Annotated in this window: 49 protein-coding genes and 2 tRNA genes (2 of these 51 running past the window's edge); 28 read left to right on the top strand and 23 right to left on the bottom strand. The window is 68.3% G+C overall.

The window, feature by feature from the left end; translation table 11 throughout:
* Positions 1-1,292, top strand: the 3' portion of a protein-coding gene (locus tag MLG_RS08375; protein ID WP_011629379.1) for an MATE family efflux transporter. Its footprint begins 109 nt before the window's first position; the window shows 1,292 of its 1,401 coding nt (coding positions 110-1,401); the start codon falls outside the window, past its left edge; it ends in the stop codon at positions 1,290-1,292.
* On the opposite strand, the gene MLG_RS08370 is transcribed toward MLG_RS08375, so the two are convergent.
* The 3 genes from MLG_RS08370 to MLG_RS08360 form a co-directional block, all read right to left on the bottom strand.
* Positions 1,246-5,112, bottom strand: coding sequence for a DUF3683 domain-containing protein (locus MLG_RS08370; protein ID WP_011629378.1), 3,867 nt, complete (start codon positions 5,110-5,112; stop codon positions 1,246-1,248). The genes MLG_RS08375 and MLG_RS08370 overlap by 47 nt on opposite strands.
* Before the next feature lie 121 nt (positions 5,113-5,233).
* Complete coding sequence (locus MLG_RS08365; protein ID WP_011629377.1) at positions 5,234-5,971, bottom strand: glutamine amidotransferase; 738 nt, start codon at positions 5,969-5,971, stop codon at positions 5,234-5,236.
* A gap of 135 nt (positions 5,972-6,106) precedes the next feature.
* Positions 6,107-6,892: a methyltransferase domain-containing protein gene (locus tag MLG_RS08360; RefSeq protein ID WP_011629376.1), complete on the bottom strand. Its 786-nt coding sequence runs from the start codon at positions 6,890-6,892 to the stop codon at positions 6,107-6,109.
* A gap of 217 nt (positions 6,893-7,109) precedes the next feature.
* Between MLG_RS08360 and MLG_RS08355 the strand changes: the two genes are divergently transcribed.
* The 6 genes from MLG_RS08355 (at position 7,110) to MLG_RS08330 (ending at position 12,225) form a co-directional block, all read left to right on the top strand.
* On the top strand, positions 7,110-7,343 hold the full coding sequence (locus MLG_RS08355) for an anti-sigma factor family protein (RefSeq protein ID WP_011629375.1): 234 nt from the start codon (positions 7,110-7,112) through the stop codon (positions 7,341-7,343).
* A gap of 151 nt (positions 7,344-7,494) precedes the next feature.
* Positions 7,495-8,184: an RNA polymerase sigma factor gene (locus MLG_RS08350; protein ID WP_011629374.1), complete on the top strand. Its 690-nt coding sequence runs from the start codon at positions 7,495-7,497 to the stop codon at positions 8,182-8,184.
* Positions 8,185-8,201: 17 nt separating this feature from the next.
* The gene (locus MLG_RS08345) at positions 8,202-9,431 is read left to right on the top strand and encodes a MerC family mercury resistance protein (RefSeq protein ID WP_011629373.1); all 1,230 of its coding nucleotides are present in this window, start codon (positions 8,202-8,204) and stop codon (positions 9,429-9,431) included.
* Positions 9,432-9,507: 76 nt separating this feature from the next.
* Positions 9,508-10,383, top strand: a complete 876-nt coding sequence (locus tag MLG_RS14850) for an AraC family transcriptional regulator (RefSeq protein WP_011629372.1) — start codon at positions 9,508-9,510, stop codon at positions 10,381-10,383.
* 54 nt (positions 10,384-10,437) lie between these two features.
* Positions 10,438-10,513, top strand: a tRNA-Glu gene (locus MLG_RS08335).
* A gap of 134 nt (positions 10,514-10,647) precedes the next feature.
* Positions 10,648-12,225, top strand: a complete 1,578-nt coding sequence (locus MLG_RS08330; RefSeq protein WP_011629371.1) for an SPOR domain-containing protein — start codon at positions 10,648-10,650, stop codon at positions 12,223-12,225.
* A gap of 136 nt (positions 12,226-12,361) precedes the next feature.
* Here the strand turns inward: MLG_RS08330 and MLG_RS08325 are convergent, their stop codons facing one another.
* A complete protein-coding gene (locus tag MLG_RS08325; protein ID WP_011629370.1) occupies positions 12,362-13,033 on the bottom strand; it encodes a Bax inhibitor-1/YccA family protein in 672 nt (223 codons plus the stop codon).
* A gap of 761 nt (positions 13,034-13,794) precedes the next feature.
* Between MLG_RS08325 and thrH the strand changes: the two genes are divergently transcribed.
* The 5 genes from thrH (at position 13,795) to MLG_RS08300 (ending at position 20,398) form a co-directional block, all read left to right on the top strand.
* Positions 13,795-14,409, top strand: a complete 615-nt coding sequence (gene thrH / locus MLG_RS08320; RefSeq protein ID WP_011629369.1) for a bifunctional phosphoserine phosphatase/homoserine phosphotransferase ThrH — start codon at positions 13,795-13,797, stop codon at positions 14,407-14,409.
* A 4-nt stretch (positions 14,410-14,413) separates the two neighbouring features.
* Positions 14,414-14,986, top strand: a complete 573-nt coding sequence (locus MLG_RS08315; protein ID WP_011629368.1) for a metallophosphoesterase family protein — start codon at positions 14,414-14,416, stop codon at positions 14,984-14,986.
* Between the two features lie 32 nt (positions 14,987-15,018).
* Positions 15,019-19,044, top strand: a complete 4,026-nt coding sequence (gene hrpA / locus MLG_RS08310) for an ATP-dependent RNA helicase HrpA (RefSeq protein ID WP_011629367.1) — start codon at positions 15,019-15,021, stop codon at positions 19,042-19,044.
* Positions 19,045-19,255: 211 nt separating this feature from the next.
* Positions 19,256-19,645, top strand: coding sequence for a hypothetical protein (locus MLG_RS08305; RefSeq protein ID WP_011629366.1), 390 nt, complete (start codon positions 19,256-19,258; stop codon positions 19,643-19,645).
* Positions 19,646-19,828: 183 nt separating this feature from the next.
* Positions 19,829-20,398, top strand: coding sequence for a carboxymuconolactone decarboxylase family protein (locus MLG_RS08300; RefSeq protein WP_011629365.1), 570 nt, complete (start codon positions 19,829-19,831; stop codon positions 20,396-20,398).
* A gap of 21 nt (positions 20,399-20,419) precedes the next feature.
* Here the strand turns inward: MLG_RS08300 and MLG_RS08295 are convergent, their stop codons facing one another.
* From MLG_RS08295 to MLG_RS08260, 8 genes are all read right to left on the bottom strand, one after another.
* Positions 20,420-21,394, bottom strand: coding sequence for a metallophosphoesterase family protein (locus tag MLG_RS08295; protein WP_011629364.1), 975 nt, complete (start codon positions 21,392-21,394; stop codon positions 20,420-20,422).
* Complete coding sequence (locus MLG_RS08290) at positions 21,391-22,791, bottom strand: sodium:solute symporter family transporter (RefSeq protein ID WP_011629363.1); 1,401 nt, start codon at positions 22,789-22,791, stop codon at positions 21,391-21,393. Before MLG_RS08290 ends, MLG_RS08295 begins: the two co-directional genes overlap by 4 nt.
* Positions 22,788-24,875, bottom strand: coding sequence for a putative bifunctional diguanylate cyclase/phosphodiesterase (locus MLG_RS14845; protein ID WP_049753549.1), 2,088 nt, complete (start codon positions 24,873-24,875; stop codon positions 22,788-22,790). The genes MLG_RS08290 and MLG_RS14845 overlap by 4 nt, the downstream gene beginning before the upstream one ends.
* Before the next feature lie 530 nt (positions 24,876-25,405).
* Entirely contained in the window at positions 25,406-26,041 is a 636-nt protein-coding gene (locus MLG_RS08280; RefSeq protein WP_041717982.1) for a response regulator transcription factor, read from the bottom strand.
* Positions 26,004-27,683 (bottom strand): ATP-binding protein, encoded by a 1,680-nt coding sequence (locus tag MLG_RS08275; RefSeq protein WP_011629360.1) that lies wholly within the window; start codon positions 27,681-27,683, stop codon positions 26,004-26,006. The genes MLG_RS08280 and MLG_RS08275 overlap by 38 nt, the downstream gene beginning before the upstream one ends.
* 80 nt (positions 27,684-27,763) lie before the next feature.
* Complete coding sequence (locus MLG_RS08270) at positions 27,764-29,662, bottom strand: sensor domain-containing diguanylate cyclase (RefSeq protein ID WP_011629359.1); 1,899 nt, start codon at positions 29,660-29,662, stop codon at positions 27,764-27,766.
* A 147-nt stretch (positions 29,663-29,809) separates the two neighbouring features.
* Positions 29,810-30,757 carry a sensor domain-containing diguanylate cyclase gene (locus MLG_RS08265; protein WP_011629358.1) on the bottom strand — a complete coding sequence of 316 codons (948 nt, stop codon included), beginning with the start codon at positions 30,755-30,757 and terminating at the stop codon, positions 29,810-29,812.
* A gap of 64 nt (positions 30,758-30,821) precedes the next feature.
* The gene (locus MLG_RS08260; protein ID WP_011629357.1) at positions 30,822-31,118 is read right to left on the bottom strand and encodes a circadian clock KaiB family protein; all 297 of its coding nucleotides are present in this window, start codon (positions 31,116-31,118) and stop codon (positions 30,822-30,824) included.
* Between the two features lie 158 nt (positions 31,119-31,276).
* Between MLG_RS08260 and MLG_RS08255 the strand changes: the two genes are divergently transcribed.
* The gene (locus MLG_RS08255; RefSeq protein WP_011629356.1) at positions 31,277-31,756 is read left to right on the top strand and encodes a YbhB/YbcL family Raf kinase inhibitor-like protein; all 480 of its coding nucleotides are present in this window, start codon (positions 31,277-31,279) and stop codon (positions 31,754-31,756) included.
* An 89-nt stretch (positions 31,757-31,845) separates the two neighbouring features.
* Here the strand turns inward: MLG_RS08255 and MLG_RS08250 are convergent, their stop codons facing one another.
* Positions 31,846-33,027 carry a cystathionine gamma-synthase family protein gene (locus tag MLG_RS08250; protein WP_011629355.1) on the bottom strand — a complete coding sequence of 394 codons (1,182 nt, stop codon included), beginning with the start codon at positions 33,025-33,027 and terminating at the stop codon, positions 31,846-31,848.
* Between the two features lie 82 nt (positions 33,028-33,109).
* Positions 33,110-35,113, bottom strand: coding sequence for a site-specific recombinase (locus MLG_RS08245; RefSeq protein WP_041717981.1), 2,004 nt, complete (start codon positions 35,111-35,113; stop codon positions 33,110-33,112).
* A 289-nt stretch (positions 35,114-35,402) separates the two neighbouring features.
* Between MLG_RS08245 and MLG_RS08240 the strand changes: the two genes are divergently transcribed.
* The 5 genes from MLG_RS08240 (at position 35,403) to arfB (ending at position 39,361) form a co-directional block, all read left to right on the top strand.
* Positions 35,403-36,695, top strand: coding sequence for a DEAD/DEAH box helicase (locus tag MLG_RS08240; RefSeq protein WP_198003279.1), 1,293 nt, complete (start codon positions 35,403-35,405; stop codon positions 36,693-36,695).
* Between the two features lie 67 nt (positions 36,696-36,762).
* The gene (locus MLG_RS08235; RefSeq protein ID WP_011629352.1) at positions 36,763-37,209 is read left to right on the top strand and encodes a YaiI/YqxD family protein; all 447 of its coding nucleotides are present in this window, start codon (positions 36,763-36,765) and stop codon (positions 37,207-37,209) included.
* Between the two features lie 297 nt (positions 37,210-37,506).
* A complete protein-coding gene (locus MLG_RS08230) occupies positions 37,507-38,379 on the top strand; it encodes a class I SAM-dependent methyltransferase (protein WP_011629351.1) in 873 nt (290 codons plus the stop codon).
* Between the two features lie 81 nt (positions 38,380-38,460).
* Positions 38,461-38,928: a CopD family protein gene (locus MLG_RS08225; protein ID WP_011629350.1), complete on the top strand. Its 468-nt coding sequence runs from the start codon at positions 38,461-38,463 to the stop codon at positions 38,926-38,928.
* A gap of 13 nt (positions 38,929-38,941) precedes the next feature.
* On the top strand, positions 38,942-39,361 hold the full coding sequence (gene arfB, locus MLG_RS08220; protein WP_011629349.1) for an alternative ribosome rescue aminoacyl-tRNA hydrolase ArfB: 420 nt from the start codon (positions 38,942-38,944) through the stop codon (positions 39,359-39,361).
* Between the two features lies 1 nt (position 39,362).
* Here arfB and MLG_RS08215 read toward each other — a convergent pair whose 3' ends face one another.
* Positions 39,363-39,617: a Smr/MutS family protein gene (locus tag MLG_RS08215; RefSeq protein WP_011629348.1), complete on the bottom strand. Its 255-nt coding sequence runs from the start codon at positions 39,615-39,617 to the stop codon at positions 39,363-39,365.
* Positions 39,618-39,748: 131 nt separating this feature from the next.
* On the opposite strand from MLG_RS08215, the gene MLG_RS08210 reads away from it, so the two are divergent.
* From MLG_RS08210 to mobB, 3 genes are read left to right on the top strand one after another with little or no spacing between them, the layout of a single operon-like run.
* Positions 39,749-40,525: a glutamine amidotransferase gene (locus tag MLG_RS08210; RefSeq protein ID WP_011629347.1), complete on the top strand. Its 777-nt coding sequence runs from the start codon at positions 39,749-39,751 to the stop codon at positions 40,523-40,525.
* Positions 40,522-41,595 carry a tRNA-queuosine alpha-mannosyltransferase domain-containing protein gene (locus tag MLG_RS08205; protein WP_011629346.1) on the top strand — a complete coding sequence of 358 codons (1,074 nt, stop codon included), beginning with the start codon at positions 40,522-40,524 and terminating at the stop codon, positions 41,593-41,595. Before MLG_RS08210 ends, MLG_RS08205 begins: the two co-directional genes overlap by 4 nt.
* A gap of 3 nt (positions 41,596-41,598) precedes the next feature.
* Positions 41,599-42,153, top strand: a complete 555-nt coding sequence (gene mobB, locus MLG_RS08200; protein WP_011629345.1) for a molybdopterin-guanine dinucleotide biosynthesis protein B — start codon at positions 41,599-41,601, stop codon at positions 42,151-42,153.
* Here the strand turns inward: mobB and MLG_RS08195 are convergent.
* The gene (locus tag MLG_RS08195) at positions 42,136-42,552 is read right to left on the bottom strand and encodes a phosphatase PAP2 family protein (RefSeq protein WP_049753548.1); all 417 of its coding nucleotides are present in this window, start codon (positions 42,550-42,552) and stop codon (positions 42,136-42,138) included. The genes mobB and MLG_RS08195 overlap by 18 nt on opposite strands.
* On the opposite strand from MLG_RS08195, the gene MLG_RS08190 reads away from it, so the two are divergent.
* Positions 42,552-42,761: a hypothetical protein gene (locus MLG_RS08190; protein WP_041717980.1), complete on the top strand. Its 210-nt coding sequence runs from the start codon at positions 42,552-42,554 to the stop codon at positions 42,759-42,761. The genes MLG_RS08195 and MLG_RS08190 overlap by 1 nt on opposite strands.
* A gap of 6 nt (positions 42,762-42,767) precedes the next feature.
* Here the strand turns inward: MLG_RS08190 and MLG_RS08185 are convergent, their stop codons facing one another.
* Positions 42,768-43,514 carry a MarC family protein gene (locus MLG_RS08185; RefSeq protein ID WP_011629343.1) on the bottom strand — a complete coding sequence of 249 codons (747 nt, stop codon included), beginning with the start codon at positions 43,512-43,514 and terminating at the stop codon, positions 42,768-42,770.
* Between the two features lie 55 nt (positions 43,515-43,569).
* Here MLG_RS08185 and MLG_RS15865 point away from each other — a divergent pair, with 55 nt between their 5' ends.
* The 4 genes from MLG_RS15865 to MLG_RS08170 are packed head-to-tail and all read left to right on the top strand — an operon-like array spanning position 43,570 to position 49,147.
* The gene (locus MLG_RS15865; RefSeq protein ID WP_269490044.1) at positions 43,570-43,695 is read left to right on the top strand and encodes a hypothetical protein; all 126 of its coding nucleotides are present in this window, start codon (positions 43,570-43,572) and stop codon (positions 43,693-43,695) included.
* Positions 43,696-43,734: 39 nt separating this feature from the next.
* Positions 43,735-46,398 (top strand): AMP-binding protein, encoded by a 2,664-nt coding sequence (locus MLG_RS08180; RefSeq protein ID WP_011629342.1) that lies wholly within the window; start codon positions 43,735-43,737, stop codon positions 46,396-46,398.
* A complete protein-coding gene (locus MLG_RS08175; protein ID WP_011629341.1) occupies positions 46,395-47,615 on the top strand; it encodes a YcjF family protein in 1,221 nt (406 codons plus the stop codon). The genes MLG_RS08180 and MLG_RS08175 overlap by 4 nt, the downstream gene beginning before the upstream one ends.
* Before the next feature lie 29 nt (positions 47,616-47,644).
* Entirely contained in the window at positions 47,645-49,147 is a 1,503-nt protein-coding gene (locus tag MLG_RS08170; RefSeq protein WP_011629340.1) for a GTPase family protein, read from the top strand.
* Positions 49,148-49,213: 66 nt separating this feature from the next.
* On the opposite strand, the gene dksA is transcribed toward MLG_RS08170, so the two are convergent.
* A complete protein-coding gene (gene dksA / locus MLG_RS08165) occupies positions 49,214-49,618 on the bottom strand; it encodes an RNA polymerase-binding protein DksA (RefSeq protein WP_041718461.1) in 405 nt (134 codons plus the stop codon).
* A 115-nt stretch (positions 49,619-49,733) separates the two neighbouring features.
* On the opposite strand from dksA, the gene MLG_RS08160 reads away from it, so the two are divergent.
* Positions 49,734-50,612: an EamA family transporter gene (locus MLG_RS08160; protein ID WP_011629338.1), complete on the top strand. Its 879-nt coding sequence runs from the start codon at positions 49,734-49,736 to the stop codon at positions 50,610-50,612.
* 19 nt (positions 50,613-50,631) lie between these two features.
* Here the strand turns inward: MLG_RS08160 and MLG_RS08155 are convergent.
* Positions 50,632-50,719 (bottom strand) — tRNA-Ser (locus tag MLG_RS08155).
* A 69-nt stretch (positions 50,720-50,788) separates the two neighbouring features.
* Between MLG_RS08155 and MLG_RS08150 the strand changes: the two genes are divergently transcribed.
* Entirely contained in the window at positions 50,789-51,622 is an 834-nt protein-coding gene (locus MLG_RS08150; protein WP_011629337.1) for a hypothetical protein, read from the top strand.
* A 5-nt stretch (positions 51,623-51,627) separates the two neighbouring features.
* Here the strand turns inward: MLG_RS08150 and MLG_RS08145 are convergent, their stop codons facing one another.
* From MLG_RS08145 to pepN, 4 genes are all read right to left on the bottom strand, one after another.
* Positions 51,628-51,984, bottom strand: coding sequence for a hypothetical protein (locus tag MLG_RS08145; RefSeq protein ID WP_011629336.1), 357 nt, complete (start codon positions 51,982-51,984; stop codon positions 51,628-51,630).
* A 297-nt stretch (positions 51,985-52,281) separates the two neighbouring features.
* Positions 52,282-53,409, bottom strand: a complete 1,128-nt coding sequence (locus tag MLG_RS08140) for an enoyl-CoA hydratase/isomerase family protein (RefSeq protein WP_011629335.1) — start codon at positions 53,407-53,409, stop codon at positions 52,282-52,284.
* Between the two features lie 80 nt (positions 53,410-53,489).
* The gene (locus MLG_RS08135; protein WP_156774658.1) at positions 53,490-55,598 is read right to left on the bottom strand and encodes a carboxy terminal-processing peptidase; all 2,109 of its coding nucleotides are present in this window, start codon (positions 55,596-55,598) and stop codon (positions 53,490-53,492) included.
* Between the two features lie 62 nt (positions 55,599-55,660).
* A protein-coding gene (gene pepN, locus MLG_RS08130; protein ID WP_011629333.1) for an aminopeptidase N crosses the window boundary here: on the bottom strand, positions 55,661-55,897 show its 3' portion. The gene runs 2,409 nt beyond the window's last position; 237 of the gene's 2,646 nt are visible here — the last part of the coding sequence; its start codon lies beyond the right edge, outside the window; its stop codon occupies positions 55,661-55,663.

Below are 55,897 nucleotides of genomic sequence, written 5' to 3'. Positions count from 1 at the left end.
GCGTGTTCATCAGCTACCTGGGTGTGGAGCCGCTGGCCGCACTGGGGTTCACCCTGCCCGTGCAGCAGGTGATCATCGGGGTGCAGGTGGGGCTGGGTATCGCCACCACGGCGGTCATCTCCCGCAGCTTGGGGGCCGCCCACCAGGAGCGTGCCCGTCAGCTCGGCGGGCTGGTGATCATGGGCGGTGCAGGGCTGATGGCACTGCTGGCGCTGCTGTTGTGGGGCGTCCGCTATCCCCTGGTGGGGTTGATGGGGGCGGGGCCGGAACTGTTGCCCCTGATCGATGCCTACTGGGGGCCGTGGTTGCTGGCCACCTGGCTGGGGGCGCAACTCTACTTTGGATACAGCGTCTGTCGTGCCCATGGGGATACCCGCCTGCCCGGCCTGCTGATGGTTATCAGCAGCCTGATCAACGTGGCGCTGGATCCCTTGTTCATCTTCGTCTTTGGCTGGGGACTGCCCGGTGCCGCCTGGGCCACGGTGGTGGCGTTTGGCGTCTCACTGGGTATCGTCCACTGGGCGCTGCGGCGGCAGGACCGTCTGCGCTTCCGCCCGCGCGGCCTGTCGCCGCTGCGCGCGCTGCGGGACCTGGGTGGGATCACCGGGCCGGCCACGGCGAGCCAGCTGCTGCCGCCGGTCTCGGCCATGGCGGCCACCGCCCTGGTGGCCGGCTTCGGCTCGGCCGCGGTGGGGGCCTGGGCCATCGCCACTCGGCTGGAGTTTTTCTCTATCGTCGCGGTGCTGGCCCTGACCATGGCCCTGCCACCCATGGTGGGGCGGTTCCGCGGCGCGGGTGACCCGGACAGTATCCGTCGCCTGGTTCACATCGCGGTGACCTTTGTGCTGGTCTGGCAGTTGGGGGTCGCCGTGGTCTGGCTGGTGTTGTCCTTCTTCCTGCCCGAGCTGATCAGCCGGGAGCCGGAGGTGGCGGGCCTGCTCACCGACTACCTGCGCCTGGCGCCATGGAGCTACGCCGCGCTCGGTGTCTGCATGCTAATGGTGTCGGTGTGCAACGCCCTGGGGATGCCCCTGCGGGCCCTGGTCATCGCCCTGCTGCGGCTGTTCGTCTGCTACCTGCCGGCCCTGTGGGTCGGCGCCCGCTTGGGGGGGATGACCGGCCTGTTCCTGGGCGTGCTGGTGGGGAACCTGCTGGCGGGCCTGGCGGCCTGGTCCCTCTACCGCCAGGGCCTGGCGTGGTTGCAGGCGCCCCCGCCGGAGACCGGCAGGGGCGAGAGCGTGCCCGTCACAACAGGACCTTCTCAACCCCGCCGCTATTGGCCCGGTCGATGAAGTCCGGCTGCCAATCCTCACCCAGCAGGTGCCTGGCCATCTCGATGACGATGTAGTCCGCGTCCACGTTGGTGTCATCGCGATACCGGGACAGCCCCTGGAGGCAGGCGGGGCAGGAGGTGAGCATCTTGACCTTACCCTTCTCCGGCTTGCCCCCCCGGCCGGTCAGCTCCCGGGCGCCGCCGGCGATCTCCTCCTCCTTGCGGAAGCGGACCTGGGTGGCGATGTCCGGGCGATCGATGGCGAAGGTGCCGGCCTCGCCACAGCAGCGGTCGTTGAGCGGGACATTCTGGCCCATCAGGGTGCTGGCCACCTTGGTACTGTCATAGGCCTTCATCGGCTCGTGGCAGGGGGAGTGGTACATGTACTGCACCCCGTCCACGCCATCGATCTGGTAGCCCTTCTCCATCAGGTACTCGTGGATGTCCAGCAGCCGGCCGCCGGGGAAGATCTTCTCGAACTCGTACTTGAGCAGTTGATCCATGCAGGTGCCGCAGGAGACCACCACGGTCTTGATGTCCATGTAGTTCAGCGTGTTGGCCACGCGGTGGAATAGCACCCGGTTCTCGGTGGTGATGGCCTTGCCTTTGTCGATGTCGCCGCCGGCGGTCTGCGGGTAGCCGCAGCAGAGGTAGCCCGGGGGCAGCACGGTGCGGGCGCCGGCGTGGTAGAGCATGGCCAGGGTAGCCAGCCCGATCTGGCTGAACAGCCGCTCGGAGCCGCAACCGGGGAAATAGAACACCGCGTCGGCGTTCTCGTCCGCCTTTTGCGGGTCGCGGATGATGGGGACGTACTTGCTGTCCTCCACACCGAGCAGGGCGCGTGCGGGCTTGCGGGGCACATCCGGCATCGGTTTGCGCATGAAGTGCACCACCTGGGCCGGGATGTCCGGTTTGCCGGTGGTCTTGGCCGGTCGGTCCTTGGGCGTATCCTTGTTGCGCCCACTCACGCCCAACCGGCGCGCCACCGAGGTGGCCAGGCGCTGGGCCCCATAGCCCCAGCGGATCATGCCCTCGCGCATGGCGCCGATGGTGCGCGGGTCCTTGGCGTTGAGAAAGGCCATGGATGCCATGCTGGTGGGCTTGAAGGTGCGCTGGCCCCTTTGCTTCAGGATGTTGCGCATCTTGATGGTGACATCGCCGAAGTCGATGTTCACCGGGCAGGGCTTCTCGCAACGGTGGCAGATGGTGCAGTGGTCGGCGATGTCGTTGGCCTCGGCGAAGTGCTCCAGCGAGATGCCGCGCCGGGTCTGCTCCTCGTACAGGAACGCCTCAATCACCAGGCCGGTGGCCAGGATCTTGTTGCGCGGGGAGTAATGCAGGTTGGCCCGCGGCACATGGGTGGTGCAGACCGGCTTGCATTTGCCGCAGCGCAGGCAGTCTTTGATGTCGTCGTTGAGCTCGCCCAGCTCGCTCTGCTCCATGATCAGCGCTTCCTGCTGGACCAGGCGCAGCGACGGGGTGTAGGCGCGCTCCAGGCTGGTGCCCTGCATGAGCTTGCCGCGGTTGAAGCGCTGTTCGGGGTCCACCTTCTGCTTGTACTCGGCGAAGCGGTCGATCTGCTCCTGATCCAGGTACTGCATTTTTGTCAGCCCGATGCCGTGCTCGCCGGAGATAACGCCGCCCAGCCGGCGCGCCAGGGCCATGACCTGGTCCACGATGCGATCGGCCTCGTGCATCATCTCGTAATCGTTGGAGTTCACCGGGATGTTGGTGTGCACGTTGCCATCTCCGGCGTGCATGTGCAGGGCCACGAACAGGCGGCTGGTGAGCACCTGGTCGTGGATGGCATCAATGCGCTCCACCACCGGCTCCATGCTGGCGCCGTGGAAGATCTCCTTGATCGGCCGCTCCACCTCGGCGCGCCAGGACACCCGCAGGCTGTGGCGCAGGATGAGCTGGACCAGCGCCTCATCACCGCGGGCATCGGCGCGGGCGTCGTCGTCCAGCAGGCCCAGGTGGTCGCTGACCGGATCGTCCAGGTGGGCCAGGATCCCGCTCCAGCGGTCATGCACCGCCTGCACGTGCTCCCGCGCCAGGCGGATCTTGCCGGCGAGCATGGTGTCGCCTTCGGCGCTCTCCTCGTAATCGGGCAGGCGCTTGAGTTCGGGCATCTCCCCGCCCAGGTAGTCCAGCGTGGCCCGGGTCATGGCCAGTTTGTTCCGCAGCGACTGGACGATGTTGATGCGCTCAATGCCTTCGCTGTACTCCGCCAGTTTGTCCAGCGGGATGACCACGTCCTCGTTGATCTTGAAGGCGTTGGTATGGGCGGCGATGGCGGCGGTGCGCGAGCGGTCGGCCCAGAAGGTGCGCCGGGCCTCGGGGCTGATGGCGACGTAGCCCTCCGCATTCCGAGCATTGGCCAGGCGGATCATCCGCGAGGCCGCGGCGGCCACCGCCTGCTCATCGTCGGAGACGATATCGCCGATCAGTACCATCTTGGGCCGTTCCCGGCGAGTGCCCTTGGGGGTGTACTTGACTGCCCGCACGTAGCGCTCATCCAAGTGCTCAAGCCCGGAGAGCAGCACCTTATCGTCCGCATCCAGGTCGTCCTTGATCTCGACAATGGCCGGGACCGCCTCGCGCAGGTCCTTGCCGTAGAACTCCAGGCAGACGGTGCGGATGTGCTCAGGCATCCGGTGGAGCACGAACACCCCCGAGGTGATCAGCCCGTCGCACCCCTCCTTTTGCACGCCGGGCAGCCCGCCCAGGAACTTGTCGGTGACGTCCTTGCCGAGGCCCACCTGGCGGAACTGGCTGCCGGGGAACTCGAGCAGCTCCGGCTCGCCGAGCGGGGTCTTGTTGTCGGCGGCGTAGCGGGTGACGCGGAACTGCACCCACTCCTGGTCGTGGATTTTGCCCAGGTTGTGGTTCAGGCGTTCCACCTCCAGCCAGGTGGCGTCGGGGGTGACCATGCGCCAGGAGACCAGGTTGTCCAGGGTGGTTCCCCAGAGCACCGCCTTCTTGCCACCGGCGTTCATAGCGATGTTGCCGCCGATGGTGGAGGCATCCTGCGAGGTGGGATCGACGGCGAAGACCAGGCCGTGCTTGCCGGCCAGGTCTGAGACCCGTCGGGTGACCACGCCGGCCTCCGTGCGCACGGTGGGCACCTTGTCGCCGTCCCGTCCCGGCAGCTCCCGCCAGATGACATCGCTGATGCCCTCCAGTTTCTCGGTGTTGATCACCGCCGAGTGCTCGCTCAGGGGCACGGCGCCCCCGGTATAGCCGGTGCCGCCACCGCGCGGGATCACGGTGAGATCGAGCTCGAAGCAGGCCTGGACCAGCCGCGCCATCTCCTCTTCGGTGTCCGGGCAGAGCACCACGAAGGGGAGCTCCACGCGCCAGTCGGTGGCGTCGGTGACATGGGAGACCCGGGACAGGCCGTCGAAGCAGATATTGTCGCGGCGGGTGATGCCGCGGAAACGCTTGAGGGCCTCGGCCCGGCGTCGACGCATGGCCGGGAAGCTGTCCTCGAACCGCTTGACCGCGCTGCGGGCCTCCTCGGCCAGCTTCAGCGCCTCCTGATTGCCTTCAGCGCGTTGGACGATCTGGTCCAACCGGTGGTGCATGGCGTGCACCAGGTTGTCCAGGCGTTTGCGGTGCTTGAGCAGATCGTCCTGAATATAGGGGTTGCGACACACCACCCACAGGTCCCCTAGCACCTCGAACAGCATGCGCGCGGAGATGCCGGTACGGCGCTCCCCGCGCAGGCGGTTCAGTCGCTCCCAGGCCTCCTCGCCCAGGAAACGGATAACGATCTCACGGTCGGAATACGAGGTGTAGTTGTAAGGGATCTCGCGAATTCGGGTGATGCTGGTCATGGAGTGGTGGTCCGTGATCACTGCGAAAAAGGGCCGCTAATGATAACAGGCCTTGCCGGCTAATAGCATACCGACGGGGTCGGGAATAGGTGGGTCGCACCGGTGCACCGCTGGTCCGCTTTCAGTCCAGCTCCACCTGGGCACAGAGCTGCGTGAATCGCGCCAGCAGCCCGTGGCTTTGCGGGGTCTCCCGGGCACTCCGGAACAGCGCCAGCGGGTCCAGCCCCTCGGCCCGCAGGAGCTGCCGACGTCCGGCCAGGTAGTCGCACATCACCGCGCGGTTGAACTCCGGGTGGAACTGCACGCCCCAGGCGCACTCCCCCCAGCGAAACGCCTGGTGGCGGTCACCGGCACTGCGGGCCAGGTGCACCGCCTCCGCCGGCAGCGTCAGTACGCTCTCCTCGTGGGTGACGTGGGCGGCGAAGGGGTTGGGCAGGGTGCCAAACAAGGGGTCTTCGCCGGCGGCCGCAAGGCACTCCACGTCCACCGTGCCGATCTCCCGGCCGGCCGGGTTGCGGCCCACCTCGCCGCCCAGGGCATGTGCCAGAAGCTGGTGCCCGAAGCAGATCCCGAGAATGGGGATGGGCGTGCCCCGCACCGCCAGACTGCCCAGCCAGTCCGCGGCCTCCTCGCTCCAGGGCTCGCGGCGCGACACCATGCTGGGCGAGCCGGTGACCACCACCCCGTCCTGGCGGCCGGGCGGTGGCAGGGGCTCACCGGCCTGCGCGTCCACCACCCGCACCTCGGCCCCGGTCCGGAGCAGGGGCTGGCGGATCCAGTCCTCGAAGTCGCCGCGGCGATTGAGCAGGCCGGGCAGGGTGGAGCCGGTCTTGAGCACCGTGAGTTTGGGTCGACGCATATCGGCCCCCAGGCCAGGCGTGGATCTGTCCACAATGCCTATCACTTTAGCAAGTGCCCGGTGGCTGCGGCAGAGGTGGGTAGCGGACGGTGCACGGCCCGGGGAAGCCGCACACCGCCGTTGCCGGCAAATGGGTTACCGTTTGATGGCCAAGACCGACACGCTTTTGACGCCAAAGCGGCGGCTGGCCCCCTGGGCCGCCTCGGTCAGGAAGTGGTACTGCGGGTTCGCCCGCACCTCCGCCACCTCCAGGGCGGCCCGGGTGATGGCGGCCAGGTAATCATCCTGTTGCATGGCGCCGCCGATGCAGGCCGCCCACAAGGTGGCGTCGCACTTCACGCTGCCGGGCAGTTGGGCCTCGGTGACAATATCGGACAGCGCCAGCCGGCCCCCGGGGCGAAGCAGGCGGGCCGCCTCCGCGAAGACCCGCTCCTTTTCCGCAGACAGGTTGATGACGCCATTGCTGATCACCACGTCTGCGCTGCCGTCCCGGACGGGTGGGGTCTCGATATAGCCCTCCCGGAACTCCACATTGTCGATCCTGGCCGTCGCCGCCAGGTGGCTGGCCTTGGTCCGCTGGGCCTCGGTCATGTCCACGCCGATGACGTGGCCACCGGGCAGGGCCTTCAGCGCTGCGATGAAGGTGTCCATTCCCGAGCCGCTGCCCAGGTCCACCACGACCTGGCCCGCCTCGATCCCGGCCAGGTCCAGGTGGTAACCGACCCCGGCGAAGGAGTCCACCGCCTCCCTCGGGATGCGGTCCAGATCGTCGGGCCGATAGCCCAGCCGCTCGGCCAGGCCGCGCCCCATCTCGAAGTGGAAATCGGTGTCGGGCTCGTTGGCCACCCGGCTGTACATCTCCTTGACCTTGGCCTCCAGGGCCTGACGGTCCACGCCGGTACGCTCGTCTACCGTGCTCATGATGCCATCCTCCCGCGGGGTGTCCCCGCTCTCGGTCTGATGTGCTGACCGCAAGGACGTCCACCGCGGCGATTTTGTTCCGGGCCGGTAGTCACGGTCCCTTTGCAGGCCAAGTTACCTGGCGTGGTCCGGGAATCTGGTTCATGCTTGCAGCAGGCCGCGCCGCGCGATCGGGTTTCGCCGGCGCCTCGGCCCGGCGGTACGGGGTGCAGAGACGATGGAACAGGAACTCTCCTGCGAGCAAGTGATCGAGCAACTTCTGGCCTACCTGGATGGGGAGCTCGGTGAGCAGAGCCGTGCCGCCATCGACCGTCACCTGAGCCGATGCCGTGAGTGCTACAGCCGGGCGGAGTTCGAGCGCAAGCTGCGCGAAAAGCTCCAGGAGGCGGCCCGCGTACCCGCGCCGGCCCGCCTGCGCGCCCGCATCGACGATCTGCTGAACGAATACTGACGGGCCCTTTCTTACCCGGCAGGTCAGTTTTTTTCAATACACCCCCAAGCCCCTCCGTCATGCTTTGTGCAGGTGGATTCCAGTCGACCCGGTTGCCGATGGGTCGGCCCCGTTCGGTGTCGTCGCATGCCCGGTGGCAGCCGGAGGAGCCATGTGTTCGGAGAGGGTGCACGATACCCGGTGCAGCGGTCCTGAGGCCTCCGCCCCTGGCGGGCGCGCGGCAGTGGTCTCCACGCGCCGCCGGGCCCTTTTCGAGCGGGAGATCGGCCGCCTGATGGATCGGCTGTACGGCGCTGCGCTCCGACTCACCCGCGACCCTGACGAGGCCGAGGAGGTGGTGGCCGAGACGGTGGCCAGGGCCTGGGCCCGACTGGATCAGCTGCGCGACCCTGAGTGCCTGGCGGGCTGGCTGTTCCACGTCCTGGGCAATGTCTTCGTCAGCCGCTGTCGACAACGTCGCCGGCGCGATCGGACGGAGCTCAGCGTCGACGCCGAGGTGGACGGCGAAAGCGCCGCCGATGACAGCTTCTCCCTGTTTCAGCGGCTGCACCAGCCGTTCCTGCTCTGGTGGGGCCATCAGGGGGATCAGTTTTTGAGTGCGCTGATGCGCGAGGACCTGGCCCGGGCCCTGGACGGGTTGCCGGAAGACTACCGGTTGGTGGTGATCCTGGTTGAGGTCCAGGGCTATCGCTACCGGGAGGTGGCCGAACTGCTCGATATCCCCGTGGGCACGGTGCAGTCGCGCCTGAGCCGGGGCCGCGCACGCCTGCAAAAGGCCTTGTGGCAGCATGCCCTCGACGCGGGCCTGGTGAATGGCCGCGAGCCGGGCGCCGGTGACTGAGACGAGAGGAGGTGGGGATGGTCGCGCTGCTGGGGTATTCACGGGAACAGATCCGTGCCGCCGTGTGCGACATGTACAGCCAGGTGGCGCGGGCACCGACCAGTGGTTTTCACTTCCCGGTGGGCCGCCAGATCGCAGAGGCGTTGGGCTACCCGCCGGCCCGGCTGCAGGGGTTGCCGGAGGCGACCCTGCGTGCCTTCGCCGGCGTGGGGTATCCCTTTCGCGCGGAGGCGGTGCGGCCGGGTGACACCGTCCTGGACATCGGGGCGGGGGCCGGGAATGACAGCCTGATCGCCGCCGGGTTGGTGGGTTCGGCCGGCCGGGTGATCGCCCTGGACCTGACGCCGGCGATGACCGCCACCCTGTATCACGCCGCGCAGGCGGGGGGGTGCGACAACGTGGCCGTGGTTCAGGGCTCCGCCGAGCGGTTGCCGTTGAGCGACGGCAGTGTTGACGTGGTCACCAGCAACGGGGCCTTGAACCTAGTCCCGGACAAACGGCGTGCCGTCGCCGAGATGTTCCGGGTCCTGAGACCTGGGGGGCGGCTGCAAATGGCCGACGTGGTGATCCGGCGGCCCGTGACAGTGGATTGCGGGGAGGACCCCCGTCTCTGGGTGGAGTGCGTGGTCGGGGCCACGGTGGATGAGGAGCTCCTGCATCTGTTTCGTGAGGCCGGCTTCGAGGCTGTCGAGGTTTTGCGTCGGCACGACTACTTCGCTCACAGTCCCAGCGCCCAGACGCGGGAGATCGCGGAGAGCTTCGGCGCCCACTCGCTGGATCTGGGGATGCGCCGGGCGGCGACCGCCCCCTCGACGCTCCAGCGCTGGCTGTGGCGCGCGGACCCGCGCCACTGGCTCGCTGCCCTCCGGCGGCGGGGGTTTCTCGGCGTGGCGGCATTGCTGCTGGCGTTGCTGTCCTGTTACGGGACCCTGGCGGCGCTGGCCCTGCTGCCCCTGCTGGGCTACTCGCTGGCGGTGGACGAAGGCGCATGGGCGGTCGCCATTGCGGCCTTCGCCCTGCTGACCTTGGCTGCGGTGGCTGCCGGTGTGCGCCGGCATGGGCGATGGGCTGTTGTGGCGCTGGCGGCGACCGGGGTGTCGGTCATTCTCTACGCCTTGTTCATTCAGTACAGCCTGGTCGTGGAGCTGGCCGGCTTCCTGCTGTTGGCGGGGGGCGTGGTGTTGGACGCATGGCTGCGACGAAGGCACCAGGCGCGGGTGCTCGGGCTGGAGGCGGCGCCCCGGTAGCGGCCGCCCTGGGCCCTTTCGACCGCCCGGCGCTGCGCTATGCTGAGAGGACAAACCTGTAGCGAGGGTCACGAAAGTGCCTCAGGCAGCGGAGCATTCGCCCCGGCCGGTGCCGTGGGAGCTCCTGGGCCGTTTCCCATCGGCCGGGCTGCGGGGCGATGTCGGCCGCTATCTGGCATTGGAGGCGGACCTCAGCGAGGGGGTTGAGTGGGTGGAACTGAGCCGGGGCCATCCGCTTCTGGTCGTGGGGTTCGGTGATTGTGTCCGGCTCCAAGGCCTTGGGGCCGCCGACCAACCCGCGGATCGGTTGCAGAGTTTTCTGGTGGGCCCGGAGCAAGGGCCGTTGCTATGCCGGCTCCGGGGGCGGTGTTTTTTTGTCGAAATCAACCTGACGCCCTGGGCCCTCGCCGAGATCCTGGGTGTGGCGCCCGGTGCCCTCGGCAGCAGCCCCATTGCCTTGGAGGATGTGTTGGGCCCCGATGCGCCGGCGCTGAGCGAATGCCTGCGCGGTCACCCTGACTGGCAGGCGCGCCTGGCCGCTCTGGAGACCTTCCTCTGCCTGCGCTTGCGGCAGCGGCCGAGGCGGGGCAGGGCGCCGACGGAGGTGCAGTGGGCCTGGCACCACCTGCAGCGCAGTGGCGGAACGGTGGGGGTTGACCAACTCGTACGGGAGCTCGGCTGGAGCCACCGCTATCTGGCTGCCCGGTTCCGCCAGTTCGTCGGGCTGACGCCAAAGGCGGCAGCGAGGCGACTGCGTTTCGCGCGCGTGCATCGGCGGCTGGCGGCGGGGGATCAGCGCCCGCTGGCCGCGATCGCCCGTCAGGCAGGGTACGCCGACCAGAGCCACATGACCCGGGAATTCCGTGAGTTCGGCGCCTGCACCCCAGCCGAGTACCGTGGGCGGGTACTGTCCTTGCGCCCGCCCACGGCGCCCGGGGCCGGGGAGTCTTGACAGCCCCGGGGGCGATCCGCATAATGCGCTCCACTTGCCGCGAGGCAGGTCTCAGTCCCCATCGTCTAGAGGCCTAGGACACCGCCCTTTCACGGCGGCGACAGGGGTTCGAATCCCCTTGGGGACGCCAGATCGAGAAGCCCGGTCGCCGTTCAGGCGGCCGGGCTTTTTTCGCTTTTGGGCCACCAACCCTGCGGTGTCATAAGGCCTGCTCTGTTAGACTGCAGGTGAAGAGTGCAACCCAAGCGCGGAGCCTGACAGGGAATGAGTGACCAAGCGTTTAAGGCCATCCTGCCTCCCGCCAGCCTCCATCGGCTGGGTCTGCTGGAACAACCCTTCGGGGACCGGCCGCACGGACCCGCGATCTTCGAGGACGCCGCCTACCGCACCCAAGTCAATGTGGCCTTGAACCTGCTGCAGACCGGGGAGCGCGTCCTGCTCGTCCGGGGCGAGCCTGGCCTGGGCAAGTCCACCTTCCTGCGCAAGTTGCTGGACTCCGCTCAGCCGGGGGTGGACTTCCAACCCTGCGTCGCCGACCCGGACCTGCTGTTCAGCGATATCTGGCTCGACTATCTGGAGCGCCTGGATCCGGACACTGACCACGGTGATCACGTCCGCCATACCCAATTGGTGAACCTGATCCAGGCAATGAACCGGCGCGGCATGCGCCCGGTGCTGCTGATCGACGACGCCCACGATCTGGCGGACGACACCGCGGGCCAACTGCTCGATTTCTGGACTGAAATGGCCGAGGCGGGCGAGGGGTTCGGGCTGGTGGCGGCGCTGGACCCGGGCGTGGAGGGCAGCGAGGAGGGCTACCTGGCCGGTACCCGGCTGGATCCGGCGCGGGTTTATAACATCACCCTCTACCCCTACGACTTGGATCAGACGGAACGCTACCTGCGGCATCGGTTTCAGTTGGCCGGCGGCGAGCCCGACCTGCTCAGCCGCAAGGATGTGGAGCGGATCTTCGAGCGTTCGGGGGGGCGGCCCGGCTTCGTCAATCTGGCGGCGCGGGACCTGCTCCAGGACAAGGCGACCCGGGGAGGGCGGGGGTTCGCGCTGGCCTGGCCCGATCTGTCGGGGTTCCGGGTGCGGGCGCCTCAGGGTCGGGCGCGGCACCTGCTGGCGGGTGGCGTGGTGGTCGTGATCGGCGGGCTGCTGGCCATTAACCTGTTCACGGGCGGTGGCGGGGAAGATGCGGAAATCGTCGACGATGAGCTGACGCTCGATCTGCCGCAGCTGAGCCAGGCCGACCCGGAGACCGTGCGTCCGGACGAGGGAGCAACGGACCACCTGCCGCTGGGCATGACCCGCGACGACCCGTTGGCGCCGGAGCAGGGGGAAGCGCCGACGGAGAGCGACCGCCAGCCGGAGGAAACCCCGGTGCCAGATCCCGAGCCGCAACTACAGGCAGAACCGCAACCGGAGCCGGAGATCGCGGCACCGGAGCCCGAACCGAGTGCCCCGGTCCCCGAACCGGAGCCGGAGGCCGCCGACGAAAGGACCGAGGAACCGGCGGCTGACGCGGATGGGGTGGAGGCCTGGCTGGCGCGCGGTGAGGACTGGGCGCGCGGTCAGCCCGCTGATCACTACACCATCCAGGTCCTGGCCGCCGGAGGTGCCGAGACCCTACTGCCCTACCTGAGCCGCCACGGGCTTGAGGAGGATGCCCACCTAGTGTTGACCCGACGCCAGGGCAATGACTGGTATCTGGTCCTCGTGGGCAGCCACGCCGACCGCGAGGCCGCGCGCGATGCCATAGACGCCCTGCCGGAGGCAGTGCGTGCCTCCGGGCCGTGGGTGCGCACTATGGGGTCGGTCGCCGACGTCATGCCCTGAGCCGGACCCGCTGGCCCTGTACCGGTGCCTTGCTAACCGCTGCCGGGGTGGCGGCCGATACCTTGCGGAAACGAAAGGGCCCCGCCGGAGGCGGGGCCCTTAGCAGCGCTCGCTGCCGCCGAGGCGGCCTCCGGGCTCAGTCGCTGTTCATCACGCCGAGGATGTTCAGGAGGCTGATGAACAGGTTGAAGATGGCCACAAACAGGGTGACGGTGGCCATGACGTAGTTGGTCTCGCCGCCGTGGATGATGTTGCTGGTCTCCCACAGGATGAGACCGGACATCAGCAGCACGAACATCACGCTGACCGCCAGCGAGAGCATGGGCATCTGGAAAAAGATCGCCGCCAGCCCGGCCAGAAAGGCCACGATGATGCCGGCGAACAGGAACCCGCCCATGAAGCTGAAGTCCTTGCGCGAGGTCAGGGCGTAGGCCGACAGCGACAGGAAGATGGCGGCGGTGCCGCCAAAGGCCTGCATGACGATCTGCCCCCCGTTGGGCAGGGCCAGGTAGGCGCTGACAATCGGCCCCAGGGTAAAGCCCATGAAGCCGGTGAGGGCGAATACAGCAGGCAGTGCCCAGATGCTGTTACGCAGATAGCTGACCAGGAACAGCAGGCCGAAATAGCCCACCAGGGTGATGATCACCCCGGGGTGCGGTACCTGAAGCACCATGGAGACGCCGGCCATGGCCGCGCTGAAGAGCAGCGTCATGGACAGCAGCATGTAGGTGTTGCGGATGACCTTGTTGGTGGCCAGTACCGACTCGGCCGGCCGCGCCGGGGCTGGGGCCTGGTAGCGGTCTGTCATGGGTTTACGTCCTCCTCATTGCCTCATTCCGCGATCGCGGTTGCACTTCGGTGTTCGGGCCAAGGCCGCTGGAGCCTGACCCAGTCCGGCATACAGTCTAAACCACCTTGCGCGCCAATGGCATAACAACCGTTCCTGCGTCCGATCATCTCTCTTGATGAACTTGGCCAGACGCTGCGGGCGCCCCCTACCCTCACTGCGAACGAGGACCCACCCCCACCGTCACTGCGAACGAGGACCACCCCCACCGTCACTGCGAACGAGGACCCACCCCCACCGTCACTGCGAACGAGGACCCACCCCCCACCGTCACTGCGAGGAGGCGAAGCCGACGTGGCAGTCTACCGCCCTGGATCGCCACGGGCCTTCGGCCCTCGCGATGACGAGGGGAAAGCCTTCGGCCCTCTTGAAGAACTTGACTGTGCCGGAAGCGGAAGGTCGCCCCCACCGTCACTGCGAGGAGGCGAAGCCGACGTGGCAGTCTACCGCCCTGGATCGCCGCGGGCCTTCGGCCCTCGCGATGACGGGTGGGGCGCCCCCCTCGCGATGACGACCGAAAACCCGCGGCCCTCGCCATGGCAGCCCCGCCGTTCCTCGCTGATTCGCGCCCGCGCAGCGGGGCGGGGGGCTCTCGATGCTGTGCTGCAGCAACGGTCGCGGCGGCTCCCAGTGCTTGCGTCGGGGGGCCAAAATGAATAACTTGGGCGCCGCTTCCGGCGTCGCGCCGTTTCCGCGTTGCAACAATCAGAGAGGATGACGTCTTGAACATTGTCTGCCTGGATCTCGAAGGGGTGCTGGTCCCGGAAATCTGGATCGATTTCGCGGAGCTCACCGGCATCGACGAGTTGCGCGCCACCACCCGCGACGTGCCGGACTACGACGAGCTCATGCGGATGCGGCTCTCCGTGCTGGCCAAGCACGAGCTGGGGCTGCCCGACATCGAGCAGGTCATCGACCGTATGGCGCCTCTGGAAGGGGCCAAGGCCTTTCTGGACGGCCTGCGGGAGCAGTACCAGGTGGTCATCCTCTCCGATACCTTCTATGAGTTCGCACGGCCGCTGATGCGTCAGCTGGCCTGGCCGACGCTCTTCTGCCATAAGCTGGGCGTGGAGCCGGACGGGCGCATCAGCGCCTATCACCTGCGCCTGCGCGATCACAAGCGCAAGGCGGTGGAGGCATTCCGGGGCTTGAATTTCCGCACCGTGGCGGCCGGCGATTCCTACAACGACACCACCATGCTGGGGGCTGCGGATGCAGGCATCCTGTTTCGCGCGCCCCGGAACGTGGTGGATGAATTCCCGCAATTCCCCCTGGTGAACGACTACGACAGTCTGCGTGCCCGGGTGGACGAGGCCTTCGCCAGGATGGATGGGTAACGATATGGCCCAACAGCAGCACCAGGCCGGGACCGGCACCACTCCTCCCCGCGCCCTGCGCGTGGCCATCGTGGCCGACACCCATGGTTTCCTCGACCCCCGCATCGCCGACGAGATCGCCGAGTGCGATCTGGCCGTGCACGCCGGCGATATCGGCGGTGCCGCCGTGCTGCTGGCGATGCAGCCGCGGGAGGAACTGGTAGCGGTGAAGGGCAACGGCGATGTGCCCGAGACCTGGCCCTCTCACGAGGTGCACATGCTCGACACCCTGCCCGAGGAGGTGGTGCTCGACCTGCCCGGCGGGCAGCTCGCCGTGGTGCACGGGGAACGCGCCGGCCGGCCGGCGGTACGGCATGACAACCTGCGTGCGGACTACCCGGACGTCCAGGCCATCGTTTATGGGCACAGCCATGAGCTGGTGGTGGACGATGAGAAGACCCCCTGGGTGCTGAATCCGGGCGCGGCGGGGCGCACCCGGACCAAGGCCGGGCCCTCCTGCCTTATCCTGGAGTGCAGCGAGTCGGGTTGGACGGTGCAGCCGCTGCGGCTGGAGCCGCGTAAGTACAAGGCGGTCTGACCCGGCGCGGGCCGGTCGCTTACAATGCCCGCATGACTGCCAGAGCACGCCGCCGCAACCTTCCCGACGCCCTCCGGCAACTTCGGCCCCGCATCGACCGGGCCTTTGGCCCGGCGCGCCCGGCCCTGCGCAAGCGGCTTGCCGGCCTGGAGCGTCGTGCCCACGACGGCAAGCCCTTCGACAAGGGGTTGGTGAAGCTGGAGCGGGACATCGCCGTGGCCTGCCAACGGGCCGAGACCCGCGCGGCGAACCTGCCCAGCCCCCGCTTTGACCCGTCGCTGCCCGTCAACCAGCGGCTGGACGACCTGCGTGAGGCGATCCGCGACCACCAGGTGGTGGTGATCTGCGGGGCCACCGGCTCAGGGAAATCCACCCAGATCCCTAAGATCTGCATGGCGCTGGGCCGCGGGGTACACGGTTGGATCGGCCACACCCAGCCGCGGCGCCTGGCGGCGCGCACGCTCGCTCAGCGGATCAGCGACGAGCTGGGGACGGCGCTGGGTGAGGCGGTGGGCTACAAGGTGCGCTTCACCGATCAGGTGAGCGAGCGTACCCACCTCAAACTGCTCACCGACGGCATGCTCCTGGCAGAGATCCAGCGCGACCGCCATTTGGACGCCTACGACACCCTGATTATCGACGAGGCCCACGAGCGCAGCCTCAACATCGACTTCATCCTCGGCTACCTCAAGCGCCTGCTGCCCCGCCGGCCGGATCTGAAGGTCATCATCACCTCCGCCACCATCGACCCGGAGCGCTTCTCCAAGCATTTCGATGAGGCGCCGATCCTGGAGGTCAGCGGCCGCACCTACCCGGTGGAGGTGCGCTACCGGCCCATGGTGGACGACGAGGACGAGCGCGACGAGGACCTGCCTGGGGCCGTGGTGGAGGCGGTGCATGAGCTGGCCCGGGAGCCGGGGCAGGGGGACGTGCTGGTGTTCCTCTCCGGTGAGCGGGAGATCCGCGAGTGCACCGAAGCGCTGCGCAAGAAACACCCTCCGCACACCGAGGTCCTGCCCTTGTATGCCCGCCTCTCCGCCGCTGAGCAGCAGCGCGTGTTCAACCCTAAGGGGGGTGGCCGTCGGGTGGTGCTGGCCACCAACGTGGCCGAGACTTCGGTCACCGTGCCCGGCATCCGGTACGTAGTGGACTCCGGCTACGCCCGCATTAACCGCTACAGTTACCGGACCAAGGTCTCGCGTCTGCCCATCGAACCGATCAGCCAGGCCTCCGCCAATCAGCGGGCCGGGCGCTGCGGCCGGGAGGCCCCGGGGGTGGCCATCCGCCTGTACAGCGAGGAGGACTTTGCGGGCCGTTCGGCGTTCACCGACCCCGAGATCCAGCGCACCAACCTGGCCGCCGTCATCCTGCAGATGAAGGCCCTGGGCCTGGGGGATATCCAGCGGTTTCCCTTCGTCGAGCCGCCGGAGCACAAGTTCGTCAACGATGGGTTCAAACTGCTGCACGAACTCGGCGCGGTGACGGAGGATCGCGAACTCACCGCCCTTGGACGCCAACTGGCAAGACTGCCGCTGGACCCGCCGGTAGGGCGGATGTTGCTGGCTGCCCGCGAGCAGGGGGTGCTGGACGAGGTGCTGGTGATCGCCGCCGCACTCTCGGTCCAGGACCCGCGTGAGCGGCCCCTGGACGCCCAGCAGGCCGCCGATCAGGCGCACGCCCAGTGGCGGCACGGGAAGAGTGACTTCCTCTCGCTGGTGCTGCTCTGGCAGGACTACCACCGCCAGAAGCGCCGGCTCAGTAACCGCCAGCTTCGCCAATGGTGTCGCGAGCGCTTCCTGAGCCCGCACCGGATGCGCGAGTGGCTGGATATCCACCGCCAGATCCGAGAGCTGGTGAGTGGCCTGTCCGGCGGCGCGGACCGCAAGGGCGCAGGGGGCGGGCCGGGCCGGCCCCTGCGCTCCACCGGGAGCGAAGGGGCGGCCGCCTCGCCGCTGGCCCGCCCGCACACCGTGACCACGGAGCAGTGCGCCGAGTGGCTGGATACCCACTATGAGGCCCTCCACCGCGCGCTGCTCGCGGGATTGGTCAGCAATATCGCACAACACCATGAAAACAAGGAGTATCTCGGTCCGCGCGGGGTGAAGCTGATGATCTTCCCAGGTTCCGGCCAGTTCAAGCGTAACCCCAAGTGGATCGTGGCCGCGGAGTTCGTCGAGACCAGTCGGCTGTTCGCCCGGACGGCGGCGGAGGTGAAGCCGGAGTGGATCGAGCAGACCGCGGCCCACCTGGTCAGTCGCAGCTATGCCGAGCCCCACTGGGAGAAGAAACCCGCCCAGGTGGCCGCGTACGAGAAGGTCACCCTCTACGGTCTGGTGCTCGCCAGTCAGCGCCGGGTCAACTACGGCCCCATAGACCCGCCGGTGGCCCGGGCCATCTTCATCCGGGAGGCGCTGGTTCAGGGCGAGTACCGCACCCGGGCCCCGTTCTGGGAGCACAACCGGCGGCTGATCGAGGAGATCGAGCGCCTGGAGGCCAAGGCCCGGCGCCGGGATGTGCTGGTGGACGAGGAGACCCGCTTCCGGTTCTACGACCAGCGTATCCCCGAGGGCATCTACAGCGGGGCCGCCTTCGAGCGCTGGCTCGGGGAGGTCAGCCGGGATGATCCAAAGCGCCTGCACATGAGCCGTGAGGCGCTGATGCGTGACGACGCCGATCCGGTCTCCGGTGAGGCCTACCCGGACCGACTGCGCCTGCCCGGCGGCTTGGAGCTGCCGCTGGAGTACCACCTGGAGCCGGGCAGCGAGCTGGACGGGGTGGTGGCGCGGGTGCCGGTGGCGGCCCTCAACCAGTTGCGCCCGGAGCCGTTCGAGTGGCTGGTCCCCGGCCTGGTGCACGAAAAAGTGGTGGCCCTGATCCGGGGGCTGCCTAAGGCCATCCGGCGCAACTTCGTCCCGGCGCCCGATTTTGCCCGCGCCGTGCTCGAGGCCATTCCCCATGGCGAGGGGTCCCTGACCGATGCGGTGGCGCGCCAGCTCAAGCGGATGACCGGCGTGGACATTCCCCCGGGTGCGCTGGATGCGGTGGCCCTGCCCGAGCACCTGCGCATGCACTACCGCGTGCTCGATGAACAGGGCAACACCCTGCGTACGGGCAGTGACTTGGCGGCCCTCCAGCAGGGGCTGGGGGATCAGGCCAGTGAGAGCTTCTCCGCCTCCGGCGGCGGGGCCTCGGAATGGACCCGCGAGGGCATCACGACATGGGACTTCGGCGATCTGCCGGAGGCCGTTGAGATCGGGCGTAACGGGCTGACCATCCGCGGATACCCGTGTCTGGTGGACGAGGAGAGCTCGGTCCGCCTCACCCTGGCTGACAGTCCCGATGAGGCGGAGCGCCAGCACCGGGCCGGCGTACGCCGCCTGTATATGCTGGCGCTGCCCCAGCAGGTGCGCTATCTCCGCCGGGGGCTGCCGGGCCTGGACCGGCTGCGTCTGGCCTACCGCGGTCTCGGGTCCGACGAGGATCTGAAGCGGGAGCTGGTCCATGCCGCCGTCGACCGGACCTTCCTCGGCGACGCCCCGCCGCGCACGGAGGCGGCCTTCCGGCAGCGCCTGGAACGGGGCCGGCCGCGACTGGTGGAGAACGCCCAACGGCTGGCGGAGGGGCTGGAGGAGGTGCTGGGACGCTACCAGGCCATCCGCAAAGCCCTGAAGCAGTTCAACGCCCTGGCACTGATGGACAGCCTCAAGGACCTGCAGGAGCACTTGGAATGCCTGGTCTACCCGGGCTTTCTCCAGCAGACACCGCCGGAGTACCTGGCCGAGTTGCCCCGCTACCTGCGGGCCCTGGAGCGGCGGGTGGAAAAGCTGCGGCAGGACCCGGGCCGGGATCGTACGCCTCTGCGCAGTATCCGGCCCTGGTGGGAGCGCTGGCGTGAGCGCCAGAGTCGCCGGGAGGCCCAAGGCAAACCCGACCCTGCCCTAGAGCGCTTCCGCTGGCTGCTGGAGGAGTACCGCGTCTCGCTCTTTGCGCAAGAGGTGGGGGCCCGGGAAAAGGTGTCAGAGAAGCGCTTGAAGGCGGCCTGGAAGGAGGTGGCCTGAGCGGCCGCCGGTGCGCGGTCGTTGCCTTTCTATGTGTTAACCGCTAGGTATTCCGACGAATTACGCACAAGGGGTCTTCTCCCTAAGCTGAAGGTGCGTTCGGGGAAAGCCCAACAGGGGCCCGGACGCGACGGGCCAGTCGCCTGGTCCGGATACAAGGCAGGGATCCCGGATCGGTGATCCACCTTTGACACAGCGGAAGGAGAAGACCATGAAAACCTTGATCCTGAAAACCACGACCGCCCTGACCCTCGGCGCCGGCCTGGCCCTCAGTGGTGTGGCCTCCGCCGAGAACTGGACCACGCACACCTTCCAGGTGGTGGCCAATGCGCCGTCGGCCCAGTTTGCCAGCGACGGCGCCCGGGTGGGCGAGAACTACCAGACCTACCTGCGGTATATCCGCGCCAATGGCGCTGAGGTGCGTTCCGAGGGCCAGGTGCTGGTCGGTGAGAACTATCAGCGCCACCTGAACGACGTGCGGGAGCGTACCGAGGCCCGCAAGGCGGCCAGCCTGGACCGTCAGGGCGAGCAGGCCCGCTCCGGCCCGCGCCACGGCCGGCACAGTGTGCTGGAGCATGGACCGCGGATCCTCGAAGGGTGACCCGTCATGAGGGTATCGAAACCCGGGGCCGTTGCCGCGCAGGGGCGTCAGCGGCCGCCGGGGGACACCACCGGCGGTGGCCACCGCGGCTACGTAGTCCTGCGTATGGCTCCGGGGCCTCCCCGCGCCTAGAGTTGACAGGGCTGGATCTTTACCCCTGGCCATCACCGAGGAGTCCTTTCTATGCGTGCGCCCTATCAAATGAACCTGCCCCTCCGGACGACGGAGGATAGCGATCCGGCGGTCGCCGCCCCCCTGAAAAAGGCCCGGGAGAACCTGGGCTTCGTGCCCAATATGTACGCCGGCATGGCGAATCTCCCCGCCCTGCTGGAGACCTACATGACCGGCTACGAGCGGTTTCGCGCCGAAGCCGGTTTCTCACCCCAGGAGCAGGAGGTCATCTTCCTGACCATCAGCCGCGGCAACGGCTGCGATTACTGCATGGCCGCCCACAGTGTCATTGCCGACAGCATGTCCGGCGTGCCCACCGAGGTCACGGATGCGCTGCGCGACGGCGAGCCGTTGCCGGATGAGCGGCTGGAGGCCCTGCGTCGGTTCACCGAGGTGATGCGTGACACCCGCGGCCGGCCGGACACGGCCGATGTAAACGCCTTTCTCGAGGCTGGCTACGAAGAGAAGCACATCCTTGGCGTGATCCTGGCACTGGCGGTCAAGACCCTCAGCAATTACTCCAACCACCTCTTTGGGCCCGAGGTGGATGCCGCCTTCCAAAGCCGCATTTGGCGGCCCTGATCCAATTCCACCGCGCGGCCCCTAGGGCCGGCGGTCGCCCAGCCGGTTTGCCGCCTGCGGTGTCAGCCCGGTGCCGTGGGCGAGCCGGCGGGCATAGTTGTGGCAGGCCGCGGACCCCTCGGGCCAGATCGCGCGGAACCGGCGGGCCCAGGCGGCCGTGTCGTAGGCGACCGGCACCGCATCGCAGTGAACCCCCCGCAGCACACCGCCATACAGCGCCGGAACCGGGGCCGGGGTCTCGGCAATACGGGTGATCACGCCCCGGCGGTCACCGCGGAAGTTCGGGAGTCCCGCCGCGCCGTTGTTGAAGATCAGGGCCTGCCGCCGCTCCCAGGTGAAGCGCTGGGCGAAGGGCAGGCAGGTGTGGCTGCAGGCGAAGAGGTCCACCTCACTGACCTCGAACCAGCGCCGGATGCGGGACGTGGTGCGCCCCGGGGCCGGCATTTGCTCCAGGGCCAGGCGCCAGCCGGCGAGCGACTCCGGATCGCCGTGGATCACGCCGACGCGGAGATCGCCGACCGCCAACCTGATCTGACGGGGCAGGCCCGACAGTTGGCGGGTGACATCGTGCAGTGCCGGCGTCTCCGCCACCATCCGCTGCAGCCGTGCCATGATCCGGTTGGAGTGCATGACCGTCGCATCGTCCACCGTTTCCGGATAGGCGCATCCGCAGCCGATGCCCGGTGTGGGTTGGGCCAGTTCGGCCTCGACATTGCCGAGAATGGCGGCCTGATTGAGCACCGCCTCCTGAATGTGCCGGAATACCGCCGGGTCGGCATCCAGCCAGTGGAAGTCGCCGTTGAACACCAACAGCGGCTCCGGGTGGCCGGCGGCCCGCTCCCGGTGGGCCAACGCCTGAATCGCGGCCAGCGCCGCATCGTTGCCGTAAAGCCCGCCCACCAGGTAGACCGTGGGGCAGCGGTACAGCGGTGCTGTCCGTAGGGCGTCGGGCCCGGTCTGGTAATGCAGCGGGCAAAGGCGGCCGGGCTGACTCATTTCACGACCTCCATGCGGCCCTGGCGGCCAAGCCAGGCCGCCGCGGTGGCAAGAACCAGGATGGTGACCGTGATCGCCAGCAGCTTACTGTAGTCGTGCTCCAGCCCGGTCAGGGGGGTCAGCAGGTCGATATGCCCGGAGGTCTCCAGGAAGTAGACGACAGCGCCCGTGAAGGCCAGCGTAAAGGAGGTCAGCAGACTGGCCCGGCTAAGCCGCCAGCCGGCCAGTAGGGAGAAGGCGATGACCGGTGTGAGCGCCAGCGACGCGGTTCCACTGACGGCCACGGCGGCGAACAGGTCGTCGGTGCCGAACAGCACCAGTAGCAGCCCGCCCAGGCAGAACAGGAGCATTGCGATCCGGCCGTTGCGGGGTGTGGTCCGGGCCAGTCCCATGTCGGCGATGCTGAGTTTGGCCGCGCTGGAGAAGGTCGAGTCCAGGGTCGAGGCGGCCGACAGGACCAGCGCCACCGCCAGGAGAAACATCACGGGGGTACCCATCAGCCGGTCCAGCGTCAGCAGCACGGTTTCGCCCTCCAGGCGATGCAGGCCCGCGAAAACCCCCAGCAGCCCGAAGGCCAGGATACACACCGCCGAGAGCCAGAAGGCGTGCAGAAAACTGCGCCGTGTGGTGCGGCGGTCGGCGAGGAACCCGCGGTCCATCATGACGGGGTCATGCATGGGGTAGCTGAGCACCTGGAGACCCGCGACCGCCAGCAGGATCCAGCCCGGGTTGTCGATCCCGGGGCTGCTGACCGCCAGCGCCCCGGGGTCAAAGAGCGGATGCAGGAGCATGACCACCACGAGGGCGGCGAGCAGACCGATCAAAAGCACCATCTGCAGGACATCGGTTCGCAGCGACGCCCGGAGCCCGCCGGTGAGGGAATAGACCAGGGTCAGGGCGGCCACCGACAGCATGGCGGTGGTGTTGCCGGCGCTGCCGGCGGCGCCGAAGACGATCCCGACGACCAGCAGGTTGGCGAACACCTCGCTGACCAGGCGCAGCGCCAGGAGTCCGTTCAGGCAGAAGGTCCCCACCCCGCCATACTGGGCCCTCATGAAACCCTGCAGATTGGAGGCGCCGTAGCGGAAGCGAAGGCGATCGATGATCAGCCAGCCGGTGACAAAGGAGCCGTAGTAGGCGGTGTAGGCGAGCACACCGGCGATGCCAAAGAAATAACCCAGGATGGCCGCATTGAGCAATGAGCGGGCAAAGATCCAGGTGGTGACCTGGGAGAGGGTGAGCGTGAGCACGCCGGGCGGCTGGCCCGCGTCGGCGAAACCGCGGAAGAACCCGTTGGCGGTACTGACCCGGGGGGCGATCAGCAAGGTAACCAGCGCCACCGCCGCCAGGGCGATCACCAGGCCGGTCATGGGGAGGTGGGTGAAGCCATCGCTCATGGTCTGGGGGCCTCGTGGCGCAGCCAATGGGTGATCCGGGTGATCGGGCCGGGGCGGGCAAGGAGGAAGCCCTGCAGGTCATTGCAACCCATCTGCTGCAGGGCCGCTGCCTGAGCGGTTGTCTCCACCCCCTCGGCGACGACCTGCAAGCCCAGGCTGTGGCTGAGGTCGGCGATGGTCCGGCAGATGGCCCGGTCCTGGGCATCGTCGGGGAGCCCGGCGATGAAGGAGCGGTCGATCTTGATGCGTTGAATCGGCAGGCGTTTGAGATAGGCCAGGGAGGAGTGGCCGGTACCAAAGTCATCCACCGCCACCTGGACCCCCAGGCGCACCAGCCGGGAGAGGACCTCCTCGCTCCGGGTGATGTCCTCCATCACCGTGCTTTCCGTCACCTCCACCTCCAGGCAGTGACCGGGCAGCTCGTAGTCGCGCAGCAGATCCGCGACGAACCCCGGCAGGCGGCTGTCGAGCAGGTGACGGGCCCCGAGGTTGACCGCCAGTCGTGGTACGGGCAGGCCCAACTGCTGCCATTCGTGGAGTTGCCTGCAGGCAGCCTTGAGCACCCACTCGCCCAGGGGGATGATCAGGTCATGCTCCTCCGCGAGCGGGATGAAGGCATCGGGGGCGAGGAGGCCATCGCTGGGATGGGGCCAACGGACCAGTGCCTCCAGGCCGCTCAGCCTCCTCCGGTCGCTGCTGAGCTGGGGCTGAAACCAGAGGGTCAGCCCCCCGTCATCGATCGCGTTCCGGAGTTCGCGCAGCCGCCGCTGGCGGCTCTCCACCGCCTCGTTCAGCCCCTCCACGAAGAACAGGTAGCGCTGGCGCTCGCCCTGGCGGCTGGCCCGGTGGGCGGCCAACTGGGCATTCCGGAGCAGGGTGGCGGTGTCGGCACCGTCATGGGGGTAGATGGCCCAGCCACCAGAAGCGCGACTGGCGAACTCATGGCCCTGGGAGGTGACACTGCTGTTGAGGACCCCAAGCAGTTGCTCGGACAGCCGTGCCAGCTCATCCACCGAGGCCACCTTGGGGATGAGCAGGGCGAACACCTCCTCGCCCAGACGGGCCAGGGTCTGATCGGGGGCAACTGCTTGCCGTAGGCGTCGGGCCAGCGCGGTAAGCACGAGATCGCCGGCCTGGTGGCCTCCCAGGCCGTTTATGAGGTCCATGTTCTCGATCCGGATGAGCAGTACGGCGGCCCGACCGCGGTCCGACGCCCTCTCACGGAGGGCCTGACCGACCCGGTCACGGAACACCTGACGGTTGGGCAGACCGGTCAGCGCGTCCTCGGTATTGCGCTTTGCCAGCTCCGCCTCAAAGCGCTTGCGGTCGGTGATATCGACCCCGTAGAGGTTGAGATAACCCTCTTCAGGGATCGGATTGATGGCCATCAGGTACCAGCGGCCCTGGACAGCGACCTCTTCGTACGTGACCCGGCCGGCCGTCGTAGCTGCCGTGAGCCGGGGCTGCCAGTCGGCGGGCAGCCGTTGTTCGTCCTCCCAGTGGCGGAGCAGGGGGATTGCGGCCGGGTTGGCGTAAAGGATCTCCCCATCGGGGTTCACCCGCAGCACCGGGTTGCTGTTCTCATCGGGGAACCGGGCCAGGCGTCGGGCCTGTTGTTCAGCGGCCTGGCGCTCCTTCGCCTCCTGTTGCAGTCGGTGATTGGCTTCGGTGAGGGCGGCGGTCCGCCTGGTCACCTGGGCCTCCAGAGTGGTGTTCATGGTCTGCAGGTCCCGTTCCCGCTGGCGGAGTGCGGTGCGGTCCCTGGCCAGGCGTTCCAGCATGTGGTCAAAGGCCTGGCTGGCGGCCCCCAGCTCATCGTCCCTGTTGCTGTTGAGGCGGTAGGCCAGGGGGTGGTCGGGGTCGGCGCCAGCGGCCAACATGTGGCGGTACAAACGGCGCGAGGGGCGGAATACCAGCCGGTCCAGCACCGCCAGCGTGACGGCGGTGACGAACAAGGCGATCAGCAGGACGAGGGCGGCGATGCGCAGCAGGAAGGCGCGCAGCTCGGCGTCAATCCCGGTCGTGTCCAGCCGTGCCCGGACGCCGTAGTCGCGGTTGAGCTGTTCCGGGGTCCAGTGGACCATCAGGGCCCCGTTCCGGCCCCCTTCGCGGGGCTCAGGCAGGCGACCCTCCGGCCGGGCATCGGTCGCCGCAAGGGGCGCACCTACAGAAGATGCGCGTCCCTCCTCTTCCCGCCACTCGATACCGGCGATCGGGGTGTTGTCCAGGAGATGGACCATTGCCGGCCGGTCGTGAGGACCGGAGGGCAGGCCCGCTCGGGCTGCGGCGAGCCCTTGGGCTTCAATGTTCGCCAGCAGTGTCGCCTCGTGGTTCCGATAGGAAGGGAAGAGGATAATGGCCTCAATGGCGATAATGGACACGAAGACCACAGCGGTGATGCGCCGGCATACCCGGCATCCTCGGGGGGCTGTGTGCGCCGGATGGGCGATCGCTGGGTTGCCCGTATGCATGCTCGGCCTTCCTGGGCTGCGCGATGAGTGGCCCCGGCCGGGGCTCGGCCGGCAGGGGACTTGCCTGCCAGCATGCAGGAATGCCGCAACCACAGGAATACGGGGTATTACGCACCCGCGCCGGACCTCGCCGGGGTGCCCGGTCACTCGTTGGGCAGTCGCTCCCGGTAGGCGTCACAAACCAGGGCGAGCCGGGCCAAGTGGGAGGCGCTCCGGGCCTGCATTTTCTGCATCAGGTTGCCCCGGTGGATCTCCACCGTGCGTACGCTGACATCCAGGTCCCGTGCGATGAGCTTGTTCGGTTTGCCGTCCAGCAGCCCTTCCAACACCTGGCGCTCGCGCGGCGTCAGTTGCGCCAGGCGCTGTTCGATCTCTGCGCGGCGTTGCTGGTCCTCGCGGTGGGCCGCCTCCACCTCTAGGGCCTGTTCCACCGCCTCGAGCAGGGCATCGTCACGGAAGGGCTTCTCCAGAAAGTCCAGCGCGCCGTCGTTGACGGCACGGACCGCCATGGGGATGTCGCCATGGCCGGTGATAAAGATCACCGGCAGGTCGATACCGCGCTGACGCAGCTCCCGTTGCAGGGTGAGGCCATCCATGTCCGGCAACCGCACGTCGAGGATCAGGCAGCCGGTGTGCTTGGGGGTCAGCCGCTCGAGCAGACCGCCGGCATCCTCATAGGGGCGCACCATGATCCCCTCGGCGACCAATAGGAAGGTGATGGCCTCGCGAATGTCCTCATCGTCATCCACCAGATGTACCGTAGGTCGCGGTGTCGCCATGGTCGTCCTCCAATGGCAGAGTGAAACGGAATTCCGCCCCGCCGGCGTTGCCGTTGCGGGCGGTGAATGTGCCCCCATGAGATTCGACCAAGGAACGGGAAAGGGCAAGGCCCAGTCCCATGCCGCCCCGCTTCCAGCTGGTAAAGGGCTCGAACAGCAGCGACAGCCGCTCCGGCGGGATGCCTGGGCCGTTGTCGATGACCTCCAGCACCAACTCCCGCCGGCGGCGGTAGACCGCCAGGCGCACCCGCCCGTCGGCGCGGCCGGCGAGGGCTTCCGTCGCGTTGCGCAGCAGGTTGACCAGCACCTGCTCGATCTGCATGGGGGCGATGCGTATCGGGGGCAGGCCGGGCTGGACGTTGACCTTCAGATGGATCCCGCGGCGCGTGAACTCGGGCGCCATCAGGCGTTCCACCCCGGCAATCAGGTGGGCGGGGGCCACCACCTGATGCGCCAGGTCCTGCCGCGCGGCGAAGTCGCGGATTTGCCGGACCGTATGGGCGGCTCGGTGGGCGTTCTGTTCCAGTCGCTCCAGGGCGGTGCCGAGGCCTTCGGTATCACCCCGGGCCAACAGCCGGCGGCTGGCCTGGGCGTAGGTGCTCAGCGCGCACAGCGGTTGGTTGAGTTCGTGGGCGAGAGTGGTCGAGAGCTGACCCATCAGGTTGATGCGCCCGGCGCGTGCCAGATCCTCCAGGTGTTGGCGCGCCCGACTTTCAGCGGCCTCCCGTTCCGCGCTGATCGCGGTCAGCGAAAGGCCGGTGAGGACCAGCAACCCCAACTGGGCATTGAGTGCCAACAGGCTCCGCTCCAGCCCCAGCGCGGCGTAGGGGCCGTGACCCAGCCCGGTGGCGGTCAGCGCCAGCCCCCCGAACACCAGGATGAGGCCACTGGTGATGGGCGCCGGGCAGCGCAATGCTGCATACATGACGAGCGGGAAGACGGCGTAGGAGAGGGGCAACGCCAGGGTCAGGTCGAGCGCCAACAGGTAAGCCACCGCGCCGGTGGCCAGGGTGGCGGTGACCAGCATCATTCCAATGCGCAGGTCCGCGCCTGAGGGCATGACCAGGCGTCCGCCCAGCAGGGTGAACAGGAACGGCGAGATCAGTACCAGCCCCATCAGGTCCGCGCTCCAGCAGACCCACCAGGTTTGGGCGAGGCTCAGGGGGCCGGGACTGGCCGCCAGGCTGTAGGCCCCGACGGTGGCGGCGAGCCCGGAGCTGACGCCGCCGCCGGCCGCTAGCAGCAGGCCCAGGTCGCGCAGCCGTTCCATCCTGGGATCGAAGCGGCAGTAGCGCAGGATTGCCGTGCCCAAGGCCGTGGCCAGCATCGTGACTACCACCGTGAAGGCCTGTTCCAGCGGGGCGACGAGATCGCCGGTGAACCAGACACCGACCAGCGCCGCCGCCAGCCCGACGGCGGGCACCAGGCGATAGCCGTAGAGGAAGACAAAGGCCAGCCCCACGCCGGTGGCCGGCCAGACCAGCGGGATTCCGTATTGGTCGGGGGTGAAGGCAAACCCCCAGACGGCAACCAGGAGGTAGAGGCCGACCAATGAGCCGCTGAGCAGCATCAGGCGGGCCCAGCCGGCGGTGGACGGCCGGCCGGGGCGCGCGGTGATGGTGTGGTTCAGTGGACGCGCCACTACGCTCCCCCGGGATTCGCCATGGTCTGTGGCTGACAGTATGACGGGGCGGCCGGGGCGCGGGTAATGCGTGATAACCCCTAGTCGGCCACCAGGCAGTCGCGGCCCTGCTGCTTGGCCCGATAGAGGCGGTGGTCCGCGAGTTGCAGGAGATGCTCCACGGTGCGGTGGTCTTCGGGCAACTCCGCGATATCAGCGAGACCGGCGCTGGCGGTGATCGACAGCGGGGTCTCGTTGAAACGGAAGTCATGGTTGCGGGTGGTTGTCAGGGCGCGGCGAGTCACCCGTCGCGCCTGCCCGATTTCGGTTCCCACCAGGATCACCACGAACTCCTCACCGCCGTAGCGGGCGACGATGTCGAACACCCGGTGATTGTCCCGCAGGATGTTGGCGAAGCCCTGCAGGATCCGGTCACCGGCCAGATGGCCATGACGGTCGTTCAGGGCCTTGAAGTGATCCAGGTCCACCAGGCTGACACAGAACCGGTGTCCGTGGCGCTCATACTCCTCAATGAGCGCCAGCAGGCGCGCCCGCAGGAAGCGCCGGTTGAACAGGCCGGTGAGCGGGTCGGTCACCGACAGGTTGCGCAGATCCAACTCCAGTTGCCGTCGCACCAGTGCCGCGGCCAGGAGATTGCCGAGGACGACCAACAGGTCGCCCTGATCCTTCCGCCACTCCTTGGGACGCAGCGAGTCGAACCCCAAAAAACCGATGACCCGATCCGGCGTCGCCACCGGGGCACAGACCAGGGTGCGCACCTGCTGCCCCTCCAGCAGCGCCCGCTCCGCCGCTGCTTCGGCGGGCAGCGCTGAGACGTCATTGATGAACAACACCTGGTGCTGGTCGCGCAGCGCCGTCATGTGTCGCTGCCACCACGGGTAGCGGGCGACGGGCATCCGCTGACTGTCCTCCAACAGCGAGGGGACCGCGGGCGCACACCACTCGTGGGTGTTGCTCATGGTCTCGCCATCGTCGGAGAAGAGGTAGAGGTAGGCCCGATCCGCATTGAACAGGGTGCCCGCCCGCCGAAGCAGATCGTCGATCCGGGCATCGGTCTCCTCGGCAGGGCTGCGCACGAACCGGGTGGAGAGTTCAGCGACCAGCTCGTTAAACCGAAGCTGGTAGACCAGTTCGGCCTCCATGCCCTTCCTGGCGGTGATATCGCGGGCGATACCCACAAAGGCGATGACGGTGCCGTCGTCGCCGGTGATGGGTGAAGCATTGGCGGTGTGCCAGCGCCAGTGACCGTCACTGTGCCGCACCCGGTATTCAATGCCGCTTTGCTTCTTGCCGGTGAGGAACAGGCGCCTGAGAAACTCCTCGCAGCCGGGGAGGTCGTCCGGGTGCACGAACCGGGCAATGGGCCGGCCGATGACCTGATCGACCGGGTGGCCGAGGAGCTCCGGCCAGTTGGGGGAGACGTAACTCAGGCGTCCATCCGGTGTCAATGTATAGATTATATCATTTACGTTTTCAACGAGTTGTCGGTATTTCCTCTCACTCAGCAGGAGCTCTTGTTGTAGCGCGCAGTGGCGGTCAATGTCGACGAGGGTGCCAACCATGGCGGGATCCCCGCCCAGGGCCACCGGTTCCAGGCTCAGCTCCACCCAGCGGGTGGTGCCATCACCCCGCTGGACCCTGATCGGGTGCAGTGGGCTGGCCGGTTGCCCGCGCAGGCGGGCGCTGACGTGGGTCTCGACCTCATCGGCGTGGTCGGAATGGATCAGCGGCCGCCATTCAGCCCCGGTCAGCTGCTCTGGCGGGCACCGCAGGATACGGCAGAGCGCGGGGTTGACCGCGATCAGGCGATCTGCCCGGGCCAGGAAGAGTCCGGCCGAGGTGTTCCCGGCAAGTCTCTGAAAGAGCGCGGGTTCATCGGGAAGTGCCTGGGGTTGGTTGCCCACGTCACGGCCAGCGTCGTGACGGGCCCTGAACCGGACCGTGGCGATCAGCCCGATAACGAGCAGGGTGCTGGCCATCAGTACCGGGAGCAACCAGAGTGAGAATACGGGTGTTGGACACCTTCGGAGCGGCCTGCGGGCAGTATGGGCTATTCAGAAAGTCTAATGTGGAAAACCCCAGCCGCAAGCCGACAACGGCTTGCCGGTCCCGTGTCCGGCCCGGGGCTAGTCTTCATGGGGTGCATTGGCGTAGCGGTAGGTGCCCCGGCCGCCGGCCTTGGCCCGGTACATGGCGTGGTCCGCCGCCCGGACCAGCTCTGCCGGGCCGCTGCCATCGTCCGGATAGCGCGCGATACCAATGCTGGCACCCAGACGCAGCTCGGTGCCGTCCAGTTTGAACGGGCGCTCCAGGGTGCGGATGAGCTTCCTGGCCACCTGGCCCGCGTCCTCGGCACAGTGGAAATCCTCAAGTACCAGGACAAACTCATCGCCTCCGATGCGCGCCAGGAGATCGCCGGTTCGGGTGGCGGCATGCAGGCGGATGGCCACCTCCCGCAGCAGGCGGTCGCCGGCGGAATGGCCCAGGGTGTCATTCACCACCTTGAAGCCGTCCAGGTCCAGGAACAGCACCGCCAGCGGTGCGCTGCGTCGACTGGCCCGGGCCAGCGCCTTGCGCAGTTGACGCTGTAATTCCGAGCGGTTCGGTAGGTCGGTGAGGGCATCGAAGCGGGCCAGGTGGTCCAGCCGCGAGAGGGTCTCCCGCCACTCAGTGATGTCCCGAAGTATCGCAAGCTGGGCCACCTGATCACCCCAGGGGATGCGGGCGGTGTGCATTTCGGCCACCACCAGATCGCCCTTGGGGCGGACGATGTCCACCTCCGCCCGCTTGCCACCGAGCGACAGCGCAAACGGGCGGCCGACCAGGGCATTCACTGCGCGCCCGAAAAGCCGTCCGGCCGCCGGGTTGGCGTAGCGCACCGTGCCCGCCTCGTCGATGACCACGATGGCATCGCTGGAATAGCGCACGATATTCCGGAACAGTTCGCTGTCCCCGGGCTCAGGGTCGGGGCCCTGATGCTCATGCACGGACAGCCAGCGCCGTGCGGCGCCGCCGCAGAGGGTGCCGGCCACCGACCGGCCGGAGGGGGTGGCGGGGGTCTGTTTGATCTGCATTCGGGTGTCTAATTAGCGGTAGGGTTGACGTAGTGTGGTGGCCTGGTGCCGTTGGGCTGGCGGCTCAATCGCCGTCGCCCGCTACCAGGGGCTGGATCTCCAGATCCCGGAGCACTTGGTCGTGATCGGCGAGGTCCCCGATGATGCGGCGCATCGGGCGGGGCAGCTCGCGAATCAGTGTGGGTGTTGCGAGGACCTGTTCGTTCTCCGCTGCCTGGGGGTCGAGCAGCACGTCGACGATCTCAATCTCGTAGCGGCCGCGCAGCTCCTCCGCGCAGATGCGCTCCAGGTTCGCCAGCGCCCGGCGCGAACGATCGGTGTGGTCCGAGATGAACAACCGTAATAGAGCGCGTTCGGCCATAGTCCCCACCCTGTCACCAAGTCCCCGACGCAACGAATCCCACAATCGGATTAGTATAATCGAGCTTTGGCCGCGGCCCAAATGGATGCAATGGGTGGAGCCGTCGCGGTAGGCTAGGGCAGGTCAGACGATAACCCATAACCCAAAGGAGGCGGCTCATGGGCTTTGCATTGTCGGATCTCACACTCACCAGTGGCGCGTTCCAGGAGAACGGCGCCATTCCGACCCGCCATACCGGTGAAGGGGAGGACGTCTCGCCGGCCCTGGCCTGGTCCAATGTGCCCGATGGCACTCGCGCCTTCGCGGTCATCTGCCACGATCCCGATGCGCCGCTGGTCAGCCCCAATGGCACCTACGGTTTCGTGCATTGGGTGCTCTATAACATCCCCAACGATGTGGTCGAACTGGCCGAGGGGACGGACCAGTACACACCGGGCAAGAACGACTTCGGTAATGTGGGCTATGGCGGCCCGATGCCCCCGGAGGGGCACGGCCTGCACCGGTACTACTTCTGGGTGCTGGCGCTCAACGACGACGAGCAACTGCCGTCGGGGCTGAGCCTTTGGCAACTGCTCGAGCGGATTGAGCCGAAGATCATCGGTATGAACCGGTTGGTGGGCACCTACCAGCGCGACTGAGCGGTGACCCGGGCGGGCCCGGCGCCGGGCCGGCGACGCTGATGGCGCCGCACGGCGCGGCCGGGTTGTCGCCCGGACCCGTTGCCGGGTCAGAGGCCGGCCAGGGCCTGCTCCAGGTCGGCAATCAAGTCTTCGGCGTTTTCGATGCCGGCCGAGTAGCGGATCAGGCTCTCCGGAATGCCCGCCGCCCGACGCTCCTCTGCGGTCAGCTCCACGTGGCTGGTCACCCTGGGAGGGCCCACCAGGGTGGTAACGGAGCCCAGGCTGGCGGCCTTGTGGGCCAGGTGCAGGCGCGGCAGAAAGCGCTTCACTTGGTCGAAGTCGCCGGTCAGCGCAAAGCTGAGCATACCGCCGTAACCGTCCATCTGCGCCTTGGCGATGGCGTGGTTGTGGTGATCCGGTAGGCCCGGGTAGAAGACGTGGTCCACCTTGGGGTGATCGTGCAAGTACTCGGCGATGCGCTGGGCGTTCTCGTTGTGGCGTTGAATACGCAGCTCCAGGGTCTTCAGCCCGCGCAGGATCATGTAGGCGGTGTTGGCGTGGAGGGTGGCGCCGTTGATCTCCCGGTAGTGGTAAACCTGGTCAACGATCCCCTTGGGGCCGCAGAGGATACCGCCCATGGCGTCGGAGTGGCCGTTCAGGTACTTGGTGGCACTGTACACCACCAGGTCTGCACCTAGTTCCAGCGGCCGCTGGTTGATGGGCGTGGCGAAGGTGTTATCCACAATCACCTTGGCGCCGTGCTCGTGGGCCACCCGGGAGAGCCGGGCGATGTCGACCACCTTCAGGGTCGGGTTGGTGGGCGTTTCCAGGTAGAGCAGCTTGCAGCCCTTACGGATCTCCGCCTCGATACCGTCGAAGTCGAGGGTGTCGCACATCGCCACATCCACCCCGGCCCGGGGCAGGAACTCGATGAAAATCTTGTTGGTGCCGCCGTAGGTATCCTTGATCGCCACTGCCCGGTCGCCGGGGGCCAGCAGGGTATAGAGGGTGTTGCTGATGGCGGCCATGCCGGTGGAGAAGCTGATGGCCTCCTCGGCCCCCTCCAGCGCCCGCATGGTCAGTTCCAAGGGGCGGACGGTCGGATTCTTGTTGCGCGAATAGATATAGCCGGGCTTCTGGTCCAGTGCCACATCGAACCACTCGTCGACGTCCTCGTAGGCGAAGGTGACACTGTGGTGAATCGGCAGGGCCACGTCCCGGCAGTGCGGGTCCTCGGACTCGCCGGCCCAGAGCGCTCGGGTGCCGAAATGGTGGCGGTCATCGGTCATGGCATAACTCCTCCGGCGGCGTTTTCTATTGCAGTGTTGGTGCCTCAGGGTAGCCCGCCACGGGCGGACGGATAAAGGACCCCTAGTCCCGGGGATGGTCTGGTGCATCGCCCGGGGGAAAGAGGAATGTCCGGGGCGCCTCGCGCAGCGCCTGGCCGTAGGCCCGTGCCAGCGCCCTCAGGTTGCCCAGACGCACGCCGCGGGCGCGCAGGGCCACATGCAGCGCCAGCCCGAAGCTCACCCAGAGGTTTACCGCGCCGATCAACAGCACAAAGCCCAGGTAGAGCAGAAAGAGCGCCGGACCGGGGTCCAGCACGGTGGCGGCATAGCCCAGGTTGGCCGAGCCGAAGGCGACGTGCTGGATGTCCAGCGGCAGGCCGATCAGGTAGCCGGCGTAGCCGGTGGTGCCGAGCAGGACGCCGAACAGGAAGTTGCCGGCCAGCGCTCCATAATGCTGGTCCAGGTAGTCGGCGATCCGCGCTCGCGGGCCGTCGGGCAGGACCCGTGCCAGGTGGGGGTTGCCACGCAGCCGGCGCGCCAGGTCCAGGTAGGCCGCCCGGTTGTCGAAAAAGCCCGCGATCAGCCCGGCCACGAACAGCCATACCCCGGCGATGGCGGCGTGCAGCAGGGCCAGTCCCATCAGCGGACGCAGCCCCTCCATCAGGTAGTCGGCCTGTCCGGGGCTGAGCGCAGGGGTGTTGAAGGCGCTGATGCTTAGCCACCCCACCAGCAGCGCTATCGGCAGAGCGACGCTGACATTGCCCACAACGGCCGCGAACTGGGAGCGCCCGACCTGCAGCAGCAGTTGGGCGAGTTTCCGGCGGTCGGCGGCCCCCTGGTCGCCGGTCTCGATCACCGCCGCTAGCCGTGCCGCGGTCATGGCCGGCTGTTTGGTGGCCACCGTGAAGTGCAGGATGTGGATGAGGACGAAGCCCAGGCCGTAGTTGAGACTGACCCAGACGGTCTCCCAACCGGGGGAGAGGCCCATCTCCACCAGCCGGATCTTGATCAAGGCCATGAAACCGATGATCAGTCCGGCGCCGGCCCCGGCCCGGAGCATGCCCAGGTAGTCGCGACGGTCCTCGGTGATGTAATGCTCGCCGGTCTTGCTGGCCTGCTCGGTGATGCTGCGCGCCACCAGGTGGGTGTTGTCCTGCCAGAGCGCGCGCAGGCTGGTTTGGCGCGCATTCTCGCGGACCAGGCTCTTGAACAGCCTGACCGCTACCTGGCGCCGCTGTGCGCCGCTGGCCGGGGAGAGGATGTCGAGCAGGGTGACGATGCGCTCCAGGGTCTGTTCCAACCGCGCCAGCAGGTGCGTCAGGCCGATCGTGCTCCCCAGGGTAACCGCGCGCCGGTGGAAGTGGTCGAGCTGTTCGCGGCATTGCTCCAGGAGCGCCCGCGCATGGCCGTCGTCGGGGCAGGGCGCATCGGCTTCCTCCAGCCACTGGTTGTAAGCGCGGATATAGCCGGCCACCTCGCGTTCCTGGGCCACGAAGGGGGAGTCCCGCTCGGCCAGCCCGGGGTCCAAGCGTAGCAACTCGGGTTCCAGCTCCTCCGCGGCCACCCAGAGCGAGAGCATCTCCACCGCGTACAGGGCTTGCTCGCGGGCCCGCTCACAGGCCGGGTCCGTCGCCCCGGCCGACGGGCCCAGGGCATCGAACAGGGTCAGCCAGGCCGCGTCCGGCACGGCCGTCACCCACTCGGGGTCGTCCGGGCGGTCGAAGAGCTGGTCAAGCAGGTCGCGCAGGTTACCGGGGTCGCGTGGGCGCGGGTTCAGGCGCTCGTAGAAGCGCTGGCCGAACTCGCCGATGAAACCGCGCCGGGAGAAGAGTCCGATCTCGGTGTGGAGCGGCAGGTGGGTGGCCTGGGAGAGCGATGCCCGCAGCAACGCCTGAAGTGGCGTCCGCAAGTCTTCCCGCCGGGTCAGGGTCTCGGCCAGGGTGGAGACCCGCTGCTCGGCCGTCAGCGGTTGGGCGGGGTCGGCCGGGCGCAACCAGTTGATGATTGGGCGCAGGGCCGCCACCAGGTTGTCGGCGCCCTTCGATTCCAGGGCCTGCTGCAATGCCGCTGAGGCGTCTTCGTTCATGCCGGATCGGTCCTCGCTCTTACCTGACGACGGTCGTTTTGGGGCCCTCAGGCTCACTATTACCATAATCCCGCCGCAGCCGGACTGTGCCATGGCCGACTGATCTCACGCGAAAGGGTGTGGAAAGGCGCGATAACTGGTATAGTCCCCGGCGTTGGCGCGCTCCGGTCGGCGTCACGCGTTCGCGGTCACCCCCTCACAGGGCCTCCCCGAATTCACCCCTTTTTTTTGCCTGGACCGGGCCCCGCTGTTGTGTCGCAAGGCCGTGCGGGTAGGCACCCCAGGAGTCATCCTTTCTATGTCATTTGATTCTCTCGGTCTGTCGGCCGTGCTGCTTCGTGCTGTCGCTGAACAGGGTTACAGCAAACCCACCCCGGTGCAGGCCCAGGCCATCCCGGCCATTCTGCAGGGGGGCGACGTGATGGCGGCCGCCCAGACCGGTACCGGCAAGACGGCCGGGTTCACCCTGCCCATGCTGGAGCGGCTCAGCCAGAACCGCCCGGAGGGCGGGCGTCGCCGGGTGCGCGCCCTTATCCTGACCCCCACCCGCGAGCTGGCCGCCCAGGTGCGGGACAGTGTGAAGACCTATGGTGGCAAGCTGCCGTTGAAGACCGCAGTGATCTTCGGCGGCGTGGGCATGAACCCGCAGATCCAGACCCTGCGCCGCGGCGTCGACATCGTGGTGGCCACCCCCGGCCGGCTGCTGGACCACATGGGCCAGGGCACCGTGGACCTTTCCGGGGTCGAGATGCTGGTCCTGGACGAGGCCGACCGCATGCTGGACATGGGCTTCATCCGCGACATCCGCCGGGTGATCGCCGCCGTGCCGAAGCAGCGCCAGACCCTGATGTTCTCGGCCACCTTCTCGAAGGAGATCCGCCAACTGGCCGAGGGCATGCTGCGTAACCCCACGCAGATCGAGGTGGCCGCCCGCAACACCGCCGCCGAGAACGTGAACCAGCGGGTGCACCCGGTCAGCCGCGGTGAGAAGCGCGCCCTGCTCAGCAACCTGATTCAGGATGGTGACTGGCGGCAGGTGCTGGTCTTCACCCGGACCAAGCACGGCGCCGATCGGTTGGCCCGGCAACTGGACCAGGACGGTCTGAGCTCGGCGGCCATCCATGGCAACAAGAGCCAGAGCGCCCGTACCAAGGCGCTGGCCCAGTTTAAGCAGGGCCGGGTCCGGGTGTTGGTGGCCACGGACATCGCCGCCCGCGGGCTGGATATCGACCAGCTGCCCCATGTGGTCAACTACGAGTTGCCCAACGTGCCGGAGGACTATGTCCACCGCATCGGCCGCACCGGCCGGGCCGGACGGGGTGGCGAGGCGTTGTCGCTGGTCTGCGTGGACGAGCACAAGCTGCTGGACGGTATCCACAAGCTGCTGAAGCGGCCCATCGATCAGCATATCGTGCCAGGCTTCGAACCGGATCCCAGCGAGCGGCCGCAACCGTTGTTCAAGAAGCCGGCCGGACGCGGTGCCGGCGGCGGCCGGCGGCCCAACGGCGCGCCGGCCGGCAACCGCCCGCAAGGCGGCCGGCGCCGCGGTGGCCGTCCGGGCCAGTCGGCCCGCCAGGGCTGATCATGCCGCAGTGCCGCCGGGCAGGCCGTTACCCAGCGCCTGGACTGGCGCTGGAGGAGGCCTCTGGATGAGTATCTGGGTGGACGCCGATGCCTGTCCGGGTGTCATCAAGGAGCTCCTGTTCCGGGCGGCGGAGCGCACCCGGACGCCGCTGATCCTGGTGGCCAACCAGCCCGTGCGGGTGCCACGCTCGCGGTATGTTCGCCGGGTCCAGGTGGCCCCCGGTTTCGATGTGGCGGACAACGAAATCGTCCGCTGCGTCGAGCCGGGGGATCTGGTGATTACCGCCGATATCCCCCTGGCCGCCGAGGTGATTGCAAAAGGGGCCCATGCCCTCAATCCCCGTGGTGAGCGCTACACCACCAGTAATATCAAGGCGCGTCTGAACATGCGCGATTTCATGGACACCCTGCGGGCCAGCGGGGTGGACACGGGCGGCGCCCCGGCCATGAGCCAGCGCGACCGCCAGGCCTTCGCCAATGAGCTTGATCGGTTCCTGACGGCGAATCGCTGACGGCAAGCCCCTGTGGCCGCACGAAGAAGTAGGTGTGGAACAGGCGGCAGATGACCTGCCTTTCCCCATCGACACACGGGCGATGGCCCACGCAAAACCGCAGGGCCTCCGGCGCAGAAGTCGTGGGCTTGCGAACCTATACTCCCCGTACACTCTTGCGGTGGCAGGCTTGCCTTGCCCTGCGGACTGGCCCCTGTCCTGACGCTATGCGGCAGGCACGACTGCTGCAGCGCATCAGCGGCGGCGATGCATTCGCCGTCGAGCAGTAGGCTGTGCTGGTATAGGAGGGCGGCTGCCATGGCTGAGATCACGCATGGGGTGACAGATCCCACCGAGTACGTCCAGTTCTGGAACGACACCCTGGCGGTGAAGTTCAACCGCTTTCGCCATATCCTGATGGACGGGTTGAGCTACCACAGCCGCGTGCCGCTGGGCAATCTGGCCTTGGCGCCCGGGGCGCGGGTGGTGGACGTGGGCTGCGGCTGGGGGGACACCGCCCTCGCCCTGGCGGAAAAGACCGGAGCGCAGGGCTATGTGCTGGGGATCGACTGTGTCGACGACTTCCTGGAGCGTGCTCGCGAGGAGGCCCGGCGGCGGGCGTTGCATAACGTGGACTTTGTGGCGGCGGACGTGGAGCGTTATCCCTTCCAGCCTGCCTTCGATATGGCCTTCTCTCGCTTCGGCATGATGTTCTTTGAGAATCCCGTGGCGGCCATGCGGAACGTGCGCTCGGCGCTGCGACCCGGCGGCGAGCTGATGTTCATCGTCTGGCGCGACGTGGAGGATAACCCCTGGCTGGGGTTGCCGAAGGAGGTGGTCCTCGACTACCTGCCGCCCCCGGGAGAGGACGCGCGGACCTGTGGTCCGGGACCGTTCTCCATGGCCAATCCGGAGGTGGTGACCCGGCAGCTGGAGATCGCCGGCTTTGGCGATATCGGTTTCGAGCGCATTGATGGCCCGGTGACCGTGGGTGACTCGTTGGACGACGCCATCGCCTTTCAGCTGGCCATCGGGCCGGCGGGTGAGGTCTTCCGCGAGGCGGGGGAGGTCGCGGCGCAGCGACGTGACGAGATCGAGCAGGCGCTGGCTGAGGCGCTGCGCCCCTACCTGGATCAAGGCAAGGTGGTAATGCCCTCCAGCTCCTGGTGTATCAGCGCGCGCCGAGACTGACCGGCCGGCGTGCCAGGACCCAGGGCAGCCTGCTAGGCTGGAAGGGCACCCCGTGACCGCACCCGACCGCCGGAGACCGCCATGCCCTACGTCAGCACCGCCCTGGCCCTGCACGCCCTCGCCGCCGTCCTCTGGGTGGGCGGCATGGCCTTCGCCTGGGGCATTCTGCGCCCGGTGGCGGCCGAGACGTTGGAGGGGCCGGCCCGGCAGACGCTCTGGCGTGGTGTCTTCGCCCGTTTCTTCCCGCTGGTCTGGGCCTCGATCCTGGTGCTGCTCGCGACCGGTTATTACCTGCTCTTCGGGGTGTTCGGCGGCTTCGCCGGATCGGGCATGCACATCCACCTGATGCACGTGCTTGGCCTGGTGATGACCGGCGTGTTCGCCTACCTGTTTTTCCGTCCCTGGCAGCGGTTCCGGCGGGCGGTGGCCCAGGAGGACTGGAGCGCGGGGGCCAAGGACCTGGCCACCATCCGCAGCACGGTGGCCTTCAACCTAGCGCTCGGCCTGGTCACGGTCGCCGTGGGCGCCGGTGGCCGATTCTGGCTCTGAGCGATCACCCGCCATGCTCCGGATATCCAACAGTGTCACCCTCGCCGACTGGGAGATCCAGATCCAGCCGATCCGTGCCCAAGGCGCCGGCGGGCAGAACGTCAACAAGGTGGCCACTGCCGTGCACCTGCGTTTTGATATCCGGCGCTCCACCCTGCCGGCCTACTATAAGCAGCGGCTGCTGGCGGTCTCCGATCACCGCATCAGCAAAGAGGGGATGGTGGTCATCAAGGCCCAACAATACCGGACCCTGGAGCAGAACCGGCAGGATGCCCTGGAGCGCCTGCGGGCGCTGATCCGGGAGGCGGCCCGGCCGGTCCGCCGGCGCCGTCCCACCCAGCCGACCCGGGCGGCGCGACAGCGGCGGATGGAGGGCAAAAAGCGGCGCGGCCGGGTCAAGCGATTGCGCAACCGGCCGGCCGGCGATGACTGAATCAGTGCCGGAAATGGACGAAGAGGCGACCGGGGTTCTTGGTGTCCTTCTCCACGCGGTGGTAGCGGGCCTTGATCTCCGGTTGCTCCAGGAATTTGAGCACCCGTTTCTTTAATTGCCCGCTGCCCCGGCCATGGATGATCTCCACCTGCCTGATCCCTTTGCGGCAGGCCTGGTCAATGGCGTCGTGCAGGGCCCGGTCGATGCGGCGCCCGTCGTTGAAGCAGTCGTGCAGGTCGATCTTAATCTTCGCCATGATCCGCCGATATCAACCCAGTGGATCACTAGCTTATCAGTCAAGGGCCGTGGTATAAGCGGTGCGCAGCATACGGGTTTTGGCTGTTCTATGATCAGCCTGGGACAACGTGAACCTTCGGGTGGTGGTGCATGGACGATAACCTCGACAAGCCGTTGATTATTCTCAAAGCCGGCTCCACCTTTCCGGCATTGGCGGAGGACGAGGGGAATTTCGAGGACTGGATCCGCCACGGTCTCGGTGAGTTGGAGCTGCCGGTGCGGGTGGTGGACCCGAGGGCGCAGGCCGGCCTGCCGGAGCCCACCCGACTGGCGGGGGTGATCATCACCGGGTCCCACGGCATGGTGACCGAGGGTGAGCCCTGGTTGCCCACTGCCGAGCAGTGGTTGCGCGCGCTGGTGGCGGGGGAGGTCCCGGTATTGGGGATCTGCTACGGCCACCAACTCCTGGCCCGGGCGATGGGCGGCGCCGTCGACTACCGGGAGCGTGGCATTGAGATCGGGACGGCGACGGTGCACCGCACCGAACCGGCGCGGGCCGATCCGTTGTTCCGAACGCTGCCGCAGGCCTTTCCAGCACAGGTGGTCCATCGCCAGTTTGTCCGGCATCTGCCCCGTGGTGCGGTCGTGCTCGCCCGCAGCGGTGTGGAACCGCATCACGCCTTTCGCATCGGGGCACGGGCCTGGGGGGTGCAGTTCCATCCGGAGTTCTCGCCCGAGGTGATGCGGCGCTACATCGAATTCGTCACCCCTCAGTTGCAGATGGAGGATCAGGACCCTGACCGCCTGCTCCATGAGGTCCGGGCCACCCCGGCTGCCAGCCGGTTATTGCCCCGGTTCGGGGCGCTGGCTGCGGCGTGGGCGCTGTGCGGGGAGCGCCGGCAGGCCAACCCCGCCGCCTCGGCGTGACGGCGGGGGAGGCGCCAGAGAGGCCACGGGTCTGGCTGCTCTCGGCCTATCGCGCCGACAGCCATCGAGCCTGGGCCGACGGGCTGGTGCGCAGCCAGAGTGGGGTGGACTGGGCACGGCGGGAGCTGCCCGGGCGCTTCTTTCGCTGGCGGATCCGCGGCAATCCGCTCTCCTGGCTGGGCGGCCTGCCGGAAGACCGACCGGACCTCATCCTGGCCACGTCGATGGTGGATTTGGCCACCCTGCGGGGGCTCAACCCCCGCCTGGCGCGGGTCCCGGCCTATTACTATTTTCATGAGAACCAGTTCGCTTACCCGGTCAGTCCCCGCCAGGTGAAGAGCGTTGAGCCGCAGATGGTGCAACTCTACGGCGCCCTCGCCGCGCAGCGGCTGCTGTTTAACTCCGCGTTCAACCGGGACAGCTTCCTGTCGGGGGTGCGGACCCTGTTGCGTAAGATGCCGGATGCCGTACCCGGCGGCATCGTGGAGGCCCTGGCAGCCCGGGCCGCGGTCCTGCCGGTGCCGGTGGAGCCGCTGCCCCCCGGGCAGCGGGACCCGCGCCTGATCCTTTGGAACCACCGGTGGGAATACGACAAGCGACCGGATCTGTTCGCGGATGCCATGCTGGCGTTGCATCGCCGCGGTGCCGACTTCCGCCTGGCCCTGCTGGGCGCGCGGCCGGAGCCGGCACCGGAACCCCTGCGCCGGCTGCGCCAGGCATTGCCTGAACGTATCGTGGCCGATGGTCGGGTGGATCGGGCAGAATACCGTCACCTGCTGGCCCGGGCCGGGGTGGTGGTCAGTACCGCGGAGCATGAGTTTCAGGGGCTGGCCATGTTGGAGGCGGTAAGCGCCGGGGCCTGCCCGTTGGCCCCTGACGCGCTCTGCTACCCGGAGCAGTATCCGCCCGCGCACCGTTACCCGGGCGGTGACCACCGGGCCCTGGTGGAACGCCTGTATGGCTGGCTTCGTGATGGCCCCCCGCCGGCACCGGATGTCTCCGGCTGGCTGGCGCCGCGCCTGGAACCGGCCTGGCGAGCACTGTTGACCCCGCCATTCGAGGATGACTGACGCATGAGATTATCCCCTGACCACCCCTGGGGCCCGCTTTGGCCCGACGGCGCCCGGATTCCGGTGGTGGGTGTCGCCGGGTGGAGCGGCGCCGGCAAGACCACCCTGCTGGAGGGCGTGATCCGCTCGCTGTCGGCGACCGGGCTGCGGGTGGGCCTGGTCAAGCATGCCCACCATCGTTTCGACGTGGACAAGCCGGGTAAGGACAGCTACCGCCTGCGCGAGGCCGGTGCCGGGCAGGTCCTGCTGACCTCCGGGCGGCGCTTCGCCCTGATGGTGGAACGGCCGGCGACGCAATCCGACCCGCTGCTGAGCGAGGAGCTGGCGCGGCTGGACCAGAGCCGGCTCGACCTGATCGTGGTGGAGGGCTTTCGCCACGAGCGCTTCCCCAAGATCGAGGTCTACCGACCGCGGTTCAGTGAACGGCCCCTGCACCCGGACGACCCGGCCATCATCGCCGTGGCCACCGATGAGCCGGCCGCGGTAGCGCCGGGCCACATCACCCTGCCGCTGAACGACCCGGAGGCCGTGGCCGATTTTCTAAGACGCCATCTGTAGCGGTGTCGCGGCCGGATAGAGCCAGAGCGAGAGGCGGGCCAGCCCGTAACCGATGATCCCCCCGACCAGCCCGTCGGACGGATAGTGCAGCCCCAGGACCACCCGTGACAGGGCGATCAACAGGACGAGCGGAAGCAGGAGCGGGCTGAGGCCGGGTAACCAGGCCAGGGCGATCCCCACCAGGGCGGTGAGCCCCATCTGCAGCGAGGCCACCGCTCCCTTCCAACCCGGGTTAAGCACCAACGCGCCCATGAGCGTGTACCAGACGGGGCCATCACCCAGCCTGCTCACCCCGGCAAAGAACCGTCGAATGGTCTGGTGGCGGGTCGACTGGTTGAGCGTCCGGCAGAGCAGGATCTCCACGCTGTCGAATCGGGCGAGGGGGCGGGGTGCGGGCATTGACGTTTGGTCTGCCCGTGGCCACCTTCCCGGTGACCGGCCCGGTGGATGTCGTCGCCCCAGGGGTGACCGGGGTGCTGGACTGCGATCTGCGCGCGGCGGCGCTGTGCGCATTGCGGCTGGATCGCGGGGAGGTCCGGCGGGCGGCTCTGAGCTTCGGCTGGGACGCCTGCACGCGGCAGTTCGAGTTGTTGCTACAGCCTGCCTGAGGCCGGCTATTCGCGGCCCTCCCCGGGGCCCGGGCCGCGTTCATCGCGCAGATCCCGGCGCTCGATCGCCCGCGGGTCCTCGACCTGGCTGCCGTCCAGCAGATTGTAATCGAGCATGTAGCCGGTGACGGCGTCGCTCACGCCATTAATCACGAACTGGATGGCCAGGACCGCCAGGATCAGTCCGAAGATCTTGGTCAGGATCTCCTTCCCGGTATCGCCGAGAAAGCGGACGATATGGCGCGAGTAAATCATCGCGAAGTAGCAGGTGACCGTGCAGCTTAATACCGCCAGGTAGACCAGCGCCAAGTGGTAGAGCGTGGGGGCCTCACTGGTCAGGATCATGACCGTGGCGATGGCCCCAGGCCCGCTGATAAAGGGGATGGCCAGCGGGATAACCGAGATGTCATCGGTGATCCGCCCTTCGTCGTTGCGTGCCTGTTCCGCCGTTTCGGCCTCCGAGGGCAGGGTCTGGCGGATCATCGCCATGGCCACCCCGAACAGGATGAGCCCGCCGGCGATGCGGAAGGCGGCCAGGGTGATGCCGAAGATCTGGAAGATCAGCCCACCCAGGGTGGCGAAGAGAAAAAACAGGGCGGTGGCGATGACGGTGGCGCGCCGGGCGATGGTCCGGCGCCGTCGCGCCGAGGCGGTGGGCAGTAACGCCATGAAGACGAACGAGGTCGTCAACGGGTTGACGATCACGAAGACCGCGACGAAAGTAATGATCAGGTACTCGAGCAATACCAGCATGGTGCGCCTCCTCGAATGATATTATGGACGTCCATGTCTGGAATCGGGAGCGACTATGCCCCTCTTTGAAGTGCTCGGTGACGGCGTGATATTCATCCTGGCGCCGCTGGTGATCCTGCTGCTGGTGATGCTGGGTTATGCCATCAAGACCCTGTTCTTTGGCTGGCGGGATGACGACTGACAGAGATGCCGCCCTCATCCGCGCCCCACGGAGGTAGCGATGACCGCAGCCACAGTCCCCGAGTTGCTCAGCGCCCGCCCGCCCGACGGGGTGGCGGCGGTGGCCATAACTCGCGACGGGGCGGAGGAGTGCAGCCGGGGCGAGCTGCTGGAACGGGCTGGCCGGCTTGCCGCCGGCCTGGTGTCGGCGGGCCTGGACAAGGGTGACCGGATCGCCCTGGTGGCGCACAACAGCGTGGACTGGGTGGCCGCCGCCCTGGGTGTGATGCAGGCCGGCGGCGTGGTGGTGCCCCTGGATACCCAGATGCCGCTCAAGGAGTTCCATTTCGTCCTGCGTGATGCCCAGCCCCGTTGGGTGTTCACCACCGGGGCGCTGGTGGACCGGGTTATCGGGGCGGAGGTGGACCCGGAGCCCACCCTCTACCGCCTGGACGGTGACGAGCGTGCCCCCGAACACTGGCGGAGCCTCTGGGCCGACGAGCCCATCGTGCCCGATGTGGCGCCGGAGGATCTGGCCACCATGTTCTACACCTCCGGCACCACCGGCGCGCCGAAAGGCGTGCCGCTCACCCACAAGAACCTGGCCAGCAACGTCTCGTCCCTGGTGCAGGAGAATGTCGCCGGCAGCGACGACCGGGTGCTGGTGCCCCTGCCGTTCCACCATGTCTACCCCTTCACGGTCGGCATCCTGGTCCCCCTGCGCCTGGGGGCGCCGCTGATCCTGCCCTTCTCGCTGGTCGGGCCGCAGATCGTCCGCGCCCTGCAGCTTGGTCAGCCGACCATCATGCTGGGGGTGCCACGGCTCTACGACGCGGTGTGGACGGCGTTGGAGGACCGGGTGGCCGGACGTGGCGCGGTGGCCGAGAAGCTGTTTCACGGCATGTTGGCGCTGTCCATGCAGGCCCGAAAACGGTGGGGCTTGCGGCTGGGCCGACGGCTGTTTCGCAGCCTCCATCAGCGGCTGGCGCCCTCGCTGCGGATGGTGGTCTCCGGTGGGGCCGCCCTGGACCCCACCCTGACGGAAAAGCTCCGCGCCCTGGGCTGGGAGGTGGCCACCGGCTACGGTCTCAGCGAGACGGCGCCGATCCTGACCTACAACCCGCCTGAGCGGCTGCGCGTGGAGAGCGCTGGAATGGCCCTGCCGGGGGTGGAGTTGGCCATCGACCCGCCGGGGGAGATCGGTGAGGTACTGGCCCGGGGCGATAACGTCTTCCACGGCTACTGGCGCCGTCCCGACAAGACCCGCGAGGTGCTGCAGGAGGACGGCTGGTTCCGCACCGGCGATCTGGGAGAGCTGGACGGCGACGGCTACCTTTACCTCCAGGGCCGGCGTTCCGCCATGATCGTCCTGCCCGGCGGCGAGAATATCGATCCGGAACGGGTGGAGGGCGTACTGAGCCAGGCTGAGGGGGTGCGTGAGGTTGGCGTGCTGGAGTCCGGCGGGCGACTGGTCGGCGTGGCGGTCCCGGAGCCGGCCCTGCTGCGGGCCCACCAGGGCGAGGCCCTGCGCGAGCGGCTGATCAGTGCGGTGCAGGCGGCCGGCCGTGCACTGCCCAGCCACCACCGCCCGGGCCGGCTGCAGGTGGCGGTGGACCCGCTGCCGCGGACCCGGCTGGGCAAGCTTCGCCGCCACGAACTGCAGCACCTGTACGACCGCCTGGCGGAACAGGGCGGGGTCAGTGCCGCCAAGGCCGAGCCCATCCCCCGGGAGTCCATGGCGCCGGAGGACCAGCAACTGCTCACCGACCCGTCGGCGGAGGCCACCTGGGAGTACCTGGTCGAAAAATACCCGGACTTTCGCCTGACACCGGACACCAGCCTGTCCCTGGACCTGGGGCTGGACTCACTGGCCTGGGTCAACCTCAGCCTGACCCTGCGCGACCGGGTTGGTGTCGAGTTCGATGACGACGCCATCGGGCGCATCGAGACCGTCCGCGATCTGCTCCGCGAGGCCGCCGGGGCGGGGCAGAGCGAGGGCACGGCCGAGGGGGCCGGCGACCTGGTGGCGGAATTGCGCCGCCCCGAGTCGAATGTACCCGAGGATCTGCAGCGCTGGCTCGAGCCGCGCAGTGCCCTGAGCGCCGTCTCGGCCCGACTGCTCTGGGCGCTGGCCTCGCTCTTCACCCGTGTGTGGGTGCGGGTGGAGGTGCGCGGGCGGCTGCCGGACGATGGCCCGGTGCTGATCGCCCCGCGTCACCTGAGCGTGCTCGACCCGGTGGTGCTGTCCCACGCCGTTGGGCTGCGCCGCATGCTGCACCTACGCTGGGCCGGCTGGACCGGGCTGCTGTTCCAAGGGCCGGTCAGTCGCTGGTTCAGCCGCGCGGCGGGTGTCCTGCCGGTGGATCCGGCCTCCGCGCCACGGCGCAGCCTGGCCCTGGCGGCCATGACCCTGCAGCGGCAGGACAGCCTGGTCTGGTTCCCCGAGGGCGCGCGCTCACCAGATGGCCGCCTGCAGCCCTTCCAGCCCGGTGTCGGCCTGCTCTTGCGCGCCTGGCCGGTCCCCGTGGTGCCGGTCTGGGTCGAGGGCACCCGTGAGCTCATGCCCAAGGGGCGCCGGCTGCCCCGATTCGGCCGTGCCACGGTGGTGGTGGGCGAACCGATCAGCGCCGAGCGCCTGAAGGCCCTGGGCGATGACGAGCACGCCATTGCCCGGCTGATCCACGACGAAGTGGCGGCGCTGGAGCCGGGATCCCCGCGGTCGTGACCGGCCCCCGCCTTGCCCGCGCCTGGCAGCGCCTGATCGATGCCGCGCTGCGCCCGGAGCGGGTCGGGGTGGACCAGGCGGAGCTGGCCCGGAAGGCGCGGGAGGCGGCGCCCGTGCTCTGGCTGGTGGGGAAGGTGCAATCGGGAAAGACCTCTCTGGTGCGCGCCCTCACCGGCGATCCGGCGGCCACGGTGGGCACCGGCTTCCAAAGCTGTACCCGCTCGGCCCGGGTTTACGACTTCCCCCCCGATGCCCCGCTGCTGCGGTTTCTCGATAGCCGGGGCCTGGGCGAGGCCGACTATGATCCGGCCGAGGACCTCGCCGCCCTCAGCGGCCAGGCCCACGTGGTTCTGGCCGTTGCGCGCGCCATGGACCTGCAGCAGGAAGCGGTGCTCGAGCCTCTGCGTCAGGTGCGCCGTGCCCACCCCGACTGGCCGGTGCTACTGGTCCAGACCTGCCTCCATGAGGGCTATCCCGCCGGCCGCGATCACCCACCCTACCCGGCGCTGGATCGGACGCCCGGTCTGGAGGACCTACAGCGGTGCCGGTACGAGCAGGCCCGCGCCTTTCAGGCCCTGCCCGGCCGGGGGCCGGTGGCGGTGGTGGCCGTGGACTTCACCCCGGCCGAGGAGGGTTTCGACCCGCCGCTCTACGGCCTGGAGGCGCTACTCGATGCCCTGGAGGCGCTCGCGCCGGAGGGGCTGGCGGCGATCCTTGCGGACCTGCGCCGCCCCGACGACGACCCGCGGGTGCACCGGGCCCGGCCCCATATCCTCAGCTACGCCAGCGCCGCCGCGGCCGGCGATGCCGTGCCGCTGTTGGGGTTGGTGTCGGTCCCGGTCCTGCAGGGCAAACTGCTGCACAGCCTTGGGCGGATCTACGGGGTTCCCTGGGACCGGCGCAGTCTCGGCGCCTTTCTCGCGGCCCTGGGCTCCGGGACGCTGGCCGGGCTGGGCCTGGGCCACGGCGCCCGGCAGCTCGGCAAGCTGGTACCGGGCTACGGGCAGACGGTGGGTGCCGCAGCGGCGGCCGCAACCAGCTTCGCTGTCACCTATGCGCTGGGCCACGCGGCGTGCCATTACCTGGCCCGGGCCGAGGCGGGCCGTGATCCCACCGCCGGCGTCGAGCAGGCCTACCGCGAGGCGCTGCGCGATGCCTTCGGCCTGGTGCGCCGGCGGGCCGTCGCCTCCGCCCCCGGCACCGGGGAGGGGCCGTGAGCGGCCGGTGGCGGAGAGGCCTTCGGGCGATGGGGTTCGGGCTGGCGGCGCTGGTGGTGGCGGCCCCCTTCGTCGCGCTGTTCGGGTTCGGCCTGCTCTGGCTTCACCAGCAGGGCTGGTTGCTGATCTGGGCGGGGGCGGCCGCGTTCGCCACCGGCCTGGTCTGGTCGGCGCTGCTCTGGCTCCGCCGGCGGTGGCAGGTCGAGCTGCGTGATCGGGCCGAACAACCCGTGCGCCCGGCGGACCCGGATTGGGCCCCGTTGGAGCAGGCCGCCTGGGCAGAGGTGGCCCGGCTCAGCGAGGCGGTGGAGCCGACGCTGGTGACCGACCGGGACCGCCTGTTACAGACCGCCGAGCAGACCCTGCGGGCGGTGGCCGGCCATTACCACCCGGAGCACGACGACCCGGTATGGGCCTTCACCCTGCCGGAGGCGCTGCTGCTCAGCGAACGGATCAGCGCCCGCCTGCGCCGGCTGCTGCTGGATGAGGTGCCGTTCTCCCACCGCATCCGGGTGGGGCAGGTCCTGCGCCTGTGGGGCTACAAGCCGGCGGTGACTGCCGGGCTCTCCTATGGCCAGCGGGCCTGGCGGGCCTACCGTCTGGCGCGGCTGGCCAACCCCCTCCACGCCCTTGCTGCGGAACTGCGTGGGCTGTTCATGCAGGAGCTCTCCACCACCGCGCGCGACTACCTGCTGCGGCGCCTGGGGCGGATCTGGGTCGAGGAGGTGGGACGGGCGGCCATCGAGCTCTACTCCGGCCGGCTGCAGCGGGATGCCGAGGCGCTGGCGGCGCTGGCCGAGGCCGAGGGGGCCGAGCGGGAGGCGGCGCTGCCGGGCCGGCCCCGGGTGCTGGTGGTCGGGCAGCCGCAGGCCGGGAAGTCGGCCCTGATCAACGTGCTGCTCGGCGAACAGCAGGCGGGCAGCGATGCCCTGCCATTGACCGGGGATCGGGTAGGCTATATCTGTGGCTTGCCCGGGGGTGACGAGGTGCTGCTGATCGACACTCCGGGGTTGGGTCGGAAGTGGGATGTGGATCAGCTGATCCAGACCGCCGACGGCGTCGATATGGTGCTTTGGGTGAGCCCGGCCCACCGGGCGGACCGGGGGCCGGACCGGGCGGCACTGCAGGCCCTGCGCGACCACTTCCAGGCCCATCCCGAGCGCCGTTCACCGCCGATCCGGCTGATCGCCAGTCATATCGACCGGCTGTCGCCGAAGCGGGAGTGGGCACCGCCCTACCGGTGGGACCCGCCCGAGGAGCGGCCCAAGGCGCAGAACATCGCGGCCGCCCGAGAGGCCATGGCCCGGGAACTGGAACTCGCTCCGGGACAGATCATCCCGGCCCGGCTCGACGCGGTGGCGCCCTATAACCGGGAACAGGTGCTGGCGGAACTGGAGGCGCTGCTGCCGGTCATGGCGCAGGGCCGGCGGGTGCGCCTGGAGCGCCAGCCGGCCAGCGGCCGGGTGGCTGAAGTGGTGCGGCAGGCGGCCCGGGGCGGCCGCCGCCTGCTCAGCGGGGCGCTGTGGCGCTAGGGGGCGCGCGGGGGGGGCGCCAACGGCGCCCGGGGATGATAACGCCGGGCCCGCGGTACCCGGCGCTCAGGAGCGGCGGGTGCGCTCCTCCACCTCGGCGCGCTCCTTGGCCTCGATGCTGAGCGTGGCGGTGGGGCGTGCCAGGAGCCGCGGAATCCCGATGGGCTCGCCGGTCACCTCACAGTAGCCGTACTCGCCGGTCTCGATCCGACGCAGGGCCTGGTCGATCTTGCGCAGCAGGCGGGTTTCCCGCTCCCGGATGCGCAGCTCGAGCTGGTACTCCTCCTCCAGCGTCGCGCGGTCATGCTCGTCCGGCTCGCGGCTGTTGTCGTCGCGCAGGTGGCGGGTGGTGCTCTCCAGCCCCTCAAGGATCTCCTTGCGCTCCTTCTCCAGCAGTTGGCGGAAGTAGGCCAACTGCTCGTCGTTCATGTAGTCTTCCGGTGGGCTGGCGAGCAGCTGTTCCTTGGTCAGCATGACCGGGGCCTCCTCTGGCGGTACGGATGAAAGAACCAGCATACCGCACTTGACCGGGGTTGACGCCAGTCACCAGAACCGGATTCCTATATCATCGCGGGTAGGGGAGCCGATGGGGTATCTGCTCTTTGTCACGGCCCTCTGGGCGTTCTCTTTCAGTCTGATCGGTGAGTATCTCAGCGGTCAGGTGGACAGCGATTTTGCTGTGCTGACCCGGGTGCTTCTAGGTGGGCTGGTCTTCCTGCCGCTGATGCGTCTGGCCGCACTCCGTCCCGGTCTGGTGGTCGGGATGCTGGCTGTGGGGGCGTTGCAGTTCGGTGTGACCTACCTCTGCCTCTATCGCGCCTTCGCCTACCTCACCGTGCCCGAGGTGTTACTGTTCACCATCACCACGCCCCTGTACGTCACCCTCCTGGACGACGCCCTCCACCGGCGGTTCGCCCCGGTGGCACTGGTGGCCGCCGGGTTGGCCGTGGTGGGGGCGGGGATCATTCGTTACGAGGGCCTGAGCCAGGGGTTCTGGTTCGGTTTCCTGCTGCTGCAGCTCGCTAACCTGGCCTTCGCCGCGGGGCAGGTGGGCTACAAGCATCTGTTGCGCCGGTATCCCACCGGGCAGCCCGCCTACCAGTCCTTCTTCCTCTTCTTCGTCGGGGCCCTGTTGGTCACCCTGCCGGCCTGGCTGGTCTTCGGCGACCGCGCGATGATGCCCGTCACGCCGGTGCAATGGGCGGTCCTCGGTTGGCTGGGGGTCGCGGCGTCCGGTCTGGGGCTCTACCTCTGGAACCGGGGCGCCTGTTTGGTGGACGCGGGGACCCTGGCGGTGATGAATAACGCCCTGGTGCCCGCCGGCCTGGTGGTCAATCTGTTGATCTGGAATCGCGACGCGGATCTGCTCCGGCTGACCGTCGGGGGGGTGGTCATCGCCCTGTCGCTTTGGGTGAATGCGCGCTACTCCCGTTATGCGCAGGTCCCGCTGTTTGCGCAACGCTAGGGAAACGCCGAATCAAATCTGGCGGAGGGGGAGGGATTCGAACCCCCGGGCCCTTGCGGGCCAACGGTTTTCAAGACCGCCGCTTTCGACCACTCAGCCACCCCTCCGGGGCGGACTATTGTCGGTCAAGGGCGGGCGCTTGACAAGGCAGCGTGGATAGGCCGCAATGGCGCCCCATGGGAGCACTGGGACCTCGTCAAGTCGAGCCGGATGCCTGGCAGGGGTGGGTGGGCCAGGCCGCCGAGTTGATCCGTCGTCGTCCGCTGGCCTGGTTGGCGTGGACCGCGGCGGTGGTGCTGCTGCACTTCGTCAGCCAGCAGGCGACGTGGGGCGTGCTGCGCACCCTGGGAACCCTGGCCCTGGCGCCGTTGAGCCTGCTGCTGTTCATCCGCCTGGCGCTGGTGGCCGATTTCAGTAAGCCGGCCCGTGGGGGCCTGGTACTGCCGGGCAACCGGGACTGCCTGATCGCCCTGGCGATGGCCGCCATTCTCTCCGCCCTGCACGGCACCGCCCTGTTGGCGTTGCAGCCTGCGGTGGTCGGGTTCGAGCAGCTGGTGGAGCAGGCCGGGTATTGGTCGCCGAGACTGGACACCGGCGAGCCGGCTGCCCCGCCCTTAAGCCATGCCTTCATGGGGCCCATGTACATCTTCGGCGCATTGCTGGGCCTGGCCGGTGGGGTGCTGCTGGTGATGCTGCTGGCGTTGGGTCAGTGGTTTCTCCTGCCGATGCTGGTGCTGCATAACGCCCCGGTTTACCCGGCCGCCGTGGTCAGCAGCCAGGCCTATACCATCAATCCGGTGCCGATGATGGGCCTGGCAGGGGTGTTGCTGGTGGCGGTGGCCCTGGTGCCCTTCAGCCTGGGCTGGGCGGGGGTGCTGGTGGCACCGGCGGCCGGGGCATTGATGTACGTCTCGTACCGGGATGTCTTCCTGGGCGTGGAGGCCAACCGGCCGGCCTCAGTGGTCGAGGAGCGGGGCGGGCAGGAGACAGCCGCCCCGGGGTCAACCTGATCGCATCAGGCCGTCTGGGCCATGGGGTGGCGGGGGCATTCCGGGGCCTGTTGGTGGAGGCGCCCGAGCAGGTCGTCCAGGGCGCGGATGGCCTCCTGCCACAGGGTATCCGGATGCTGCCGGGCCATCGCCCGGTAGCGCTCCCGCTCCGCTTCCAGGGCGTGGATGACGGCATCTGCAGGGTAGGGGACCACCTCGGGATCCTCCGGTGCCTGGTCGGGCAATAGCGCATAGAACCAGTTGGCGGTGTCCGGCTGGGCCGGATGCCGGGCCATAAGGCCCCGCGCGACGAAGCCCCCGGCCTCGCGGGCGGCGGTCTCGATGCGGTCGGCGTATCGCGGGCTGATCAGCGCCGTGTACATGTTGTTACTCCCGGGCCATTAAGGCCTGCCGTGAACCAGCGGATCGTGTGTCAGCTCCTCCTGCCAGTTGTTGCACCGTCGCCTGGGGTCTGGGTTGGTATGGCTGCGGCGGGGCCGCTGCGTGTTGCCCGGCGAGGGCTACTTCGTGTTATTGCGTTGCAACATGATTATACCATCATGTTTGGGCCGGGTCAGACCAATTCCATATGAGAGAGCGAGGCATAATGCCGCGGTGCGGCATGGCGGCCGCCGGGGTGGCGAGGGCCGTCGCTGTCGGCCCTCGCAGTTGGGGTGGGCTCAGAGGTCCAGCAGCGGGTTGGGCTGGTCGGGCCAGGGGGAGACGAAGTGGGCGTCGATCCAGTCCGGGGTGATCTCCCTCAGGGTGGCGGACTGCCACTGGGGGTTCTGGTCCTTGTCCAGCAGCAGGGCGCGCACCCCTTCGGGGAAGTCATCCCGCCGGGAGCACTGGATGGCCAGGACCAGGTCGAGCTGGAAGCACTCGCGCAGGGCTAGGTGCCGCGTGCGCTGGAATTGCTCGTGGATCAGGGCAATGGATGTCGGCGAGCCGCTCTCGAAGCGTTCGGCGTTCTCCTCCAGCCAGGGGTCGTGGCGGGCCGAGTCGCGGATGGCGGCCACCCGTTGGCCCAGGCCGGGCCAGGCCATGACCTGACGGATGCGCTCGGCCCGGGCCTGAACGGGCGAGTCGGATAGCTCCGGTCGGGGGATCGCCAGCCCGCGCGCGGCTTGGTGGAGCAGGCTCCGGTCACGGCGGGGCTCGTTGTGCCAGCGTACGGCCTGGAGTGCCTCCAGCAGCGCCCCCCGGTGATCCTCGGGCAGGACCAGGTCGCCCAGGCCCATGAAGAGGGCGTCTGCGGCGTTGAGCCGGGCGCCGGTCAAGGCGGCGTATTCGCCGGTCCCGGGTGGGGTGCGCTGCAGGAACCACGCGGCCCCGACGTCGGGGAAGAGACCGATGGTGATCTCGGGCATGGCCAGGGTGGACGTGGGGGTGAGCACGCGCACGTCGCCGCCCTGGAACAGGCCCAGTCCGCCGCCCATGACCACACCCTGTCCCCGCACCAGCAATGGCTTGGGGTAGACGTGCAGTTGGTGATCCAGGCGGTACTCTGCGCTGAAATACTGCTCGGCGAAGGCCAGTCCCGCCGGGCGGTTGCCGCGCAGGGCCTCGGCCACGGCGCGTACGTCACCGCCCGCGCAGAAGGCCCGTTCCCCCTCGCCCTCCAGGACCACACAGGCCACCGCCGGATCGCGGGCCCAGGCCTCCAATTGCCGGCTCAGGGCTTGAATCATGCCCAGGTCCAGGGCGTTGAGCTTACGCGGGGCGGTGAGGGTGGCCACCCCGATGCCAGGCCCGTCATCGCGGGCCGGTAACACCTGCGCTTGGAAGGCGGCCTGTTGCTCGGCCATGCTCTATCCTCTTGTTGTTCTGATATGGGGGCCGGAAAGGGGCCCGCCCGGCGCCCACCGGGCGGACCGAGGGGAGTGGATCAGCGCTGCGCCATATAGGCGGCCTGCAACCGTCTCAAGTCGGCGATGACCGAGGCGGCCGCCTCCAGGAGTACATCGGGCAGCTCATCGTCATCCCTGGATTCGGCGTCCTCCAGCGGCTCCAACCCGGCGGCCTCCCGACGGGCATTGTGCAGTGCCAGCCGCTCCTGCTCCTCGGCGTCCCGCTCCTGCTTCCGGGTTGTCTCGTTGAGGGAGACATCGGTCCGCTCACGCCGCTGGAGCTGGTACTCGAAGTCACGCAGCAGGGCCTGGAACTGCGGATCGTCCTCCGCCCGGGTCTGGTACCGGCTGCGCAGGGCGGGGATGAGCTCCTCCAGCGTGTCGTCGCGCCGGTAGTCGACCGCAGAGATCTGGTTCCAGGGCAGGGCATTGTCGATGCCGCGTTCGCCGAACTCCGACGCATCAATGGGCGAGGGCAGGATGATATCGGGCTGCACCCCTTTCTTCTGGGTGCTGTCGCCGGTGACACGGTAGAACTTGGCCACCGTCAGTTTGAGCCGCCCGGCGCCGTCCTCGCCGTTGCCCAGGCCAAAGCGGTCCAGGTTGATCATGGTCTGCACGGTGCCCTTGCCAAAGGTGTCCTTGCCCATGATCACGCCCCGGCCGTAGTCCTGGATGGCCCCGGCCAAAATCTCCGAGGCGGAGGCGCTGAACCCGTCCACCATCACCCCCAGCGGGCCATCGTAGAGCGGTGCGGAATTAGCGCGGTCACCGCCGCGGAGCACCTCCAGCTCGCCGCTGCTGCGGCGAACCTGGACAATGGGGCCGCCGCCCATAAACAGGCCGGACAGTGACGCGGCCTCCCGCAGCGAGCCCCCGGAGTTGCCGCGCAGATCGAGCACCAGGCCGTCAATGCCCCCTTCCTTGAGCTCGTTGAGCAACCGACGGACATCGCGGGTGGTGCTGCGGTAGTCCGGATCGCCTGCCTCGGCCGCCTCGAAATCCATGTAGAAGGCAGGGATTGTGATTACCCCGATGCGATCCTTGCCACTCCCCTCACCCGGTACCTCGATGACCTCGGCGCTGGCCGCCTGGTCCTCGAGCTTGATCTCGTTGCGCTCCAGGACCACCTCGCGGGGCGTGGCGTTACCACTGCCCGCCTCGGGCAGGACCAGCAGGCACACGACCGAGCCGCGCGGACCGCGGATGAGATCGACCACGTCGGACAGGCGCCAGCCGACCACGTCCTTCATCTCACCGTCCTCGCCCTCGGCGACACCGATAATGCGGTCGCCGGGTGAGAGCGCCTCACTCTGGGCGGCCGGGCCGCCCGGCACCAGCTCGACGATGGTGACGAAGTCGTGCTCGCTCTGCAGCATCGCACCGATGCCCTCCAGCGAGAGACTCATATTGATGTCGAAGTCCTCGGAGCGACGCGGCGAGAGGTAGCTGCTATGCGGATCGAAGGCGTGTGCCCAGGCGTCCATGTAGCGCTGGAACACATCCTCGCCGCTCTCCTGCTCGGTGGTGCGGCGGATGCGTTCGTAGCGCTGAGTGAGGGTCTGGATGACCTGCTCCTCGTCACGGCCCGCCAGCTTCTGGGTGAGGGCATCATGGGTGACGCGCTTGCGCCAGAGCCGGTCGAGGGCCTCCCGGGATTCGGCCCAGTCGGCGTCCCTGCGGTCCTGCTCAAAGCGCAGGTCGGTGTCGAAGTCCAGACCGGCCTCCAGCAGCCCGATGGCATATTCGGTGCGCTCGGCCACACGCTCGCGGTAACGCTCATAGAGAGCGAAGGGCACGCTGAGATCGCCGTGGCGGAGCTGCTCGTGGAGCCCGATCCGGTGCTCATCGAAGGCGTCAATGTCCTCTTGGAGCAGGTAAAAGCGCTCTCGGTCGAGCTGGTCCAGCCAGGCGTCGAAAACCCGCTCCGAGAGCCCGGCATCCAACGGCTGGCCGCGATAGTGGTAGCGGGTGAGCAGGTCGGCGATGACGCTGGCCTTCTCCCGTTGCTCCGAATCAGGGGCCAGCTCCGAGTGGGCGACCGCCGGTGCCGGGCGCCCGGGGCCATCGTTACCGCTGATGACCAGGACCAGGGCCAGCAGTATGCCGGCGATGACCAGGGCGGGGCGTATGACTTGCCGTTTCATAGATTCAGTCCAATGCATGCCCAGGGCGGCTTGGCGCCGTCCGCCGGGGTTGTGCCATGGGGTCAGGCGATGTTCTCCAGACTGCGGGAGACCACCTCGTACACGTCGTTCGACAGCGAAGGGGCCTCAGCGATCCGTTGGAGTTCGGTTTTCATTATCTGCTGCCTCGGCAGATCGTAACGTTGCCACTTGCTCAAGGGCAGCGCCATCCGCGCGGCGACTTGGGGATTGAGAGTATCCAGTCTCAGGATGTGGTCGGCCAGCAGGCGGTACCCCTCGCCGCTGGAGTCGTGAAAGGC

Source organism: Alkalilimnicola ehrlichii MLHE-1 (assembly GCF_000014785.1).
Classification (GTDB): domain Bacteria; phylum Pseudomonadota; class Gammaproteobacteria; order Nitrococcales; family Halorhodospiraceae; genus Alkalilimnicola; species Alkalilimnicola ehrlichii.
The sequence above is the reverse complement of the archived record's forward strand: the minus strand, read 5'-3'. Positions and strand labels throughout refer to the sequence as shown.

What these genes read in the sequence shown, in the direction of transcription:
- MLG_RS08300 (WP_011629365.1), top strand. Translation starts at nt 19,829, where the DNA reads ATGCGTGCGCCCTATCAAATGAACCTGCCCCTCCGGACGACGGAGGAT.
- MLG_RS08225 (WP_011629350.1), top strand. Translation starts at nt 38,461, where the DNA reads ATGCCCTACGTCAGCACCGCCCTGGCCCTGCACGCCCTCGCCGCCGTC.
- MLG_RS14845 (WP_049753549.1), bottom strand. Translation starts at nt 24,875, where the DNA reads ATGGTCCACTGGACCCCGGAACAGCTCAACCGCGACTACGGCGTCCGG.
- MLG_RS08235 (WP_011629352.1), top strand. Translation starts at nt 36,763, where the DNA reads ATGAGTATCTGGGTGGACGCCGATGCCTGTCCGGGTGTCATCAAGGAG.
- MLG_RS08180 (WP_011629342.1), top strand. Translation starts at nt 43,735, where the DNA reads ATGACCGCAGCCACAGTCCCCGAGTTGCTCAGCGCCCGCCCGCCCGAC.
- MLG_RS08355 (WP_011629375.1), top strand. Translation starts at nt 7,110, where the DNA reads ATGGAACAGGAACTCTCCTGCGAGCAAGTGATCGAGCAACTTCTGGCC.
- MLG_RS08195 (WP_049753548.1), bottom strand. Translation starts at nt 42,552, where the DNA reads ATGCCCGCACCCCGCCCCCTCGCCCGATTCGACAGCGTGGAGATCCTG.
- MLG_RS08295 (WP_011629364.1), bottom strand. Translation starts at nt 21,394, where the DNA reads ATGAGTCAGCCCGGCCGCCTTTGCCCGCTGCATTACCAGACCGGGCCC.
- MLG_RS08265 (WP_011629358.1), bottom strand. Translation starts at nt 30,757, where the DNA reads ATGCAGATCAAACAGACCCCCGCCACCCCCTCCGGCCGGTCGGTGGCC.
- MLG_RS08350 (WP_011629374.1), top strand. Translation starts at nt 7,495, where the DNA reads ATGTGTTCGGAGAGGGTGCACGATACCCGGTGCAGCGGTCCTGAGGCC.
- mobB (WP_011629345.1), top strand. Translation starts at nt 41,599, where the DNA reads ATGAGATTATCCCCTGACCACCCCTGGGGCCCGCTTTGGCCCGACGGC.
- MLG_RS08365 (WP_011629377.1), bottom strand. Translation starts at nt 5,971, where the DNA reads ATGCGTCGACCCAAACTCACGGTGCTCAAGACCGGCTCCACCCTGCCC.
- MLG_RS08270 (WP_011629359.1), bottom strand. Translation starts at nt 29,662, where the DNA reads ATGGCCAGCACCCTGCTCGTTATCGGGCTGATCGCCACGGTCCGGTTC.
- MLG_RS15865 (WP_269490044.1), top strand. Translation starts at nt 43,570, where the DNA reads ATGCCCCTCTTTGAAGTGCTCGGTGACGGCGTGATATTCATCCTGGCG.
- MLG_RS08185 (WP_011629343.1), bottom strand. Translation starts at nt 43,514, where the DNA reads ATGCTGGTATTGCTCGAGTACCTGATCATTACTTTCGTCGCGGTCTTC.
- MLG_RS08280 (WP_041717982.1), bottom strand. Translation starts at nt 26,041, where the DNA reads ATGGCGACACCGCGACCTACGGTACATCTGGTGGATGACGATGAGGAC.
- arfB (WP_011629349.1), top strand. Translation starts at nt 38,942, where the DNA reads ATGCTCCGGATATCCAACAGTGTCACCCTCGCCGACTGGGAGATCCAG.
- MLG_RS08305 (WP_011629366.1), top strand. Translation starts at nt 19,256, where the DNA reads ATGAAAACCTTGATCCTGAAAACCACGACCGCCCTGACCCTCGGCGCC.
- MLG_RS08160 (WP_011629338.1), top strand. Translation starts at nt 49,734, where the DNA reads ATGGGGTATCTGCTCTTTGTCACGGCCCTCTGGGCGTTCTCTTTCAGT.
- MLG_RS08290 (WP_011629363.1), bottom strand. Translation starts at nt 22,791, where the DNA reads ATGAGCGATGGCTTCACCCACCTCCCCATGACCGGCCTGGTGATCGCC.
- MLG_RS08145 (WP_011629336.1), bottom strand. Translation starts at nt 51,984, where the DNA reads ATGTACACGGCGCTGATCAGCCCGCGATACGCCGACCGCATCGAGACC.
- MLG_RS08260 (WP_011629357.1), bottom strand. Translation starts at nt 31,118, where the DNA reads ATGGCCGAACGCGCTCTATTACGGTTGTTCATCTCGGACCACACCGAT.
- MLG_RS08345 (WP_011629373.1), top strand. Translation starts at nt 8,202, where the DNA reads ATGGTCGCGCTGCTGGGGTATTCACGGGAACAGATCCGTGCCGCCGTG.
- MLG_RS08370 (WP_011629378.1), bottom strand. Translation starts at nt 5,112, where the DNA reads ATGACCAGCATCACCCGAATTCGCGAGATCCCTTACAACTACACCTCG.
- MLG_RS08140 (WP_011629335.1), bottom strand. Translation starts at nt 53,409, where the DNA reads ATGGCCGAGCAACAGGCCGCCTTCCAAGCGCAGGTGTTACCGGCCCGC.
- MLG_RS08150 (WP_011629337.1), top strand. Translation starts at nt 50,789, where the DNA reads ATGGGAGCACTGGGACCTCGTCAAGTCGAGCCGGATGCCTGGCAGGGG.
- MLG_RS08255 (WP_011629356.1), top strand. Translation starts at nt 31,277, where the DNA reads ATGGGCTTTGCATTGTCGGATCTCACACTCACCAGTGGCGCGTTCCAG.
- MLG_RS08330 (WP_011629371.1), top strand. Translation starts at nt 10,648, where the DNA reads ATGAGTGACCAAGCGTTTAAGGCCATCCTGCCTCCCGCCAGCCTCCAT.
- MLG_RS08135 (WP_156774658.1), bottom strand. Translation starts at nt 55,598, where the DNA reads ATGAAACGGCAAGTCATACGCCCCGCCCTGGTCATCGCCGGCATACTG.
- MLG_RS08215 (WP_011629348.1), bottom strand. Translation starts at nt 39,617, where the DNA reads ATGGCGAAGATTAAGATCGACCTGCACGACTGCTTCAACGACGGGCGC.
- MLG_RS08325 (WP_011629370.1), bottom strand. Translation starts at nt 13,033, where the DNA reads ATGACAGACCGCTACCAGGCCCCAGCCCCGGCGCGGCCGGCCGAGTCG.
- MLG_RS08360 (WP_011629376.1), bottom strand. Translation starts at nt 6,892, where the DNA reads ATGAGCACGGTAGACGAGCGTACCGGCGTGGACCGTCAGGCCCTGGAG.
- MLG_RS08315 (WP_011629368.1), top strand. Translation starts at nt 14,414, where the DNA reads ATGGCCCAACAGCAGCACCAGGCCGGGACCGGCACCACTCCTCCCCGC.
- MLG_RS08210 (WP_011629347.1), top strand. Translation starts at nt 39,749, where the DNA reads ATGGACGATAACCTCGACAAGCCGTTGATTATTCTCAAAGCCGGCTCC.
- MLG_RS08230 (WP_011629351.1), top strand. Translation starts at nt 37,507, where the DNA reads ATGGCTGAGATCACGCATGGGGTGACAGATCCCACCGAGTACGTCCAG.
- MLG_RS08245 (WP_041717981.1), bottom strand. Translation starts at nt 35,113, where the DNA reads ATGAACGAAGACGCCTCAGCGGCATTGCAGCAGGCCCTGGAATCGAAG.
- MLG_RS08170 (WP_011629340.1), top strand. Translation starts at nt 47,645, where the DNA reads ATGGGGTTCGGGCTGGCGGCGCTGGTGGTGGCGGCCCCCTTCGTCGCG.
- hrpA (WP_011629367.1), top strand. Translation starts at nt 15,019, where the DNA reads ATGACTGCCAGAGCACGCCGCCGCAACCTTCCCGACGCCCTCCGGCAA.
- MLG_RS08250 (WP_011629355.1), bottom strand. Translation starts at nt 33,027, where the DNA reads ATGACCGATGACCGCCACCATTTCGGCACCCGAGCGCTCTGGGCCGGC.